The organism is Calothrix rhizosoleniae SC01 (assembly GCF_900185595.1).
GTDB lineage: Bacteria > Cyanobacteriota > Cyanobacteriia > Cyanobacteriales > Nostocaceae > Calothrix_A > Calothrix_A rhizosoleniae.
This window is the reverse complement of record NZ_FYBH01000294.1, coordinates 1-43373: the sequence shown is the minus strand read 5'-3', so window position 1 is coordinate 43373 and position 43373 is coordinate 1. Positions and strand designations below refer to the sequence as shown.

Below are 43373 nucleotides of genomic sequence, written 5' to 3'. Positions count from 1 at the left end.
TTCCCCAACACGACTTAAAACAGCCACAAAAACCTTTTGATATTTATATGCAAATCCAACCTGAAGGTAAGACATGGAGACTGATAATTCCGGATCGACAGAACCAAACATCCGAGCAGGTATGGCGTAGTTATTTAGTTTATCCTGGTAAAAATAACTAACGGCCAAGCAGTGAATTATACAAATCTGGGCGGCGATCGCGGAAAAAACCCATTTCAGCCTGAAATTGTCCTTGGGCGGTAAAATCCAACTCAGTTGCAATTAAAAAGTCATCATTCCCACCTGCATCAGCAATTATCTCTCCTGTGTAATCAGCAATAAACGAGGTACCGTAAAAGTCCATCTCCCCCTCTCTGCCAACTCGATTTGCAGCCGCTATATACACCGAATTACTTACCGCATGTCCCACCATCGCCCGCCGCCACATTGCACTGGTATCAAGGGAACCTGCCTGTTGAGGCTCGGAACCGATAGCCGAAGGATACAATAGCAAACCTGCTCCCAGCAGCGCCATAGCCCTTGCACATTCTGGGAACCATTGATCCCAACATATCCCTACCCCAATCTTCCCATAGATGGTGTCATAACAACGAAACCCCGTATCCCCTGGAGTAAAATAATACTTTTCCTCATACCAAGGGCCATCGGGAATATGGGCTTTACGGTAAATACCAAGATCCCTGCCATCTGCATCAAAGACCACAACACTATTAAAATAGGAGGTACGATCCCGTTCAAAAAAACTCACCGGCAATACAACATTCAGTTCACCAGCTAATTTCTGGAACACGTGTAGGAAGGGATGCTGCTCCCTAGATTGAGCCAGAGTAAAGCTTTCCCCTCGTTCAGCTTGGGGGAAATAATGGTGAGCAAAGAGTTCTGGCATCAAAATCACCTGCGCCCCTTCTTGGGCAGCTTTTTTAATCCCATCGGTCATTTTGGCAACATTAGCTTCAGCACTCTGGGAAAATGAGCTTTGCAATACCCCTAATTTCATAGACCAAATAACTCTCTTTAAAACAACAAGTTATTCCCCAACGAGCAATTTTGCCCAGAACCAAGGATGTATAGCCCTGTGGGCATTAAAGGAAAGCGCAGCTTGACGCAAAGCGTCATAAATACTTCCTTCACTCCTTCACTCCTTCACTCTCAATTTTCAAGTTAAAATGAACCTTTAGGTACCTGCTGGGCCAAACAGTTAAAAATACCTCCTCCATTCTGTAAAATAGCCCTAGCTGGCAAACTCACTACTTGATGGTAAGGGAAGCAACTGGCCACAATACTGCGCGCCACTTCGTCTACCTGGTCTGCAAAAGCAGGTACAATTACGGAGTGTGTTGTAACATAAAAGTTAGCATAATTTGCACAAACTAGGCCTTCTATTTTACTCAGATCCGCAAAGTTCTCAGTCACAGCCCTGTTGATAGTTTGCTGGGGCAACGGGAGACAGATGAGGCGACTTGCGCCAAACTCCTGACTGAGCCGCTCATAATTGTCTTGGAGCACATGAAAATGCGGGTTGTGCCGATCATCAGTGTGATTAATCAAGATGTTACCACTGGGGGTAAAACGGGCAACCATATCGATGTGTCCATCTGTATGATCTCCAACTAAACCATTATTCAACCAGACTAGTCTCTCCAGTCCAAAATAATCTTTGATGATTTGGCTTAATTGTTCTTCATCTAATGACCTGCGATTGGGATTTAACAAACAGGAACGAGTTGTTAGTCCAGTTCCTTCCCCATCCACCTCAACTGCTCCCCCCTCTAAAATAATAGGCACATCAAAAAAATCACCTACCCCCATCAGCTCCAAGAGTTTATAACCCACTGCACAATCTTGACTATGGGGAAACTTGCCACCCCAACCATTAAACTGCCACTTGACGGATGTTAGATGATCGGAACTCTTCTGCATCAATTGAATCGGAGCAATGTCACGCATCCAGATATCATCAAGGGCTACCGTCGCCAGACGAAGATTAGCCCCATTGGACAAGCTAAGATGTTCATTCTCTTGTGCCTCTGCAAAACTCTCCGCTTCTCCAGGAGCTAAAAGCAATAGCACTGGTTCATCTGCCAGAATTTGACAGAGAAAAGCCATGAACTCGCGCCGTACCTCAGCCAGTGCTCCCTGCCACTCACTCTCTCCGAACGGCCATGCTAAAATTGTCAATTTATGGGGCACCCACTGAGCTGGCATATAAAAGCCTTGCTCTTTAGGATTACAATTAAGCCTTTGCATCGACAAACCTCATTCCGGATTCAGAGACTTGTTTTGATTATATGTTTATGTTACTACTATTTACTCCGTTTACTCCGTAAATACATCAAGCACATACTCCCTCACCCCAGGATGGTTTAATTAAATTTCCTAGTAAGTAGTTCACAATAGTGATATGGTCACCCGTTCCACTGTGTATTCATAAAATCTGAGGGTTAAAATTATATGATTATGCAAGCTGAATCAAAAAAGATTTACACACCCGAAGAATACCTGGAGTATGAGGTTAATTCTCAAGAACGTCATGAATATATCAACGGTGAGATTGTTCCCATGACTGGTGGGACCCCAAATCATAATAAAATTGTGGGTAACTTTTATGCCGCACTCAACTTTGCACTTAAACGTCAACCCTATCAAGCCTTTGTCACAGATCAAAGGCTATGGATTCCCAACCAAGGCATTTATACTTATCCTGATGTAATGGTAGTTAAAGGAGAATTACAATTACAACAGGGAAGACGGGATACCATTACCAATCCATTAATGATTGCTGAGGTACTGTCTGCATCCACGAGAAGCTACGACAAAGATAAAAAGTTTGCAGCTTATCGAACTATCAATAGTTTTCAAGAATACCTTCTCATCGACCAATATACCATGAGCGTGGAGCAATATTTTAAGACTGGTAACAATAGCTGGACTTTTTCAGAATATAATGATTCAGATACAAAAATATCTTTAAACTCGTTTTCCTTTGATATTGATCTGGGAGACATTTACGATAAAGTTGAACTTGCAGAGATAGAAGCAGAAGATAGCCCACAAGATTAAGAGTAGATGAGCGATCGCGCCACAGTAAGTTAGAATAATTTGATTAATTAGTGCTTCAGGACTAAATGGAAAATCGGTAGATTCTCCCAGTGGATACTGTTAGAACCTGGAACAGAAGAAGATAGGCTAGCATTGGCAAATAAGCTTATAGCAAAGGTAAGTGCGATCGCTAATAATAGTTTTTCTCCCATAATCTATTTCTCCCACACCGTATACACACTATCCCTGTAACCATATATGGCTAATTTTTGTCTTAATCTCAGTGATAACAACAACTAACAAGAGTGATATTCAACAGATATGCCTGTGATTGGTGTCACAAAGAGGCAGGGGAGCAGGGAGCAGGGAGCAGGGAGCAGGGAGCAGGGAGCAGGGGAGAAACCTCATACATGAATGTAGGGACTTGAAATAAGGAATTATTACTTATTATTCGGATCATGGTGCAAACACCTTAAAACTCTTTCTCTCCCTGCCCTCTGCCCCCTTGCAGTCTTAATCATAAGTCTTTAACCGAACATAATATTAGGGCATGATTGCACTAGTGAAATTGGCACCATCTAAGAGTGCTTGATGTAAATTAGCACCTTTGAGTTGAGCATGGCTCAGATTTGCACCTCTCAAATCTGCTTGACTCAAATCCGCATTGCTCAGATTGGCATGATTCAGATTAGCTCCACTGAGATTAGCAGCACGCAAATTCACACCACTTAAATTCGCATTCGCTAAATTTGCTCCCCCTAAATTAGCGTTTTGTAAATTCATACTTCGTAAATCTTTACCTTCCCAGTTAACACCACCTAGATTTTTTGTTGATGGTTTTACCTGTATGGGAACTGTGGATGTATTTGGAGTTGTTAATGATGGCGCTAAAGTTTCCACAGGTGGAATGGAAGAATATTCAGTTGCTGTTGATGATGTGTCTAAATGTCTCAATGCCAAGTAAATTCCTACCCCCAGTAACATGGCTGTACCTGTAAGGACTGAGGCAAGGGAAAATAGTAATAATTGACGTTGATTCTGCTTTGGCATTGTTGAGGGAGAGTAAAGAAGGGAAGGAGTAGGGGTAAGCTTGTGGTTATCCAGAGGGAAAGAAATAACTGATAACTATTAACTAATGACCGAATCTGTCACCCACTGCGGTAGTCTAGATGAGAGTGAATTAATCTCCTGATTTAACATCTTAGTTTATGACATCTGTTGTTTCCGATTCTAAGCGCACTATTCGTATTGGTTCCCGTAAAAGCCAATTAGCTCTGGTTCAAACCCATTGGGTGAAAGAAGAACTCCAGAAATCTTTTCCTGATATCACTTTTGAAGTCCATACCATGTCTACTCAAGGTGACAAAATTTTGGATGTTGCCTTAGCTAAAATTGGTGATAAGGGACTGTTTACCAAAGAATTAGAATTGGGAATGATCAATCAGGAGATTGATTTTGCTGTTCATTCTCTCAAGGATCTGCCGACTAATTTGCCAGAAGGTTTGGCATTAGCCGCAATTACTGAACGAGAAAATCCAGCAGATGCTTTAGTTGTACACGAAAAATATCAAGATAAGCAAATTGATACTTTACCTGCTGGTGCTGTTATCGGTACATCTTCCTTAAGAAGGTTGGCACAACTACGTCATAATTATCCCCACTTTAATTTTAAAGATGTACGTGGTAACTTAAATACCCGTATGAAAAAGCTAGATGCTGGGGAATATGATGCCATAATTTTGGCGGTAGCTGGCTTAGAACGTTTGGGAATGAGCGATCGCATTCACCAAGTTATACCTAGCGAAATCTCTCTCCATGCCGTTGGACAAGGAGCTTTAGGTATAGAATGCCGCGCCGATGATACGGAATTAATATCCTTACTGAAGGAAGCTATTGAACACCCCCAAACTCGCGATCGCTGTCTGGCAGAACGTGCTTTTTTACGAGTTTTGGAAGGTGGTTGCCAAGTTCCTATAGGTGTAAATACTGAAATAGCTGGTGATACATTAACCTTAAAAGGTATAGTTGCTAGTGTGGATGGACAAAGGTTAGTTCAGGATACTATCAGCGGTGCAGCCAAGGATGCGGAACAGCTGGGTAGTCAACTAGCAGAGAGTTTACGTCAACAGGGAGCGCAGGAAATTTTGAACGAAATCTTAGCTGAGGTTCAGAGAGATTCCTAGGACAAATAGGCAGAATTAAGTAGTAGGAAAAGGCAGAAGATAGAAGGTTAATTCTTGATATTCCCTCACTTATTAACCTTCAAAATATCCTCACCTTTGTGGCTACTGCCATAGTAAAAACAAAAAATAGCTAATGGCTGGCAGCTTTTTGTTTTTCTAGTAATGGGTGCTTTATTTACCCCACTATGCACTAAGGGAACACCAAAAAATAAATTATCCCATTTTGGGGTAGGCATCCCTTGCCTGCTTGCTGATGGGAACGGGCTAGAAGCCCATCCCACAAGCAAAAATGGGATACTTTAAAAATTGGAAGTCCCTAACAGTCCCGTCTCCAGATTGAAAAAATTTCTGTTGATAGCATTTGCCAGCAACGAATTATACTTAGCACATCAAACATTGCGCTAAGTCAACTAAAATACACAGGCATAGTCAGGGAACACAGGTTATCATGCAGATTCTATTTGTGGCAGCAGAGGCTGCTCCCATTGCAAAAGTGGGTGGTATGGGTGATGTAGTGGGAGCACTACCTAAATTTCTCAAAAAAATGGGTCATGATGTGCGTATATTCATGCCTTACTATGGTTTTTTGGCAGACAAAATGGAAATTCCCCAAGAACCAATTTGGTGGGGATATGCCATGTTTCAGGACTTTGCTGTTTATGAAACGGTGTTGCCTGGTACAGATGTGCCTCTGTATTTATTTGGACATCCTGCCTTTAACCCCCGGCGGATTTATTCTGGAGAGGATGAGCCTTGGCGGTTCACTTTTTTTGCCAATGGAGCGGCTGAATTTTGCTGGAATTACTGGAAGCCAGAGATAATCCACTGTCACGATTGGCATACAGGTATGATTCCCGTATGGATGCATCAATCTCCAGATATTAGTACTGTATTTACCATTCACAATCTGGCCTACCAAGGACCTTGGCGTTGGTATTTAGATAAAATTACTTGGTGTCCTTGGTATATGCAAGGACACAATACTATGGCAGCAGCAGTACAGTATGCGAATAAGGTAAACACAGTTTCTCCTACTTACGCCGCCCAAATTCGCACAGCTACTTATGGGGAAAAATTAGAGGGTTTACTATCCTTTATCGGTGACAAAATGTCCGGGATACTCAACGGTATTGATACTGATGTTTATAACCCTGGGAATGATAAATATCTTACTCAAACCTTCACCGATGAAACCTTAGATCAACGCAAGACGAATAAAATCGCCTTACAGGAAGAAGTAGGGTTAGAAGTTAACTCTAATTCCTTCTTAATTGGCATGGTGACGCGGTTAGTAGAACAAAAAGGGATTGATTTAGCTTTGCAAATACTTGATCGCTTTTTGGCATATACAGACGCTCAGTTTATCATTTTAGGTACAGGCGATCGCTATTATGAAAGTCAGTTGTGGCAAATGGCATCCCGTTACCCCGGACGCATGGCTACTTACCTGCTTTACAATGATGCCCTATCCCGGCGTATTTATGCCGGCTCTGATGCTTTCCTCATGCCTAGCCGCTTTGAACCTTGTGGTATTAGTCAAATGATGGCAATGCGCTATGGTTGCGTACCTATTGTCCGACAAACTGGGGGATTGGTAGATACGGTATCCCATCATGACCCGATGGCAGAAGCAGGTACTGGTTATTGTTTTGACAGATATGAGCCTCTGGACTTATTTACTTGTATGATTAGGGCTTGGGAAGGCTTCCGATATAAAGATAGATGGCAAGCTTTACAGCAACGAGGGATGAAAGAGGACTTTAGTTGGTATAAATCTGCCAAAGAATATGTGAAAATGTACCGGTCTGTTTTAGGTTTACCAGAAGAAGAGGAAGAACAAAAGCCAGAAGTAGTAGATGTAGCTTGAGAGTTAAGGAGTGTAGACGCTCGGAGAGCGGTAAGCCACTGCGTTGGACGGGTTCCCCGGCTTAAAGCAAGTGGCGCAACCCGTAGGGCTTCCCGCAGGGTAGGAGTGGGGGAATGATGTGTTTTAGTTAATAGTCTCCATCCTCTCCATCCTCTCCATCCTCTCCTTCCCTTCCTTCCGTGTAATCCGCGTAATCCGTATAATCAGTGATCTTGGCTTGTGTTTAAATTTTTTGCTGACCGGGGTGGCACATTTACAGATATTATTGCCGTTACGAAAAATCAATTAATTGTCAACAAACTTTCTCAGCATAGAGAACGTTTTTTGATTGTTCCTCTGCCCAACCAAGAATGGATTATAGTTTATAAATTACTTTCAGAGAATCCTGAAAAATACCAAGACGCAGTAATTCAAGGTATTAGAGATATAATTGGTATTTCTAGCAATCAACCTATTGCCACTGACACCATAGAAGCAGTGAAAATGGGGACAACAGTTGCAACTAACGCATTACTAGAAAGACAAGGCGAACGGGTTGTCCTCCTAATTACTAAAGGCTTTAAAGATGCATTGCGAATAGGTTATCAAAATCGACCTGATATCTTTGCTCGGCAAATAGTTTTACCTACCATGCTTTACGAACAAGTAGTTGAGGTGGAAGAAAGATATGATGCCCAAGGGAATGAATTAATCCCTGTAAATATTGAGCAAGTTAAACAAGATTTATCCGCAATTTATCATACAGGAATTCGCAGTTGTGCTATTGTGTTAATGCATAGCGATCGCTATCATGATCACGAACAACAAGTTGCTGCAATTGCCCGAAAAATTGGATTTACCCAAATATCTGTATCCCATCAAGTTAGCCCTTTAATGAAGTTAGTTAGTAGGGGAGATACAACAGTTGTAGATGCCTATTTAACTCCCATTTTACGTCACTATGTTAACCAAGTAAGCAGTCACCTACCTAATGTCAGATTAATGTTTATGAAATCTGATGGTGGCTTAACTGATGCCGAACAATTTCAAGGTAAAGATAGCATTTTGAGTGGCCCAGCTGGTGGTATTGTTGGTGCAGTACAAACTAGTAAAAGAGCAGGTTTTGCCAAGATAATTACCTTTGATATGGGAGGAACAAGTACAGACGTTGCCCATTTTAAAGGTGAGTACGAACGCCAGCTAGATACGGAAATTGCTGGAGCGCGGATGCGAGTACCTGTATTAGCAATACATACCATTGCTGCGGGTGGCGGTTCTATCCTTTATTTTGATGGTTCTAGTTATCGTGTGGGACCAGCATCCGCCGGTGCAAATCCGGGGCCCGCTAGTTATCGACGGGGTGGTCCATTAACAGTTACAGATGCCAATATAATGTTAGGTAAAATTAACCCCCAATATTTCCCTGCCGTTTTCGGAGTTGATGGTAATTTACCCTTAGATAAAAATATTGTCACCGAAAAATTTATCCAACTAGCTGAAGAAATTGCAAATGTTACCGGAAATCATCGTCCACCGGAACAAGTAGCTGCTGGATTTATTGCTATTGCTGTTGAAAATATGGCAAATGCAATTAAAAAGATCAGTTTACAAAGGGGTTACAATGTTACCGAATATGTTCTTTGTTGCTTTGGCGGTGCAGGGGGACAAGTTGCTTGTTTAATTGCTGATACCTTAGGTATGAAGCAGATATTTCTTCATCCTTATGCTGGTGTTCTTTCTGCCTATGGTATGGGTTTAGCTGATGTGAGAGCCACAAAAGTGATCGGGGTAGAAAAAACTTTAAGTGCAACACTAATTCCTCAATTACAGCAGTTAATGGCATCCCTAGAAACTCAAGCCAAAAATGAATTAAATCATGATGAAGCAACCCTTGTAGAGGAAATTGTGCAAAAAGTGAATTTGAAATATCAAGGTACTAATTCTACTTTGAATATTGATTTTGCATTAGATATAACTAAAATGCAACAAGAATTTGCCACTGAACATCAATCTCGCTATGGTTTCATTCAATCAGAAAAAGCATTAATTGTAGATTCGGTATCGGTGGAAGTAATTCAAAAAATGCATACTCCCGAAGAGCCTTTAATTACTCGTACCAATCCTGAAGATATGGAACCTGAGGCTGTTGAAGTAGTAGAAATGTTTGCTGCTGAACAATGGAATCAGACTCCAGTGTATCGACGGGAAGATTTACAACCGGGAGATAGGATTAAAGGTTCTGCAATTATTGTGGAGCAAATTGGTACCATCATGGTTGAGCCAGGATGGGAAGCAAAATTGACTCAGCGCAATCATCTCATTTTAGAGCGGTGAATTTTTAGGGCATCAACTATGCTCATAGACGATTCAAGAATTTGGGAAGGTAACGGTTTTAACCCATGATCGCACTCTAGCATTTTGAATCAGCGATTGCTCACTCGCCTTTTGATAAGTCGCTCTAATTGATTGAAGTCGTCTTCACTCAAACCTCCTATATGTCGGTTTATGCCAGGTTCATTGTGCATCCGCTTCATAATATATCCTTAAAGCTTCATCATCCTCTCTGTGAGTAAGTACATAAGTTCTGAGTTCTTTTCGACTCATCTGTTGAAAGTCAAGCTTCCTTATCATCATCAAACTCCCAGCGTCCATCCATCAAAAGATATTGAAGGCTGCTAAGGACATAAAAGAGTACAGCCATATTGTAGGTAAAAATCCGGATATTCGTGTAGATAAAAAAGATGATGAAATTTTCCTTGTAGGTGCAAAGAGAGGAAGATATAAAGGAAAAGTATTTCTAACAAAACTGCACATAAAGAAGTTCGGATTTGTCCTGTGCTTCACTCAATTGGATTCCAGCTACACTGAAGTCTCTCTCTTTTTTATTCAAGCAATACAACAAGAGTTTACAATTGATGAGGAAGATTTAGAAACTAATTTTATCAGTTTTGATAGAGTTTATTGGATATCAGAGAATGAAGAGATTCTGGATAAACTCATAGAATACATTTTAATTACACATTCTGAGATGAACTTTAGAGTAATGATTGGTTTCATCCCTGACGGAGATTGATAGTGAGGAATTTTTGATATAGCCAACAAAGGTTAATGTGTTTAAAGACAACTATTGTTTTGGCGCATAAGAGACTATGAGCGCACAAAAGTGTAAAATCATCTTTGGTAACAAAGAACTTGCTAGATAAAGATGGGGAAGTTATTTAAGTTAGTATTATCGTTACGCGAAGCGTCAAGCCTTTTGCTTATCGCTTTTATCGCATTTATCATAATTTACGGATACCACAATACTAGCTTTGCTTCATCTGATGCTGGTTGGCAGGGAGAAATGTTTCCCGCTGTTAACTCTAGTAATATTACTACTGATATCAAATCATTTACTGTTGATGTTCAACTACAACCAGCAGGTGCTAGAAATACTCAACTGAACTGTAATTTATCTTGGAGCCAGGTAGATAGTTTTGGTGGTGAATGGAAACAGACTATTACCACTGGCATGAAATATCAAGGTAAAAATAATTACCAAAGTATAATCTCACCACCCATCGGCTTATATGAATTTACCAGTAAATGTACTCATCCCCGCACTAAAAAAACTATCTGGCAAAGCCCAGGAAACGGTAAACTCACAGTAAAACCCTTGTCTACAGAACTTAGCGATCGCCGCGCATTTTGGGTCAAAAAAGATATAATTGCTTGGAATAGTTTCGGCGCAACTACCTACGAACTACACCACAGCCCTAATGGTAATCTCTCCCTTCCCCTCAGTAGTGGTGCTGGTATTCCCCTCAAGTTGACTCAAACCCTCACCAACCAAAGTTATACCAAGTTCCCTCAACTCAACCGTTACGATGGATTGCAAATTCCCACCAACAGTCTGCCCCAAATACCAGAAATTCTTCGCGGTGAAATAGCGATCGCAGCCTATGATCAAAATGGCAAACTACTTGATGCTACAGGTATACAAATTCAAGGAGTTCTAGATGATTTATATACCTATTCTGGAGAACTAGGGGTAATTTATCGCCAAGGTATACCCACACTCAAATTATGGGCACCCACTGCTAAATCTGTGACTCTGCATCGATTTGCTGATACCCAAGCAAACACCACAGCCATAAAAACCCCCATGACTTTTGACTCCCAAACAGGGGTATGGAGTATTACCGGCGATACTAGTTGGAATCAGCAATATTACTTATATGAAGTCCAGGTATTTGCCCCCACCACTGGGAAAATCGCCACCAACCTGGTGACTGATCCCTATGCTGTGAGTCTCTCCCTCAACAGCGATCGCAGTCAAATTGTAGATATTAATAATGACAAAACTCTTCAACCCAATGGCTGGGATACATTAGTCAAACCAACCTTTACAGCACCGGTCGATATATCCATTTACGAAGTACATATCCGAGATTTTAGCCGGGATGACCAAACCGTAGCAGCATCTCACCGGGGTAAGTATAAAGCCTTTACCTATGATGGCAAAAAAGGCAGACCAGGGCCATCCGATGGTATGACCCATCTGCTGAATCTAGGTAATGCAGGATTAACCCACATTCACCTGATGCCAACTTTTGATCTCTCCACCATTAATGAAGACCCCAACCAGCAAAATGTTCCCGAGTATCAATATTTAAATAGTTTCCCCCCCAATTCTCCGAGACAACAGGCTGTAATTGCTGCTACCCGTGACCGAGATGCTTTTAACTGGGGTTATGACCCATTTCATTATGGTGTACCGGAAGGTAGTTATGGAACTATGCCAAATAATACCAGCCGCATCCGAGAGTTTCGGGAGATGGTGCAGACTTTGAATGAAAATGGTCTGCGGGTGGTAATGGATGTGGTTTACAACCATACTACTGTCAGTGGTCAAGATTCCCAATCTGTACTAGATAGGATTGTTCCGGGTTACTACTATCGCTACAACCAAAATGGGGAACTGCAAAATACTAGTTGCTGTCCCGATACAGCCTCGGAATTTGCCATGATGTCCAAGTTGATGATTGACACAGTTATGAGATGGGCAAAGGCTTACAAAATAGATGGTTTCCGCTTCGATTTAATGAATCTGCATACCGTAGATAATATGATTGCTTTGCGGGATGTAGTCCAAGGATTAACCGTTGCTAAAGATGGTGTAGATGGTAGCAAAATTTACCTCTATGGGGAAGGGTGGGATTTTGGTTCCCTCAAAGCTAATGGATTCAAGCATGGTGAACAATTCAATATGGCGGGTACGGGTATTGGTACCTTCAACGATAGAATTAGGAATGGAGCACATGGAGGGTATTCCAAAGACCCCCTAGGCATTCGTCGTCAAGGATTTATTAATGGTCAATTCTACGATTGGAATGGTTACTTTTATGACCAAAGGAATCGCCATGATTTACTTGATTCAACGGATAAAATTCGCTTGGGTTTAGCTGGAAATTTACAGGATTTTCAGTTTATCAGCCGTAATGACAAAGTAGTGAAGGGTAAGGATTTAAACGGTGCAGGGTATACCACAGATCCCCAGGAAGCAATTAATTATGTATCCAAACATGACAACGAAACCCTGTATGACTTGAATGTATTTAGAATGCCCTCGGCTACTATGGAAGAACGGGTGCAAGCACAAAACATGGGCATTAGTATTATTGGTTTGAGTCAGGGTATACCTTTTTTTCATATGGGTAGTGATATGCTGCGTTCTAAATCCCTCGATAGCAATAGCTACGATTCCGGAGATTGGTTTAATCGGATTGACTTTACCTACAATAGTAATAATTTTGGTGTGGGTTTGCCTCCAGCGTGGGACAATCAATCTAGGTGGCAGATTATGGAAGAGTTGCTGGCGAATAAGACTCTAATTCCCAGTAAAAGTGATATTCTCAAAAGTGTGAACCACCTACAAGAAATTCTGCAAATTCGTCAAAGCTCCAAACTATTTCGGTTAGAAACTAGCGCAGAGATCAAAAAGCGGCTCCAGTTTCATAATACAGGTTCCCAGCAAAAAGACGGATTAATCGTCATGTCTATTAGCGATCGATTCGAGCCAGATTTGGATCCCAATTATGAGTATATAGTGGTATTATTTAATGCCAATAAAATTGCTCAAACTTTCACCCTACCTGAATTAAAAGGTGTTCCTATGGAATTGCATCCCGTGCAGCAGAATAAAAGGGATACTGCAAAGCAGCCGTTGAAGCAGGTAAGTTTTAATAGAAATAAGGGGGAATTTAATATCCCTCCACGCACCACTGCTGTTTTTTGTCTGAAATAATCACAGTGATGTGTATCCCTAATCAAAGTCTTTCCATAGTGAGAGGCTTTTTTCGGCATTGCATAATTGCGGGATGATTTCCTCAGAAAAAATCAACCATAATCCCCGTATCTCCCTGTCTCCATGTCAGCCTCAATCATCCCAGTATTCAGCAACGCCCTTTTTTTTAGTGCCAGCTCAAATCACAATCTAGTCAATCTCAGTTATGGTTTCTACTGTACCCAACTCTTCGATTAATTTATCTTACGTCAGACATGATATCCGAGCATTACAACCCCACCTAGTAGAGTGGCGGCGACAATTTCACCAAAAGCCAGAATTAGGTTTCCAAGAAAAGTTAACGGCTGATTTTATTTCCCAGAAGTTGCAGGAATGGGGAATTGAACATCATACTGGAATTGCCGAAACCGGAATTGTTGCCATTATTAACGGGAAATCTGAAGCCAAAGTCTTGGCAATTCGGGCGGATATGGATGCATTACCCATTCAAGAATTGAATGAAGTCCCTTACCGTTCCCAGCATGATGGGGTAATGCACGCTTGCGGGCATGATGGACATACTGCGATCGCTTTAGGTACAGCTTACTATTTGCACCACCATCGAGAATCTTTCACTGGTACTGTGAAAATTATCTTTCAGCCTGCCGAAGAAGGACCAGGGGGTGCTAAACCCATGATTGAGGCAGGAGTACTCCAAACCCCCGATGTAGACGCAATTATTGGTTTACATCTGTGGAATAACATGCCCTTAGGAACTGTTGGTGTTCGTGCTGGAGCTTTAATGGCAGCTGTGGAATTATTTCGCTGTCAGATTTTTGGCAAAGGGGGACATGGTGCGATTCCTCACCAAACTATTGATTCTGTGGTAGTAGCAGCTCAAATTGTCAATGCTCTGCAAACCATTGTCGCTCGTAATGTTAATCCTATTGATTCAGCAGTAGTAACAGTGGGAGAACTCCATGCTGGTACAGCAAAGAATGTAATTGCAGATACAGCAAATATGAGTGGTACCGTCAGGTATTTTAATCCTGAATTTGCAGGCTTTTTCCACCAGCGCCTCGAACAAATTATTGCGGGAGTTTGCCAAAGTCATGGTGCTAATTATGACTTAGAATATTGGAGTTTATATCCCCCAGTCATTAATGATCCTGGGATGGCAGAATTGGTACATTCTGTAGCAGAAAAAGTAGTAGAAACTCCTATGGGTGTAGTACCAGAGTGTCAAACTATGGGTGGTGAGGATATGTCATTCTTTTTACAAGAAGTTCCTGGCTGCTATTTCTTTTTAGGTTCCGCCAACCCAGAGAAAAACCTCGCCTATCCCCACCATCACCCCCGATTTGATTTTGATGAGACAGTTTTACCAATGGGAGTAGAAATGTTTGTGCGTTGTGTGGAAAAGTTTTTTGAGTATTAGGGATAGGGAACTCCAAAAAATAAATTACCCAATTTTTGTCACCAAAATGACTTTCCCTGCTCCCCGCTCCCTACTCCCTACTCCCTACTCCCTACTCCCTACTCCCTACTCCCTGCTCCCTGCTCCCTACTCCCCTGCATTCCAAGTGATTGATTATTTTTTATTTGCAAGTCCCTGAGCCACAATCGCTTCCCTAATTTTGCCAATTAAATCCCCTAAATTATCCTTGTTTAAACGATAACTGAGGGGATGAGCAATTAAGTATGCCGTACTTTCGTATAAAGTCGCAATTTCTACCAGTCCATTTTCCTTTAAAGTCCGCCCAGTAGAAACTAAATCTACAATTGCTTCTGACATACCTGTAATTGGGCCTAATTCCACAGAACCATACAAGGGTACAATTTCTATAGGTAAATCTAAGTTGTGAAAGTATTCATGGGCACAATTCACGTATTTAGAAGCTACCCTACCGTGAGCTGGTAAATCCAAGGGTGATTTATAGGGACTCGATTGCTTAACTGCCACTGACATCCGACAATAACCAAAGCCTAAATCTACTAAGTGGGCAACTTGTGGCTTTTTCTCCTGCAAAACATCAAAACCCACAACTCCTAATTGTGCTTGACCATATTCTACATACACAGGTACATCTTGTGCCCTTACCAGTAAACCTTTAGCAGTTCCACTGGTATCGGTAATTTGCAATTGTCGGTTTCCCGAATCTAAAAAACCACTAAAATCCAAACCTATAGTTTTGAGGAGACGGATACTATGTTTGAGAAGTTCACCTTTGGGCAATGCAACAGTAAGCATAATTGGCAGTCAGGGCACAGTAAAATCATAATAGCTGAAAGCAGCCCCCTAAAGGGAAAGTAATAAGTAATAAAGTTAAATTCTTCCGCTTTCCATTCCAAAGTTACAAACGGCTAAGAAGCGTCTATGAAAATTTTAGTAGTTGATGATGAAGCTGAACTTGCAGATCCCTTAAGTAGAGTTCTCACTCGTGAGGGATATAGTGTTAATACTACCTACGATGGAACTAGTGGCAGCAAACTGGCAAAAACTGGCAATTACGATTTGCTAATCTTAGATTGGATGTTACCTGGCAAAACAGGATTAGATATTTGTCATGAGTTACGTTGTCAGGGAATTGCCACCCCTGTATTATTTCTTACTGCTAAAGATACCCTTGATGATCGTATCCAAGGATTAGATGCTGGTGCAGATGACTATCTAATCAAGCCTTTTGAATTACGAGAATTACTAGCGAGAGTGCGCGCTTTATTGCGTCGTTCCACTTTCCCATCACATCCCCCAAGTACTCGCCTAGTAGTGGGGGATTTGGAACTCGATAGGGAAAACCAAGTAGCTTACCGTCGAGATAGAATTATTGAATTATCAGACAAAGAAAGTCATCTACTGCAATACTTCATGGAAAATTCTGGGCAATTGCTGACTCATACCGAAATTATGCAGAATCTTTGGCAAAATGAGGAGCAACCCAGCAGTAATGTGATTGCAGCTTTAGTCCGTTTGCTACGACGGAAGATTGAGGTGGGTGGAGAAACGCAATTAATTCACAGTGTTTATGGTAAAGGTTATCGTTTTGGTACAGCCTAGGAAGGAGTGAACAAATTAAGTTTTATGGGTAATTGAGTAAAAAATTAAAAAAAACCTCCTAAATACCATTTTAGATTTTAGATTTTGAAAGATTATTGTTGTGAGTTAATCAATATCTACAACTTAGGAACTTGGAGTTATTAATTGACAATCAGATTTGTACTTTATGTTATCCACATTCCTTAGCTACTTTGATATTGAGGATATTCTTCCCAATTAAATATTTCATCATCAGAACGACCTCTTTTAGACCAAGTAACGTTACCTCTTAAAGTATCCAATAAAGTTTGCTCCATAATGTGAACTACATTATTCCATGAAATATCGTCCCTTTGGAGTAACGCTTTAATTTCCTTTAAAGCTTCAGTTTCTTGAGCAGTTTGTTCGTCGTCACTGTTAATAGGAATATCGCTACGTAGAGGATCTCTTTGTACAGCAATAATCCCTTGTCTGACAGCTGCGGTAATTTTTGGATGTAACTCTGTTTTGCCTCGATGCCATTGTTTTTGCCATCCCCGCTTACCAGTAGCATAAAGTCCTGGTAATCGATTTAATGCATAAGCAGTGACTTCAGAGGGTTTGATATGTCTAGCAGTTTTTTGAGGTAGGGACTGAATTTGTACTTCTACTTCTTCTAAAACCAGGGATTCCATAACATTTTTATACTTTTTTGTGAAAGTATTGTTGTTGGAACGCTGACTTGTAGAATTTACAGATGGATAGATGCGGGTATTACGTATCATTTGCAAATATTTGATTTTGATTTTTTCTTTATCGTTTTATGTTTCCCTGTATTACCTGTAAACAAACATCAGAGAAAATCAACTTCCATTTTTAGTAATTAATTTCATGAATATTGAATCAGTATAGATTCTACAGAGCAATAATATAAATGATAAAAATACAGTTTTATTCCCATCAATTATATGTATTTTTACGTATAAATGCTTATTTTTTTTCAAACTAAATTAACCCAATCATTATGTTTTAGATGATTGGGGTAATGAGGAAATATATTAAATTATTCAATAAATACACCCTATGATTCTCTATAGTAATTTTAAGTAAATTAAGATGTCTTTACATACTGCATTGATAAAATGCTATTTATCAACAGACTTTGTTAAAATTTGTATCCTGCAAAAATAGAACGAACTTCTCCATTGCGACGAATTACAGCTTTACCTTTTTCAACATCCACTAATGTCCAGCCACTAGAACCAATACTTTCACCTACTTCAATCTGGCGAGCTACTCCATTGATTTCAAACAATGCGGCTGATTTTTCCCCTAATTCTAGTAATCCTTTTAAAATATGGGCATGACTAGGAATTGGGTTTGATGCCAATTGCTTAATTGGTGGACTAGTTACTGGTGAAGGGACTGATTCTCTCTGGGGTACTACTGGAGATGGGAGTGGTTTCAATGCTGGTTGCTGAGATTGTTTAATCGTAATTGGTGAAGTTTGAACCTTCACAGGCTGGATTTTTTCGTTGCCGATGGGATGGCATTAGAAGTTTGATTTTGATCTTGCTTGGATGTAGGTACTTGAGCAATATTTGTTTGAGGCAATTTAGGCATAGCTGGCAGAGCATTCCCAGGATTAGCCACTGCTGGAGGTGCATAGCGCATAGGTAAAGGCGCTTGATACACGGGAATATAGATGCGTTCTATAACCTTGTTTGACTGGTTAGAAGCAGGATTTTTATTATCAGCAGTTCTAGGAAGTGGTAGATTGCCATTAGGTTGTTCGTTCAGATAAGCAAGAGCTGTCCGAGTATTATTTGACTTGGAAGCAAATGCAGATTGAGGGTTCCTCGCCTCTTGGCGTTTGATAACTGCTAGTGCTCCCAATATATAACTAGCTAGATCAGATTCAATCTCTTTCTTTGTCAGTACAACAGGTTTTGCTGAGGTCGGTGATTTTTGCAGTACTTGTTGAAAGGATTGAGTCTCCAAACGATTGAGCAGTCCAAAGTTAATCAGCCATGCAATGCCAGCAATTGCTAATCCAAAGGTTGTAACTACAAACAATAATCGACTAACAATACTTACTTGTTTCTTTAATGGACGTTGCTTTACCCTTTTTTTGAGGGTGGGAGTTACTACCTGGCTCAACTGGCTGTTACGAGAGTTAGGAATTCCCTGAACTTTTAGTACATCGGTATTTGGCAGGACAATTGGTGACACCTGGACTGTTTGCATCGGTATATACTTAGATGCAATAGTGTGGGAAGATAGGCTATCACTACCATCTAGAATATGGTCTATATCAGTGAACAGTTCGTCCATTAAGCCCTCAGCATAGGTCTCAATTGACCAAGGCTCACTGATAATTAGTTCTTCTGATGGTTCGGGAACAATAAGATGCGTGCTGGCTGTTTGTGACATAGCGGTTTTCTGATATTGGCTTGGGGGAAAATAAATAATTTAGCCCCTAGTGCCTGGGATTCCTTTCAGTTATCAGTTATCAGTTATCAGTTAATTTAGAGAAGTTGCCGTGGTAAAACACAGCAGTCCTGGGTAGCTACTCTCATTTAGAGGTTCCTAACCTTGAGAGAAGTAGCATGATTTAGGTTTACTCATGTAGCTTGCCTAAGTGCAGGAGTATAACTACTGAATTGGGAAAATAAGGTGATATATTTTGGATTTTTTCTCAATGAAGTAACTGCTAAAAGTTTCCTTTCTAACTAGACGAGTTGATGAATAAAAGTATTGAATTTGACCTGCATGGAGCAATTGTTGATGATGGTTATATTCTGTTTTGTGTTATCTATCATACTAATCTCCTTAAGTGTCTTTTTACTACTATACTCGCCCTTCATCAAATTATGGCTAACTAAATGCTGAAAACTCTTTCTGGTTAATGTTTTTACCCAATTCTAGAAATATTAATAAAGCATTAATATCAGCAGGATTTACTCCACCAATCCGGGCTGCTTGCCCAATGGTCAACGGTTTTACACGATTGAGTTTTTCCCTTGCTTCTTTGGATAGGGTTTCAATTTGAGCATAGTCCAAATCTGGGGATAGTTGACGCTTGGTTTGGCGGGCGATTTGGTCGATTTGATTTTTTTGTCTGGCAAGATAACCAGAATATTTGATCTCTATTTCCACCCCTTCCTTTTCTGCACGAGCAAGATGAGGTTTACCCAATGCATATTTTTCTAAATTAGTATAGTGAAATCCCGGACGACGTAATAAGTCAGCTAGGGTAATAGAACCTTTAATGGCTTGCTGAGTCGCTTGACTAATTGCTTTACCAGTGTCTTCATGCTCTTTTACCCGACTGCTATGCAATCGCTCTTTTTCTGCTGCAATATTTGCCTGTTTTTCGGTAAATAATTGCCATCGGCGATCGCTAATTAATCCAATTTCTCTGCCCAAGGGTGTCAAACGTTGATCGGCGTTATCAGAGCGCAGTAAGAGCCGATACTCAGAGCGACTGGTGAGCATCCGGTAAGGTTCCCGCAAGTCTTTGGTACATAGATCATCAATTAGGGTCCCAATGTAACTTTCTTCACGGGAGAAAACTATCATTTCTTCACCCCTAACTAGCCGCGCAGCATTTATCCCGGCGACAAGACCCTGAGCTGCGGCCTCTTCATAACCGGTGGTACCGTTTATCTGCCCCGCACAAAATAAACCAGAAATTTTCTTTGTCATTAATGTGGGATAGCACTGAGTGGCGGGTAAAAAATCATACTCAACAGCATAAGCCGGACGTAGCATTACGCAATTTTCCAGCCCTGGAAGAGTACGTAACATTTGCAGTTGCAAGTTTTCCGGTAGACCAGTGGAAAAGCCTTGGATATACAATTCGGGAATATCTCTTCCTTCTGGTTCAATAAAGATTTGATGGCTATCTTTATCAGCAAAGCGAACAATCTTATCTTCAATGCTGGGGCAATAACGGGGACCTTTTGCTTCTACCCAACCGCCATATATGGGGGAAAGGTGTAAATTTTCTCGAATTAGGCGATGGGTTTCTGGTGTTGTCCTAGTCATGTAACAAAGCATCTGTTCCCGTTCTACCCAAACCTCTGGGTCAAAACTAAACCAGCGTGTATCTTCATCCCCTGGTTGGGGTGTCATTTGGCTGTAATCCACAGACCTTTTATCTACCCGAGCTGGGGTTCCTGTCTTCAACCGCCCGGTTTCAAAACCTAAACGATTCAGGGTTTCCGTTAAGCCAATTGCCGCAAATTCCCCTGCTCGCCCAGCAACCATTGATTTATTGCCAACCCAAATTTTTCCTCCCAAAAATGTGCCTGTGGTGAGAATAACTGCTTGACATGAGAAAGATACGCCAAAGTAGGTTTGAACACCAACAACTTGATCATGATCCCCAAGAATCAAATCCGTCACCATGCCTTCACGGACACTGAGATTTTCTTGGTTTTCTACAATAGACTTCATTACCGCCGCATATTCCCGCTTATCAGTTTGGGCGCGTAATGCCCACACCGCAGGGCCTCGTGAAGAGTTGAGAATCCGTTTTTGCAGGTATGTGCGGTCTGCCATTTTGCCAATTTCCCCACCCAAGGCATCCACTTCATGGGTTAATTGGGATTTTGCTGGTCCTCCCACTGCGGGGTTACAAGGTTGCCAAGCAATTTTGTCTAAGTTAAGTGTTAATAGTAAAGTGCGGCAACCAAGGCGGGCAGTTGCTAAAGCTGCTTCGCAACCAGAGTGACCAGCGCCAACAACAATAACATCAAAACCGTCTTGACCGATAGATTTTTGGGCAGAGAAATTATGCATGATCTTATTATTGTAAGTACTTGCCAGCTGGGGAAATGTTAATAATTTTAACAGAGACAACAGAAGTCCCACATCTAACTATACAAGGCAGTCCAGATGAAACAATTTTTCACCACCAAGGATGAAAATACCTCTTCCCGACTCCCTATTTTGAAGGCAGTCCAAATGAAAAATAATTTGCACCGCTTATTAGCTAAGTAGAATCTTCTTTTCCCTCTGCTCTCTGCTTAGATGTCAGGGATTCTCATCCTCCTGTATTGTTTTGATAGAATAGGTTTAGAATTAACCAAAGGAATATGCCAGGAACTCAATTAAGGGATTAGGGACTAAAAATAAACTGCTGTTGGGAAAATTATTGCGACAGATGAGAATTTGCAGCTCTTCGACAATCTAAAATCCAAAATATTATTATCCTTGGAATTCCTGAATCATGCCCTTGGGTTCACAATAGCCTGATTGAGCAACAAAATTTCTTTATTTTTGCTTTCTACCTGACAATATCAAGGATGTATCTAAATCTAAATTTTCCCCTTCCTATAGGGGTTGAAAACCGTAATTATCCACACATACTACAAAATTAGTATATAAATGGGATGCTCCCCTAATTCCATTTTTTTAATTGGGCAAAAATCTTAAGTAGATCACAAATGGCAATTTTACACGGCAGTTGGTTAAGTAATGATCGGGGTGGCTGTTTATTTATTTGGGCAGAAACGTGGCGAACTCTGGAACCTGATACGATTAATTGTGAGTTGACAAATATCCCCCAATACCCATTAGTAATGACTCCAGAGTCATTAAAGGCATGGTTAGAATCACAGCATCCCATACTTGCCAACTGTATTTTTCCCCAGCAAAAAGTTGCCAAACCTCAGACTAAGAAAAGTAAAGATCGCCAGAATAATTCTACTCCTACCCATTTGCAAATCATTGCCCTGCCTACTTCTATAAATAAGCAAAAGCAGGGAGAAAATTTATCTATATTACCTCTATACTCTTCTGCCGTAAATGGGAATAAAGCCTCTCAGACATACTTACAACCCTGGCAAGTAGAGGGTTTTGTCCTGCAACCTTTATCCGCGTTCCGGTTTCTGAGTTCTTTACCATTGCATGTTGCTCATACCGAAAATAACTTTTTGGGTGGAGATTTACGCTTTTGGTCCCATATTGCCCGTTGGAGTTTGGATTTAATTGCTCGATCTAAATTTTTACCAACTATTGAAAGGCATTTAGATGGTTCTAATATTGCCAGATGGCAAGCACTGTTAGATAGTGCAGTGGATGGAACTCGCCTAGAAATGTTTGCTCAACAGATGCCCCTGGGATGCCGTACTTATGAAGCTGAAGTAGAGGCTATTGATAATTCATCTATGATTTCCTCTCCCTTTTCAGTAAATTTACTATGTGAGCCACAGGAATTAATCCTAGATTTTCTCCACCAAACAATTGACAGCCAAATTCGCTCAATGATGGGTTCACAAACGGTTTTGGAACCAAGGGTAATGTCAGCTTTACCATCGGCGATTCGGCAATGGTTACAGGGGTTAACCGCTACCAATCAGACATTGAAAGCAGAAACTGGGGGATTAGAAAGGCTGGAAACGGTATTAAAGTCTTGGACTATGCCTGTGCAATCCCAATTGACTGAGAAAAACCAGTTTCGCACCTGTTTTAAGTTAAATTCCCCAGATTCAGGGAAAAATGATTGGAACTTGGCATATTATTTGCAAGCAGTGGATGATTCTCAGTTTTTAATTGATGCTGCAACTATTTGGAGCCACCCGGTAGAGAACTTTTTATATCAAAATAGGACTATTAAACAGCCCCAAGAAATATTTTTACGGGGTTTGGGATTAGCTTCACGATTATATCCCGCGATCGCACCTAGTTTATCAGAGTCCCAACCCATATCTTTATCTCTCAATCCCATGGAAGCCTATGAGTTTATTAAGGCTGTAGCATGGCGGTTTGAAGACAGTGGTTTGGGAGTGGTATTACCTCCTAGTTTGGCAAATCGGGAAGGTTGGGCAAATCGCTTAGGTTTGAAGATTGCAGCCAAAACATCCCCGAAAAAATCGGCAAAATTGGGTTTGGAAAGTTTGCTGGCGTTTCAGTGGAAATTGGCAATTGGGGGGCAAACCCTTTCTAAGAGAGAGTTTGATAAGTTAGTGGCGTTGAATAGTCCCCTAGTGGAAATTAATGGGGAGTGGGTAGAATTACGACCCCAAGATATTAAAACAGCCCAGGGATTTTTTGCCTCCCGTAAAGAACAAATGTCCCTATCTTTAGAAGATGCTTTGCGTTTGGGTTCGGGGGATACCCAGACAATCGAAAAACTGCCGGTGGTGAGCTTTGAAGCTTCTGGGGCGTTACAGGAGTTACTATCTACTTTAACTAATAATGATGCCTTAGAAACTTTACCTAAGCCTGCTGATTTCCAAGGAGATTTACGTCCCTATCAACAACGGGGAATGGCTTGGCTAGCGTTTCTGGAACGTTGGGGTTTGGGCGCTTGTTTAGCAGATGATATGGGACTGGGAAAATGTGTAGCGAAAGACACTCAGATATATATAAATGGTGGGTTCACTACAGCAGCAGACATTTGGTATAACTATGCAGGAGAGGCAAAATTTGATGGTGAGGGTTTTTGGGCTGAACCTCAAGAATTATTAATGGTCAATTCTATTAATGAAACAACGGGGAAAATTGTCCAGGCTCCCATCAAACGATTGTATCGGCAAAAAGTTAAAGAGAAATTACGTAAAATTACATTACAAAATGGCAGCAATATTACTATTACCCAACGTCATAAATTACTGACAAATCGCGGTTGGACAAATGAATTACAACTTGGTGATTATGTTTGTGTTCCCAGTAAACTAGTTTGGCAAGGAAAGTCTGAAGATTTAGTTAGTATTAATCGTGTTGCAAGTGGAGAATCTTTACGGGAATATCAGCAACTAAAACCATCTAAATGGACAGTTTCCACCTTAGAAGCATATGCCAAATTAGACTTACAAGCATTGGATAATACTAAACAATCTTTACAGCGTCTCATCGACAGAGAAGTATTTTATTGTCAAATAGAAAGCATTGAAGATGTGGAGTATGAGGGATGGGTTTATGACTTTGAAGTTAGCAAACATCATAACTTTATTGCCAACAATATTATCTGTCATAACACTATCCAATTCATTGCCTTTCTTCTCCATCTCCAAGAAAAAAAATCCCTGGAAAAACCCACATTATTAGTCTGCCCGACTTCTGTTTTAGGTAACTGGGAACGGGAAGTAAAGAAATTTGCTCCCACTTTGAAAGCTTGGCAATATCATGGTGATAAGCGTCCTAAAGGGAAAAAGTTTGCCGCAACAGCTAATCAAAAGGATTTAGTCATTACCAGTTATTCTTTGGTACATCGTGATTTAAAATCATTACAGGGAGTTAACTGGCAAGTAATCGCCTTAGATGAAGCTCAAAATGTGAAAAATCCCGAAGCCAAGCAGTCGCAAGCAGTGAGAGAGCTAGAATCTACATTTAGAGTTGCCCTCACAGGTACTCCTGTAGAAAATAGACTGCAAGAACTTTGGTCAATTTTAGACTTCCTGAATCCCGGTTATTTAGGCAATCGGCAATTCTTCCAAAGACGATTTGCTATGCCCATTGAAAAGTATGGCGATACAGCTTCCTTAAATCAATTGCGTTCCTTAGTACAGCCATTCATTCTCCGTCGCCTGAAAACAGACCGCAAAATAATTCAAGATTTGCCAGAAAAGCAGGAAATGAATGTATTTTGTGGTTTGAGTCCAGAGCAAGCTCAACTATATCAAGAGGTAGTAGATGGCTCCTTGGCAGAAATTGATGAAGCAGAAGGATTGCAACGACGAGGGCTGATTTTAGGTTTACTGGTAAAACTCAAACAAATCTGCAATCACCCAGGGCAATATTTGAAACAAGCTAAACTCACAGAACCTCAGTTATCTGGAAAATTGCTCCGTTTACAAGAGATGCTAGAAGAGGTATTGTCAGAAGGCGATCGCGCTTTAATTTTCACACAATTTGCAGAATGGGGTAAGTTGCTCCAACCCTATCTAGAAAAGCTTTTGGGACGGGAAGTATTGTTTTTGTATGGTAGTACTAAGAAAAAACAACGAGAGGAAATGGTCGATCGCTTCCAACACGACCCCCAAGGCCCGCCGATTATGATATTATCTATTAAAGCCGGTGGTGTGGGACTCAACCTAACTAGGGCAAACCACGTATTCCATTTTGATCGATGGTGGAATCCAGCAGTAGAAAATCAAGCCACTGATAGGGTATTTCGGATCGGTCAAAAACGTAATGTGCAAGTCCATAAATTTGTCTGTACCGGCACTTTAGAAGAAAAGATTCATGACATTATCGAAAGCAAGAAGCAGCTAGCCGAACAAGTGGTAGGTACTGGGGAAAATTGGCTGACAGAATTAGATACAGATCAGTTGCGGAATTTACTGATACTTGATCGCAATACAATTATTGGCGAGGAGGATGAATAATGAGTAGTGAAACCCTACAAGCTAGTAGAGAATGGTGGTCCCAGCGTTGGCTAGATTTACTTGATTCCTATCGCTTCAAAAAACGCTTAGAACGGGGGCGTAATTACGCACGTCAGGGAAATATCCTCAGCATTAAATTTGAAGGAGCCAAGGTTTTAGCCAAGGTGCAAGGTAGCGAAAGTGAACCCTACAGTCTATCCCTGTCTTTGGATGCATTTACAGAAGAAGAATGGGGTTTTGTGGTAGAAAGTATGGCTAGTCAGGCAATATTTGCTGCCAAACTGTTAGCCGGAGAAATGCCACAAAATATTGAAGAAGTGTTTACAGCTAATGGTTTATCCTTATTCCCCTTTACCCTCTCCGATGTTCACAGTAAATGTTCTTGCCCAGACAAAGCCAATCCCTGCAAACATATAGCTGCGGTATACTATCAATTAGGCGATCGCTTTAGTGAAGATCCCTTTGTATTGTTCCAGTTAAGAGGTCGTAACAAAGAGCAAATTATCAACGATTTACGCCTATTTCGCAGTCGTGGGGTGGAAACTGGGGCAACTCCAACCCCTGAAGCACAAGAATCAACTACTCCAGCAATTAATGCAGTTAACCTTGATTCCTTCTGGGAATACAATCAGCCTTTAGAATCTTCTTTAGTAGTTATTGCTCCATCCAGTGGGGAAACCGTATTAGACGTATTGGGAGGGATTCCCTTAGCCAAGGAAGAAGAGAGTCTCAGTAATGTCACCTCTGCCGATGTAGTGATGAAATTTCTAGACACCCTGTATAAGGATGTTAGTCAAAAAGCAATGTTAGAAGCGATGAATTTGGGAAATTAAAGCTCACGAATGATAATTTGTCATGATTTTCTAACTTATAGCTATAGATATTACAATTAAGAACTAATGGCTCATAGCCCATTACTTATATTTGATGTATGTTGAGTAAAAGTAAAGCTAATCAGCTTGAATTGCTCCCCTTGACATCAAGTATTGTGAGTGCAAAAAGATTACCAGAAACTACTGCCCACGTCAGGATCCTTCGTCAATCTTGGCAATATGGTTTACTTGAAGGTGAAGTGAATGCAGGTGATTTCGCATGGCAATTTCAGTGGCATTTTCGCCGAGGAGAATTGTCTGTGAAACCTTCCCAAGGTCGTGCTTTAATCAAAGAACCACTCGGTCGTTTTTTAGAACAAAAGGATTACCAATTAGAACCGGGAGGGGATTATAATTTTACAATTAGGGCAGAGTTGTAGCAATTCCCAAGTCGCAATTATAATCAGTGAGAGTTTGCAACTTATACAAATAAGCTGTCATGCATCTAATTTACTAGTTTTGACTGACGCGGAGACACGGAGAGGACTTGAGCATTTTTATCTTGTTTTGAGAATATACAATTAAAATGCGCATCAGCTTACCAATTATTTGGTCGGAAGTGAAAAGTATTAATTACTGATATTTTCTTATTTCAGTGATTGAATTTGTTCTCATCTTTCTGCCTACTGAGAATATATAACAAGATTTTTTTATACCATTTTCCTAAATTCTGACTATAGATAATTCTCCCCTTGCTCCCTGCTCCCTGCTCCCTGCCCCCCTGCTGTCTATGTGTAGCTTTATTTTGGATAATTGATATTACTTGCCTACACTCTGAGGACAATGGCAAATTTTATCTTGTGCAAAAATTGGTTTATGGACAAATTATACCAGGGAAAAAGTGAAGCACATAAATTCTACGCGCCGACGAATCATCCAAATAACAGGCTTTATAGGAGGGGGTTTTCTTGCTGCTATTTTTGCTAGAGAAATATGGCAAACTTCTTCTTCTCGAAAGAAACCAGGTTTTTCCGATAAACCTAAGTTCTCTCCATTCTCAACACCAACACCAAGCCCAACCAAATTAATGCTAAAGTCATTTGCTTTTGAAACTGTCACTGTAGATGCAAGTGGAAGCATCACTAACCGTCGTAACCAGGAAGCACAATACTTCACACAAGACTTGGGGAATGATGTCACCCTAGACATGGTGCAGATACCAGAGGGAACCTTTACTATGGGTTCGCCAGCAGAGGAAGAAAAGGAAGAAGAGAGAAGAGATTATGAAAACGGACCACAGCATCAAGTTACGGTTCCTGGGTTCTTTATGGGGAAGTATGAAGTTACCCAAGCACAATATCAGGTAATTATGGGTAAAAATCCTTCCTACTTCCAAGATAAAAAGCGACCTGTGGATAATGTATCTTGGCATGATGCGACGGAATTTTGTAACCAGCTGAGTCAAAAGACAGGACGCACCTATCGTTTACCCAGTGAAGCAGAATGGGAATATGCTTGTCGTGCTGGAACTACTACACCATTCTACTTTGGGGAGACGATTACCACTGAGTTAGCTAATTATGATGGGAAATATCCATATGCTTCTGCTCCTGAAGGTAAAGATCGCAAAGAAACAACAGATGTAGGTATTTTTCCGCCTAATGCCTTTGGTTTATACGATATGCATGGGAATCTGTGGGAGTGGTGTCAAGACACTTCGCACAAAAATTATCAAGGCGCACCCATAGATGGAAGTGCGTGGATTAGTAATGATAATCGTAATCGTATAATGCGGGGTGGTTCCTGGAGCAGCCCTCCTGAGGTGTGTCGCTCGGCGATTCGCTCCCACGTCGGCTCTGGTACTGCCTTCGGTCATCTTGGGTTTCGGGTATGTATGGTATTGGGGTGAGTACTTTTTTATGAAACCCAGAATTATATATGTATAGGTTTTAATTTATTGGTAAGTCACGCAGAAAATAAAAGCGATCGCTATTCATATTATCCCCTTTATCTCTTCCCAAGTAGCCTGTTAAGGGAGAGGAAAGTTCAATTAACATTTCATACATTTCTTTCATTGTCAGGGGTTGTGGTGGTTGTGAAGTGACATATGCACCATGTAAGGCTTGTACTCCAGCAGACTTTTGATTGGCGTTTTGGATATAATTTTTGACAATGGTGATCAGGTGCGATCGCAATTTTATATGCTGATTGACTTTTTTTACATATTCATTAACTTTTTTATCAGCTAAACCAAAGGGTTCGTTTTGCAAACACTGCTTAAGTTCTAAAAGATTAATAGAACCCTTGTATTGTGCTTGTAGTTCTACAAGTTCTTGTAATGTTTCCGGACTAATGACATTCATATGATTTTCTGTAGCTGTTCTCAGAGCGAAACGATTTAGTTTTCCAGCAGCAACGATTAATTTAATAGACTTGTCATATTGGGATTTACCCAAATTGCTTATACCTATTCTCAAAAGTTGTGCTGGTGTACCATCAGATACTTTTTCTAATTTGCTGGCTTTACATTCACCTACTACTGGATATGGATGTTCACAATACAGATCCATTCCACCTGCACCCCCTGCTCCTTCTGGATTTATTCCAGAACCAGTAAATCCTAATTTCAGTAATGCTTTACGGACTAATTTTTCAAATTTATGTCCATCGCTGGAGTTACCGACTTTTGCGATTGTTTCAATCCAAGCAAAATCAGAGTCAATTAGTTGTCTAGTATTTTGACTACTCCAACCTAAGAAGACTTTGATATCATCATCTAACTGTTTTGCTCCTGGATGGGAATTGTTTGTTAATAAAACCTGCAATTCTTCCAGTTTGGGATGTACGGGTGATTCTAAATTTTGTAATTGTTGTTTGCGTTGTGCAAAAGTGCGATCGCTCAAAACTGGCGTAGAATTAGTAACAGTTAAAGGTAAACTCACAAATTTTCCGATTTTGTCGTTATTTTGAGGATTCGCTGCTACTTCATGAGGTTGAGCAAGTTTATGAACGCGCAAATAAGCTAAGAAGATATTTTGTTGCTGTTGTAATATTTTCTCTAAAACTGCTGGTGTCCATATTGTTAGTTTAGATAAAGCTTCTAAAGATATAGCATCATCAATAATTTGGCATTGTTCACATTTTGCCCAAGCTTGTATGGTAATTTTTTCTAAAGTACTTACATTTAGATTAGTTTGTGCAACTGTTAGAAAATTTGAGCGATAATACTGCTCAATTGAAAATGGAATATTCAGTATATTGCTAGGGTAAAGACTAAATTGCTGTCTAGGGCGAAGAAACATCCTGGATAAAGCAGCAATTGTTCGTCCTTGTATTAATGCTTCAATATCAGGGGCGGGTAGACACAATGCTGTAGAAATTGCAATCTGTGAGTTCATTATTATTTAGTGAAAGGTAAATTATCGATTTCTTCGGCAATCTCTTCAATGCTTTTATGAATATTTTTATTGATACTCTTGGTAATGTTTCCAAGACCTTTATTAATGTTTTGAGTAACATTTTCAACCTTTTTGGAGATTAATATTGGTGATTCATGATCAGTTAAGCTTTCAGACTCTTCTCCAGAATTATTGCTAGTTTTATTGATATACTCGGTAATATCTTTAGGAGTCGTCATTGGTAATTCATCATCAGTTAAATCGTCAGGTTCTTCTCCAGAAGGATCACTGAGAATTTCTCGAATGAGTGGATTATTAATTGCTAGTTTATTTTGCTTAATGAAATTAACAATTTGCTCATCATTTAGTTCATAATCTTGACATTTATAAACAAATAAAAGAGCTAAAAGAGGTTTAATATCTTCTTTTCTTAGTCCTACCCATTCTCCACCTAATTTATTTAATAGCTCATCTAAACATTTTCTTGCTTGTATAGCACCAACACCAATTTGTTTAGAACGCACCAAGCAACCTCGTGTTAATTTAAATTTCTTATAATCAATTAATCTTTTCAAAGATGCTAATACACCTACACCACCAGATTTTTGAAGAACATCGACTCCGATTTTTACTTTTCCTTTATTACCAACAATTTTAAAATCTATATGTGGATCATTTACTTCTTCAATTACTTGTATTGTGACTCCCTCTACTGTTTCTCCCTTCAAACTTTTAAATCCTAAGCGCAATGCATTAGCAATAGCAGCTTCATCCTCAAATAAATCCTTGATAGAAGCTTCAACATTTTCTAATTCTTGTTTAAAGTATGCCTCGACAGGATCTATAGGATATATGGGCGAATTTATATTCTCAGCACACCATTTTAAAACTGCTCTTATAGTCGGTTTACTTTTACCTAAACTTCTCAATTTATTTTCATCAAATGGATAAAGAGGATGGGGAGGAACTATTTGATGAGTATCATAAAAATCTTTTAACCACTGCCAAACAAGAGCAACAACATCATCCGAATTAAGATATTTTAAATTAATAGGTTGTCTCTCTACTTGTTCGCTAGTTAATCTATCCATCACAGCTTCTGCTTGCGGTAAAGCCCTGATTTGGTCATTCCAAGTTTCAGGATACATTACTAATAGTAGAACACCTTTTGTCAAATTGTTGTATAAATCTTTTATTAAACTTGCAATTACCTGTGCTGTTGTGAAAGCAGTATCAGCAACTTCAGTATTATCTAATTCATCAAAACAAATTACTGGAATCCTATAATTGCTGATAATATTTAAAATTTGCCGTACATGATTTAATGCGTCTGCGTCCTTATTTTCACTTTTGTGATTTGGTAATCCCATTGCATCAGCTTGCGCCTGGGTTAACTCTAAACCAGATAACCAAAAGTTTGCATAATTACTATGTGTAGATGATAAAGTCCACACAATTGCTTTTACCAGATAAGGATTAGTTATTTCTGGTTTAGCTTGTAAAATAATTTCTGTTAACCTATCAACTACTTTATTTGAATGTTTCTCAAGCCATTTAGGAAATTCATTAATATATTGTTGTGGTGTATATTTCCATTGTTTACTTTCATTGATTAATGCAGCTGCTATTTCTTGCCACTGCATAACATTTTGATTACCAAGAACTCTCAGACTAAAGGTAAGACTTTGCAAAAACTGATATTTAATTTGATTTAAATTATCATACCTATTCACATAAATGAATAAAGTTTGATTCTTTGCTTGTAACTTATGTCTGATTCGGCTGATAATATGACTTTTACCTAGCCCTTTTTCTGCAGTAATTGTAATACCTACAGTTTTTCTTTCTCCCTGATAAATCTTTTCTACAGCATCAAATACTGCATTGGAAGCATGAGCATTGATGGAAGGAACATCAGGAAAATTCTTACCCCAAATTTGAGCCGGTCTAACTACAGTATGACCTGCAAATGGATTATAATTTTGAATTAATTCATCAACTTGAGAAGTATGAGAAATAGTTACAGTCATGGTTTAATTCACCCAGTAAATAAATAGAAAAATGTTATTGATATCGCTACGCAATTAGGTTATATTAATTCTGTATAAAAATGTGCCAATATTACTTATTATTTATTACTTATTACTTATTACTTAGCAAAAGTCTGGCGTAACAACGCAATCCATCAAGTTCAGTGCTGATAGAATCTTCAATCTTGTCTGGTGCGCTGTCTTCGACAGTACCCCCTTGTAATTGGAAAATATCGTTAGCTTGCATTTCCAAAAGCCACTCATTAAAATCAGAACGACTGACTCTTTCGCCTATTTGCCGACGAATGCGATAAATTGGTACTAAATGGTTAAAGTTATATTCCTGGTTGAGTTTCTCGTAAACTTGAGTCGCTACTGATGCAAATTCTAAGTAAGATGGAATCACACTATTTGCATTACTCTCGTTTATTAATGCAGATGTACTAACTACCGCCCCATCCATCTGATTAATCCACCTTACTAAAGCATTCGCTACCCAAGTACCAATAATCGTCCCTGAGAACTGAAACCCAGCACTCCTGAATGTTTCACTCAATACCTCTAAACCAGTGGTAGAAACTAGGGTGTAACCTTGTTTAGAGATAGCGATCGCACCTTGCTTTTCTAATTTTTCTAATGTATTTTGATAGTCTGCAACCCTCTTGCCTTTACTAACAATTCGCTTACTTAATTGCCCTTTTTTTACTTCTACCTGCGTACCTCCCAAATCCCACAAAGCCAGCAGAATACGAGCTTTATCCTGATTCTCACTAATGTGTGAATCAGAAGTTTTAGTCTTATTTTGTACCATTTTTAATAAACTTATACTTAATACGCTAAGTATAGTTTTACTCCCAATTTATTAACTGGAGTAAAAATACTGAAATATTTTGCTGGAGTTCTATAGCACTACGCAACAATGTTAGCTCTGAGTGAAGTCAAAGGGCTAACATTGTTGAAAACTCAAACCGATGAGCAGTGAACTTATTACTTATTACTTGCATGTAGCGCTATAAATATAGATAACAAAGAACCCCGACTTTTTGGTAAAATCAGGGTTCTGATAAATTATAAATAAAAATCACCAATTCTCTTCTAGTAAAAATTCAAATTCATAGCGTAAAGATTGTATATCTGCCAATCTTGCTACTAGTAAATTATCCTTTCCTGCATCTTGTAAACGAGATTTCCAGTAAATAATACTATCTGAATTATTTAACCAAAATTGAATTACTGTATCAACTACTCGGTCTAAATTCCAATCTACTTTTGGTGGTACTGCTTCCACTGATGCAATTAAAGCATCTAAAGTACAAGTATGAGTGGCTATATATTCAATACCTTTATTTTCAGACGTTTGAGCAATTGTTTGTTGGCGATCAAAAAAATTTAAAACATGAGAGACTCCTACAATATTAAATGTATATTCCATCTTAATTGTCTCCAGGTAATTTAAACTATCAATCAGTAGTATGGTCTTGTATTTACCCTGCACTGGAAATGTACAGCTTCTTGCAGCAAGAGATTTTTAATAGTTATCATTTTCTCCATTGATAAATTCAGTAAAGCGCTTGAGTGTTTGACTCGAACACTAAACTATGATGAAAAAGATGGATAACTATTAATTGTGGTTAACAATACTTGTTCCTAAAATGAATGAGTAAATCGTTTTACGATTAATGATTTTATACAACTGAACTATTCTCGATTATAAATGTAGGCAATCTACATAGTTATTTAGCAGTCATAGAGCGAGAGTGCTAATATTCCAAAGAGTATTTAATTGTTTATTAATCATATTATAAACCAAAAATAATCAAATTTCAATTAGCACTTAAAGAGTCAGAGTGCTAATCATAAAAAACAGATAGAATAGGATATTGCGAAGTTTAATTTGTATGAGAAAGGGGGCAAATACTATTTTTTATATTCCCTTGAATTTAGTCTTAACAGACATCAAAGGAGAGATGGCAGCCTTGTGTGGTGCTGCTTTGTGGGCTGTGGCATCATTGGTATATGGTCGTTTGGGAAAGAATATTGCCCCACTACACTTAAATTTGTTGAAAGGGGCAATTGCGATCGCCCTACTTTTAATTACAATATATTTCAGTGGCGGATTAATTCCCGATATTGCCCCTATATCCATCTTTTTGCTGTTAGTTAGTGGGTTGATGGGTATTGCTTTAGGGGATACGGCTTTTTTTGTAGCAATTAATTCCTTGGGTGTACGGCGTGCTTTATTGATGGGTACTTTAGTCCCACCCATAACCGCGATCGCTGCTATGATATTTTTGCAAGAACGGCTAAATATGCTCGCTTGGTGGGGAATTTTCATCACTATTTTAGGTGTTGCCTGGGTAATTTCCGAGCGTGTAGCTGAAACGGAGAATAATTACGCACATCATTTGATTAAAGGGATTAGCTATGGTTTATTAGCTGCGATCGCGAATACAATCGGTGCTTTGCTTTCCCGCGTCGCCTTAGCAAATACAACTGTTACCCCCATTTGGGCTGCCTTATTACGATTAATTGGAGGGGAATTGGTGCTATTAGGGTGGTTGTATTTACCCCAGCAACCCAGTAATTTTCAGTGGCAAATTCTTTACTCACGGCGAGCGATCGCGGGAATTTTTTTCGCGGCTTTTATTGGTACATATCTAGGTATTTGGTTACAGGTAACAGCAATTAAATTTACACAAACCGGAATTGCTACCACCTTATTGCAAACTAGTCCCTTATTTGCAATTCCCTTAGCAATGTGGATGGGAGAGAAAGTCAGTTGGCGAGCGATCGCAGGGGTCTTGGTAAGTCTGGGAGGGGTTGCACTGTTCTTTTATAGCAAGTAATGCCGGATTTTCGATTTTCGATTGTGAAAGAGTTACGACATAAGCTTTTCTTTCTTTCCATCTATCGCAATCATTTTTCTCTCTTAGTATAAAACCATGTTTTGTTAATTGCTGAGGTTAATCAACAGCAACATACCCAGGATAACCAATACCTACAGTTAATTTTTGAGGAGATAGTTACCAAATATCACAACAGAGTTAGAATAAAGTAAGCGTCTCTACAGTCAAAATTATGCACATAGTATCTCAAGCTATTGATTGTTTTGAGATACCGAGGAGGAAGCTATGAAAGCTGAAAATAGTCCTAACTTAAATATTCCCCACTATGACCCCCATATCATTCCAGGGGAAACCGCAGCACGTGCAGCTAGAGAGGGTAAGCATTTTGGTCATGTTGACCATGATGACCCTGCAGATAAGGAAAATATACATACCCGAGATGGCTATACTATTGACCAAGAAGGACTGATTAATAACTATGCAGTTGAACCGGAGATGTATATCTCTGAGCCTGGAGACTCAAAACAACAGGAACAAGAACGTAAAGCTCAACGCCTTCATCAACTCGAAGAACTAAGGGAAGATGAGGAAGGTTTATTGACTATGGAACATGACTTGCGTCATAGAGGACCTGGAATAATCTAGTAACCCAAGGCGGAAATCATCATAATTTTGGATTTTGGATTGACTCCATATCTAAAATTAGGGGTTTGTATCCTTTTATTTTTTGGTCAAAATTCAAAATTCAAAAGTTTCCTGCTCATATGTTTTAGCAGTCAATAATGTCCTCAGCTAATTGCGTAGTGCTATACAAATATTTTATTTCCTGATAATTATTACCAGGGATTTTTTTATACATGAGTATTTTATAAAGTAAAAATCTGCTTATTTCTACTCTCCAAGAACTCACTCTCTAAAAGTCTAAACTCCTTATTCTTCAACTCGATATCCCAATTCTGCTAGGCGAATCCGAGACTGTCGCCATTTAGGTCTGACTTTAACGAAAAGTTCTAAGTATACTTTCCCTGCAATTAGCTTTTGGATTTGTTGTCTGGCTGCACTACCAATAGATTTGAGCATCGATCCACCCTTACCAATCACAATCCCTTTTTGGGAACTTCGCTCTACGTTAATAGTTGCAATCACACGGGTAATACTGGGTGTTTCTTCTACTTGATCGATGGCGATCGCAACTGAGTGGGGTATTTCTTCCTTGGTTAACAATAATATCTGCTCGCGGATCAATTCACCCATAATAAACCGTTCTGGCTGGTCGGTGACTAAATCCGGTGGGTAATAGTATGGTCCAGGTTCTAAATGTTGAATTAATAATTGTTGCAGTTCGGGTAAATTAGTCCCGGTTTTAGCGGAGAATTTTATTGTTTGCCATTGATGGGTTACTGCTAATTCAGCGTAACTGTCATCGATTGGCTGACTATCAATGGGTTGTTGGTCTACTTTATTTAAACCTAAAATTACTGGTGTAGGAGAGTTCTGTAACAACTCAGCAATGTAGCGATCACCTCCACCACACTGAGTAGTACTATCTACCACAAATAACAGTACATCCACTGATTCAATAGCTATTTTAGCATTTTGGACTATTACCTTACCTAATTGATGATGGGGTTTATGAATCCCTGGTGTATCGACAAAAATTAATTGTGCTGCTGGAGTGGTTAAAATTCCTCGCAGGCGATTGCGTGTAGTTTGGGCGACAGGGGAGGTAATGGCAATTTTTTGACCTACTAGGTGATTCATTAAAGTAGATTTACCGACATTTGGGCGACCAATAATACCGATAAAACCTGATTTAAAATTGGGAGGAGCCTGAGGAATTGTTACTTGCTCTGGAAGAGAGAAGATGTCATTTTCCGAACTATTCACTGGTTATTCCTCCGTTTTATTTTATGAAGATGATAAACAATAGTGTAGGTGATAGCTCTAAGATGTTCTTGCTTGTCAACTTTCATCTTTATAAACTTTGCTTCGATGACCTATTTCTACAACTATTATCAATAGAACATCGTCAAAAATATCATATAACACACGGTAATCGCCTACTCTAACACGATAAGCATTTTCTCTATTTTTTAGCTTTTTTACCCCATTAGGACGTGGCTCTATGGCTAATTCATCAATTTTTACTTGTATGCGTTTTTGAATTTCTGGTGGTAACTTATTGAGTTGCTTTACAGCTCGTGTAGAAATCTCAACTGTATAGCTCACGCAACGTCCTTTTTCATTTCTTTTTTAACTTTTTCCCAGGGAATAGTACCATTAATCTGTATATCTTCTTTAGCTTCATCATAGGCTTTTAAATCTTCTTCATCTTCTTCATCCTCAATTTTTTTCAATAAAGCATAAATTTCATCTAAGGTACTGTCGTAGGCTTGGTAAAGCATGACGAGGATACCTTGAATTAATTGTTCTCTTTCTGTGTCAGTTTTCATTTTTAGACCTCTTGGCTAACTCCTAGGTTTGAGTCTATTGGTAAATTACCCATTGATCGATTTTCCTATTTGCAAATTACTATGAAATTTAGACAACAATCACTCTGGTGAATTTACTACATTCATATAAATGCTCAAGTCTTCTCTTACGTCTTTATCAAATTTCAAGCCTACCTCTGTTTCATCAGTTATTAGTAAATTATCTTTTGGTATATCTTGACCGTTTTCAGTAATTTTAATACTTTCAATTTTGACTAACTTACAGTAACCTTTTGTCTCGCTCACTAAAAAAAGACTGTCTCCAACAGACAAATTCACATCTTGTATCTTAGCTCTAGCAGCTTGAGGTTCTGGGAACCATCTTGTAACTTTACCAATTTCCTTAACTTGTCCTATTGATTTTTTTTGTTCAATAACGCGGTAAGTTACTAACTCAGCTAACGCTTGACACAAAGTTTCGACAAAATCACATAATTCTAGTAATATATCGAATCCTAAAGGAGCATCTATAAAACCCTCGTGAGCTGCATCATTACGATAATCGATAAGTTCTTTTAGTTTTATTTCCGCAGAGTATTCATTTATATGTTTATTTACCCAATTCCAAGCATTCGGTATTCCTGCATTAGTAAACAATTGTTCTAAAGCTTCTTTGCGTAAGTTCTGCTCGTGTAGCAAAAATGCATCTGGGACTAACTTATATTTATTTTCACCCTCATATTGATTTTCACCAGTTATACAAATAAATAAACTGCTAATAATATCTTTATAAAACTGACTGTTAATATTCTTATTTTTAAGTTTCAGTAGTAAGTTAGCCACACCTCTCTGGTGTGTCCCTTGAATCTCTTCATTCAAATCAGAATAATTAGGAAAAATTCGAGGTAGGTATTCTATCCATTCTCTTACTAGATTTTCGACAAAGTTTTCATAAATAGCATAGAGTCGAGTTACTACTGCACAGTTTTCGTAAACTCGCCAATCATTTTTATTTGGAGCAATTTCTTTCAGTGATGTAATTTTTTGACAATCTTCACGTTCTTGTTCCGTAATAGAACCTTCTCCAAACAAAATGTCCCTGAGTCTAAAATATGTCTGAATTATAGAACGTGTAGTAGAAATATCACCCCTCGCTTTATCCAGAATTTCTTGAAACATGAATACTTAATCTTTGATTACTTGCAAAAGCATTTCGTCAAATATTTTGATACGCTTTTGCAAATCTGATTTGGTTTTTCCCTGACCAGTAAATAGCTTTGATTCGTCTTGTATAAATATTTTTTTTGTTTCTTCAATCACTTTTTCTTTTTTATTTATCAATATATTAGTACTAGATAAATGGTTACTAAAACCAACCATAACAGCGTCATAATAAGCTTTGTAGGCTTTAGATTTCCATGCTTTTGAGTTTGGATCGAATGGTTTAAATAAATTCTCTCCATAAATATTGTGAGTGATTTTAATTGTGTCTAGGAAAATTTTTTTTAATGTATTAATATCATTATTATATAAATTGATATTCTTTCTCATATATGAATTAAGAAAATGTTCTAGTTTACCACTAAATTGCTCTATATTACGCAGTGCGAAAAAACGCAGGACTAGCTCTGCATCTTCCATTTTCTTGTATAAATTATTTTGAGCAAGCTCATCATTATTTTCAATGGGAATACCCCAGGCATTTGCAAAGATATGATTACTTGCAAGTTCCAATAATAGTTCATTTAATTTGCCAGAATATAAACAATTGCGTACCTCCTGACGACTAAGAGCTACACCTCCAGTATTAAGACGCTCAAAAGCAATCTGTTTTAAAAAAAGTGCTTCTTCCGGATCTGATGTTGATTCTGTAATTAACACAATAGATGATATTGAGCGGCGGTCAATACCTGCTTTAATTTTTTTAGGTAGTTTCTCATAAGTTCGTCCTTCTAACTCTGGCCAAAGTTCAAGTCCAGTTAGCTCTAATTTATTATCATAAAAATCCTGAATGGTAGTAATTCTTTGTTGACCATCCATCACTTCATAGGAATTATAATCTCTTTCATAAAGGATGATTGGGGGGACAGGAATATTAATCAAAAATGATTCGATTAATCGTGATTGCATTTTTTTATCCCAGCGAGATCTCCTTTGATAGAATGGTCTAATTTCCATATAACCGCTTTTTTTCAAAGATTCAGCGAAGCTGGGAAGTTTTTCACGATTTATTTCCGTGAGTATTCTTCTCTCTCCCTTTTCATATTTCCTGTTAATATCATCTTCAGACATTTTTTTTGTACCTTGTGGAGTTGATTCCTCCCACATATTTTGTTCGCTTGGCGCAAGTGACATTCTTACCCTCAACAAGAATAAATTGACTGCTGCTAACTATTTACTATGATTTTATCAACGTTAAATAATATGGAACTTCTTGCTTTTTGTGTAATTACTAAAAGCAAGAAGTATTTTCACCGATTAACGAGAATCCTTAAACCATTTAACAACACCATCAGCCATCGCCTTAGCTAACTTCTTCTGTTCCTTCTCATCCATCACCCACTCAAACTCTTCTGGATTACTCATAAAGCCCAACTCCAATAATATACTTGGTGCTTCTGCGGGACGGGTGAGTGCTAAGTTATTCCAAAACACCCCATAGGTAGGACGTTTACGCTTTTTCACTAAATAATTATGCATAAACACAGCCAAACTATGGGCTTGGGGATGATACCAAAACATACCTATACCCTGAATATTTTCCGCATCCCCTGCATCAGGTAAAGAATTGTAATGAATCGAAAATGCGATCGCTGGTTCTTCTTTAGCAATCATTTGTTGGCGAGCAACCAAGGAAACATCCCTATCGTCTTCCCTTGTCATCACGACGGTAGCACCTCGTTTGATTAACTCTTGTCGCAGCAACAGAGAAATCACTAAATTTACATCCTTCTCTTTGTAACCACTGTGTCCTATGGCTCCCGATTCCTTACCCCCATGTCCAGGATCGAGGAGAATCTTAATCCCAGATAAAGGTTTACGTTGGCTGGATTTGAGTTTGGGCGGATGACGTAAGGTTAAAACTAGGCTAGTTCCTTGGTATTTCAGCTTATAACCCCACTGTTGGTCTGTTTTGAGGTTAAAGGTATATTGTAGCCGTCCTGGAGCCACCTCCTGCCAATCCAGACGAGAAATTAACGGATCATCATCAGTGCGAATTGTGTCGGTTTGGGCGGTAGTATTATAAAGAGTGAGGGTAAAAGTTTTGTTGCCTTGTTGGACGCTGACAGGTACAGGAACTTCCAGAGGGAAAGTCATCTCTGTTGCTTGGGGAAGTTGTTTGTAACCCACACTGCGAATAATGGAACGGGGTGGGATAATATTAGATATAATCTGGGTCTCTTTGCTTTTAATCCAGGCACCATAATCTAACCTTAGCCATTCCCCTTCTTTCCCAGTAATTGTTGCTTGGGTTCCCTGGGGTAGGGGTGTGAGTCTAGAATAGTTAGTACTAGGGCCAGTGCGTGCCACTCCAGCATCTACATTAACTTCAGCAACTGATAACTGTTGTGGGGAGAGAATTTGGATATTACCAGTGCCTTCTTGGGTAAAACTTTCCCCATCTAAGGTAAGTTGAAATTTGGGTTTACCCAAATTACCAGGACTATCTACCTTTGTACAACCCTGGTATTTACTAATGTTTTTCTGGACATTAGGCTGGTTTTGTCCGGTTAAGGCGGCAAAATTGCTTGGTAGTTGTACTTGTTGATTTTGAGGTAACAGAGATATATTACGTTCCCCTAATTGTACAGATACAGTCCCATTTGGTGCAGCAATCGCACTAAAACAAATTAATTCTCCCGGCATTCTGGCAATGTCAACCGCCGGTGTTAAGGAATCTTTGGCAAAAGCTAAACCTTGGGGAATTACGGCTTGGGTAGTATTCCTAATCACCTTTACCTGGACTGTTTGATTTTCATAGCTTACAGTAAACAGGTTCTCTCCCAATTGTAAGGGCAAACTAGGGGCAAAATGACCAGACTGACTACGGACAATCACTTTACCATTGATAGATACCTTTCCTTGGGGGGGAGCCGTACCCAGGAAGAATATTTTCTCTGCTGTAGTTTTGTGATTATTTCGGGGATAAACCACTACCAAAGATTTTTCGTTAGCCAAAGCTAGGGAGGGAATAACGATAGAACCTAATACTACTAATCCTAAAAGTTGTTTCACACAAAAATAGTTGCAGCTAATTTACAAAGATTGATCAGATAAATTACCAATTGGTAATTTTGTTCGGAAAACATCCTCATTAACTTGAAAACATGACTATGGCACAATTACGGGATGTATTTATTAGCAGGTGCTTGAAATCCAAAATATTATGACTAAGTTTGTCTTCGTCACAGGCGGTGTAGTTTCCAGTATTGGCAAAGGTATTGTAGCAGCTAGTCTGGGACGTTTACTCAAATCGCGGGGCTATTCGGTATCCATTCTCAAACTCGATCCTTATATTAATGTCGATCCAGGAACTATGAGTCCTTTCCAGCATGGAGAGGTATTTGTAACTAAGGATGGTGCAGAAACCGATTTAGATTTGGGACATTACGAACGCTTCACCGATACTTATATGTCACGGTTGAACAGCGTTACCACGGGTTCTATTTACCAAGCGGTAATTAATAAAGAACGGCGCGGCGAGTACAATGGCGGTACAGTTCAGGTAATCCCTCATATTACCAATGAAATTAAGGACAGAATTGTTCGAGTCGCCAACAATACTGACTCAGATGTAGTAATTACTGAAATTGGTGGTACCGTAGGAGATATTGAATCTCTGCCCTTTTTAGAGGCAATTCGCCAGTTCCGCAAGGATGTAGGTAGACAAAATGTGCTATATATGCATGTTACTTTGTTACCTTGGATCGCTTCGGCTGGGGAAATGAAAACTAAACCCACTCAGCATTCCGTCAAAGAACTACGTTCCATTGGCATTCAACCTGATATTATTGTTTGTCGGTGCGATCGACCATTAGCCGCAAATTTAAAACAAAAGTTATCGGAATTTTGTGATGTCTCTTCTGAATGCGTTATTACTTCTCCCGATGCCAAAAGCATTTATGAAGTGCCTCTAATTTTGGAACAGGAAGGATTAGCAGAGCAAACTTTAGCACTGTTACAAATGGAACAACGCCAACCCGATTTACAACAATGGCAAACCTTAGTAAATAGGTTGTATACACCCAAGCATCGGATTGAGATTGCCATTGTCGGTAAGTATGTGCGTTTAAATGATGCCTACCTTTCCGTAGTCGAAGCACTGCGTCATGGAGCCATCGCCACCCACGGAGATTTACATTTGCGCTGGGTAAACTCGGAAAAATTGGAAACAGAGTCAGCAGAGAAATACTTAGATGGAGTAGATGGTATAGTCGTCCCTGGAGGCTTTGGTGCTCGTGGAGTTGATGGGAAAATAGCCGCCATTAAATATGCCCGCGATCAAAAAATTCCTTTTCTCGGATTGTGCTTAGGGATGCAATGCTGTGTCATTGAATGGGCAAGAAATGTTGCCGGATTAGCCAATGCCCATAGTGCTGAATTTGAAACCTACGCAGACAATCCCGTCATTAACCTATTACCAGAACAACAAGATGTAGTCGATTTAGGCGGTACTATGCGTCTGGGTTTATATCCTTGTCGCATCGTCCCCAAAACCTTGGCACATCAACTCTACCAAAACGAAGTTGTTTACGAACGCCATCGCCATCGCTACGAATTTAACAATGCTTACCGTAACCTCTTGTTAGATTCTGGCTATGTTATTAGTGGCACATCTCCTGATGGGCGGTTAGTGGAAATAATTGAACTACCAGACCATCCCTTCTTCTTGGCTTGTCAATTCCATCCAGAATTTCAATCTCGTCCCAGTGCATCCCACCCCTTATTTACAGGATTTATCAGTGCTGCGATCGCCAGGGAGTATAGTCACCCTAACGTGCAAACCCCTGTAAAAGTATCTTAAATTCAGGCTAGAGTTCATAAATATACATATTTTCAACTACATTGAATTATGTAAATTGCATAACACCATTGTTATCTATTAATTTGAGGTTGTAGGATACAACATATTGTTTGTGGTGAATTATTTTTTCCCACAAGCATAAT

Annotated in this window: 35 protein-coding genes; 15 read left to right on the top strand and 20 right to left on the bottom strand. The window is 39.4% G+C overall.

Annotated features, from left to right (window positions below):
- Positions 1–157 precede the first annotated feature (157 nt).
- Both CALSC_RS17755 and CALSC_RS17750 read right to left on the bottom strand, forming a co-directional pair.
- The gene (locus CALSC_RS17755; protein ID WP_088242629.1) at positions 158–997 is read right to left on the bottom strand and encodes a nitrilase-related carbon-nitrogen hydrolase; all 840 of its coding nucleotides are present in this window, start codon (positions 995–997) and stop codon (positions 158–160) included.
- Positions 998–1161: 164 nt separating this feature from the next.
- Entirely contained in the window at positions 1162–2247 is a 1086-nt protein-coding gene (locus CALSC_RS17750; protein ID WP_088242628.1) for an agmatine deiminase family protein, read from the bottom strand.
- A 204-nt stretch (positions 2248–2451) separates the two neighbouring features.
- Between CALSC_RS17750 and CALSC_RS17745 the strand changes: the two genes are divergently transcribed.
- Entirely contained in the window at positions 2452–3060 is a 609-nt protein-coding gene (locus CALSC_RS17745; protein WP_200817673.1) for a Uma2 family endonuclease, read from the top strand.
- A gap of 47 nt (positions 3061–3107) precedes the next feature.
- Here the strand turns inward: CALSC_RS17745 and CALSC_RS26585 are convergent, their stop codons facing one another.
- Together CALSC_RS26585 and CALSC_RS17740 are read right to left on the bottom strand one after the other, a co-directional pair.
- On the bottom strand, positions 3108–3251 hold the full coding sequence (locus CALSC_RS26585) for a hypothetical protein (protein ID WP_159460643.1): 144 nt from the start codon (positions 3249–3251) through the stop codon (positions 3108–3110).
- Positions 3252–3582: 331 nt separating this feature from the next.
- Positions 3583–4089 carry a pentapeptide repeat-containing protein gene (locus CALSC_RS17740; protein WP_088242627.1) on the bottom strand — a complete coding sequence of 169 codons (507 nt, stop codon included), beginning with the start codon at positions 4087–4089 and terminating at the stop codon, positions 3583–3585.
- 158 nt (positions 4090–4247) lie between these two features.
- On the opposite strand from CALSC_RS17740, the gene hemC reads away from it, so the two are divergent.
- From hemC to CALSC_RS17725, 3 genes are all read left to right on the top strand, one after another.
- Positions 4248–5222 (top strand): hydroxymethylbilane synthase, encoded by a 975-nt coding sequence (hemC, locus tag CALSC_RS17735; protein WP_088242626.1) that lies wholly within the window; start codon positions 4248–4250, stop codon positions 5220–5222.
- A 448-nt stretch (positions 5223–5670) separates the two neighbouring features.
- Positions 5671–7089: a glycogen synthase GlgA gene (gene glgA, locus CALSC_RS17730; protein WP_088242625.1), complete on the top strand. Its 1419-nt coding sequence runs from the start codon at positions 5671–5673 to the stop codon at positions 7087–7089.
- Between the two features lie 219 nt (positions 7090–7308).
- Complete coding sequence (locus CALSC_RS17725; protein ID WP_088242624.1) at positions 7309–9402, top strand: hydantoinase/oxoprolinase family protein; 2094 nt, start codon at positions 7309–7311, stop codon at positions 9400–9402.
- Positions 9403–9582: 180 nt separating this feature from the next.
- Here CALSC_RS17725 and CALSC_RS28210 read toward each other — a convergent pair whose 3' ends face one another.
- On the bottom strand, positions 9583–9699 hold the full coding sequence (locus CALSC_RS28210) for a DUF6887 family protein (RefSeq protein WP_407641949.1): 117 nt from the start codon (positions 9697–9699) through the stop codon (positions 9583–9585).
- A gap of 34 nt (positions 9700–9733) precedes the next feature.
- Between CALSC_RS28210 and CALSC_RS17720 the strand changes: the two genes are divergently transcribed.
- From CALSC_RS17720 to CALSC_RS17710, 3 genes are all read left to right on the top strand, one after another.
- Positions 9734–10141, top strand: a complete 408-nt coding sequence (locus tag CALSC_RS17720; RefSeq protein ID WP_088242623.1) for a hypothetical protein — start codon at positions 9734–9736, stop codon at positions 10139–10141.
- A gap of 183 nt (positions 10142–10324) precedes the next feature.
- The gene (gene pulA / locus CALSC_RS17715) at positions 10325–13354 is read left to right on the top strand and encodes a pullulanase-type alpha-1,6-glucosidase (RefSeq protein ID WP_200817672.1); all 3030 of its coding nucleotides are present in this window, start codon (positions 10325–10327) and stop codon (positions 13352–13354) included.
- 205 nt (positions 13355–13559) lie between these two features.
- Entirely contained in the window at positions 13560–14771 is a 1212-nt protein-coding gene (locus CALSC_RS17710) for a M20 metallopeptidase family protein (RefSeq protein WP_088242621.1), read from the top strand.
- Between the two features lie 153 nt (positions 14772–14924).
- Here the strand turns inward: CALSC_RS17710 and hisG are convergent, their stop codons facing one another.
- Positions 14925–15584, bottom strand: coding sequence for an ATP phosphoribosyltransferase (hisG, locus tag CALSC_RS17700; protein WP_088242619.1), 660 nt, complete (start codon positions 15582–15584; stop codon positions 14925–14927).
- A gap of 126 nt (positions 15585–15710) precedes the next feature.
- Here hisG and CALSC_RS17695 point away from each other — a divergent pair, with 126 nt between their 5' ends.
- On the top strand, positions 15711–16391 hold the full coding sequence (locus tag CALSC_RS17695) for a response regulator transcription factor (RefSeq protein WP_088242618.1): 681 nt from the start codon (positions 15711–15713) through the stop codon (positions 16389–16391).
- 182 nt (positions 16392–16573) lie between these two features.
- Here CALSC_RS17695 and CALSC_RS17690 read toward each other — a convergent pair whose 3' ends face one another.
- The 4 genes from CALSC_RS17690 to mnmG all read right to left on the bottom strand — a co-directional run bounded on the left by CALSC_RS17690 (position 16574) and on the right by mnmG (position 21155).
- Positions 16574–17134, bottom strand: a complete 561-nt coding sequence (locus CALSC_RS17690) for a late competence development ComFB family protein (RefSeq protein WP_235006833.1) — start codon at positions 17132–17134, stop codon at positions 16574–16576.
- 380 nt (positions 17135–17514) lie between these two features.
- On the bottom strand, positions 17515–17868 hold the full coding sequence (locus CALSC_RS27550; protein ID WP_235006832.1) for a hypothetical protein: 354 nt from the start codon (positions 17866–17868) through the stop codon (positions 17515–17517).
- Positions 17865–18782: a hypothetical protein gene (locus CALSC_RS17685; protein WP_235006831.1), complete on the bottom strand. Its 918-nt coding sequence runs from the start codon at positions 18780–18782 to the stop codon at positions 17865–17867. The genes CALSC_RS27550 and CALSC_RS17685 overlap by 4 nt, the downstream gene beginning before the upstream one ends.
- A gap of 444 nt (positions 18783–19226) precedes the next feature.
- Positions 19227–21155 (bottom strand): tRNA uridine-5-carboxymethylaminomethyl(34) synthesis enzyme MnmG, encoded by a 1929-nt coding sequence (mnmG, locus tag CALSC_RS17680; protein WP_088242617.1) that lies wholly within the window; start codon positions 21153–21155, stop codon positions 19227–19229.
- 647 nt (positions 21156–21802) lie between these two features.
- Between mnmG and CALSC_RS17675 the strand changes: the two genes are divergently transcribed.
- The 4 genes from CALSC_RS17675 (at position 21803) to CALSC_RS17660 (ending at position 28408) form a co-directional block, all read left to right on the top strand.
- Positions 21803–25687 (top strand): SNF2-related protein, encoded by a 3885-nt coding sequence (locus CALSC_RS17675; protein ID WP_088242616.1) that lies wholly within the window; start codon positions 21803–21805, stop codon positions 25685–25687.
- Positions 25687–26520 carry an SWIM zinc finger family protein gene (locus CALSC_RS17670; RefSeq protein WP_088242615.1) on the top strand — a complete coding sequence of 278 codons (834 nt, stop codon included), beginning with the start codon at positions 25687–25689 and terminating at the stop codon, positions 26518–26520. Before CALSC_RS17675 ends, CALSC_RS17670 begins: the two co-directional genes overlap by 1 nt.
- 155 nt (positions 26521–26675) lie before the next feature.
- A complete protein-coding gene (locus tag CALSC_RS17665) occupies positions 26676–26939 on the top strand; it encodes a DUF3146 family protein (protein ID WP_088242630.1) in 264 nt (87 codons plus the stop codon).
- 461 nt (positions 26940–27400) lie between these two features.
- Positions 27401–28408 (top strand): formylglycine-generating enzyme family protein, encoded by a 1008-nt coding sequence (locus tag CALSC_RS17660; protein WP_407641948.1) that lies wholly within the window; start codon positions 27401–27403, stop codon positions 28406–28408.
- Positions 28409–28448: 40 nt separating this feature from the next.
- Here the strand turns inward: CALSC_RS17660 and CALSC_RS17655 are convergent, their stop codons facing one another.
- The 4 genes from CALSC_RS17655 to CALSC_RS17640 form a co-directional block, all read right to left on the bottom strand.
- Positions 28449–29897, bottom strand: coding sequence for a DUF1802 family protein (locus tag CALSC_RS17655; RefSeq protein WP_088242613.1), 1449 nt, complete (start codon positions 29895–29897; stop codon positions 28449–28451).
- 2 nt (positions 29898–29899) lie between these two features.
- Entirely contained in the window at positions 29900–31927 is a 2028-nt protein-coding gene (locus tag CALSC_RS17650) for a hypothetical protein (RefSeq protein WP_235006830.1), read from the bottom strand.
- A 112-nt stretch (positions 31928–32039) separates the two neighbouring features.
- Positions 32040–32738, bottom strand: a complete 699-nt coding sequence (locus CALSC_RS17645; protein WP_088242612.1) for a hypothetical protein — start codon at positions 32736–32738, stop codon at positions 32040–32042.
- Between the two features lie 270 nt (positions 32739–33008).
- A complete protein-coding gene (locus CALSC_RS17640; protein WP_088242611.1) occupies positions 33009–33359 on the bottom strand; it encodes a hypothetical protein in 351 nt (116 codons plus the stop codon).
- A 466-nt stretch (positions 33360–33825) separates the two neighbouring features.
- Between CALSC_RS17640 and CALSC_RS17635 the strand changes: the two genes are divergently transcribed.
- On the top strand, positions 33826–34773 hold the full coding sequence (locus CALSC_RS17635; protein ID WP_088242610.1) for a DMT family transporter: 948 nt from the start codon (positions 33826–33828) through the stop codon (positions 34771–34773).
- A gap of 285 nt (positions 34774–35058) precedes the next feature.
- On the top strand, positions 35059–35418 hold the full coding sequence (locus CALSC_RS17630) for a hypothetical protein (protein ID WP_088242609.1): 360 nt from the start codon (positions 35059–35061) through the stop codon (positions 35416–35418).
- A gap of 285 nt (positions 35419–35703) precedes the next feature.
- Here CALSC_RS17630 and era read toward each other — a convergent pair whose 3' ends face one another.
- From era to CALSC_RS17600, 6 genes are all read right to left on the bottom strand, one after another.
- The gene (era, locus tag CALSC_RS17625) at positions 35704–36660 is read right to left on the bottom strand and encodes a GTPase Era (protein WP_088242608.1); all 957 of its coding nucleotides are present in this window, start codon (positions 36658–36660) and stop codon (positions 35704–35706) included.
- 75 nt (positions 36661–36735) lie between these two features.
- On the bottom strand, positions 36736–37002 hold the full coding sequence (locus CALSC_RS17620) for a type II toxin-antitoxin system RelE family toxin (protein WP_088242607.1): 267 nt from the start codon (positions 37000–37002) through the stop codon (positions 36736–36738).
- Positions 36999–37226, bottom strand: a complete 228-nt coding sequence (locus CALSC_RS17615) for a hypothetical protein (protein WP_088242606.1) — start codon at positions 37224–37226, stop codon at positions 36999–37001. The genes CALSC_RS17620 and CALSC_RS17615 overlap by 4 nt, the downstream gene beginning before the upstream one ends.
- A gap of 99 nt (positions 37227–37325) precedes the next feature.
- Positions 37326–38384: an MAE_28990/MAE_18760 family HEPN-like nuclease gene (locus tag CALSC_RS17610; protein WP_088242605.1), complete on the bottom strand. Its 1059-nt coding sequence runs from the start codon at positions 38382–38384 to the stop codon at positions 37326–37328.
- Positions 38385–38390: 6 nt separating this feature from the next.
- Entirely contained in the window at positions 38391–39560 is a 1170-nt protein-coding gene (locus CALSC_RS17605) for a DUF262 domain-containing protein (protein WP_088242604.1), read from the bottom strand.
- Between the two features lie 123 nt (positions 39561–39683).
- Positions 39684–41441, bottom strand: a complete 1758-nt coding sequence (locus tag CALSC_RS17600) for an N-acetylmuramoyl-L-alanine amidase (RefSeq protein ID WP_088242603.1) — start codon at positions 41439–41441, stop codon at positions 39684–39686.
- A 151-nt stretch (positions 41442–41592) separates the two neighbouring features.
- Between CALSC_RS17600 and CALSC_RS17595 the strand changes: the two genes are divergently transcribed.
- Positions 41593–43230: a CTP synthase gene (locus CALSC_RS17595; RefSeq protein ID WP_088242602.1), complete on the top strand. Its 1638-nt coding sequence runs from the start codon at positions 41593–41595 to the stop codon at positions 43228–43230.
- The last annotated feature ends 143 nt before the right edge of the window (positions 43231–43373 follow it).

Coding starts and splice junctions, on each gene's coding strand:
- CALSC_RS26585 (WP_159460643.1), bottom strand. CDS start 3,251: ATGGGAGAAAAACTATTATTAGCGATCGCACTTACCTTTGCTATAAGC.
- CALSC_RS17645 (WP_088242612.1), bottom strand. CDS start 32,738: ATGGTACAAAATAAGACTAAAACTTCTGATTCACACATTAGTGAGAAT.
- CALSC_RS17650 (WP_235006830.1), bottom strand. CDS start 31,927: ATGACTGTAACTATTTCTCATACTTCTCAAGTTGATGAATTAATTCAA.
- CALSC_RS17670 (WP_088242615.1), top strand. CDS start 25,687: ATGAGTAGTGAAACCCTACAAGCTAGTAGAGAATGGTGGTCCCAGCGT.
- CALSC_RS17740 (WP_088242627.1), bottom strand. CDS start 4,089: ATGCCAAAGCAGAATCAACGTCAATTATTACTATTTTCCCTTGCCTCA.
- CALSC_RS17630 (WP_088242609.1), top strand. CDS start 35,059: ATGAAAGCTGAAAATAGTCCTAACTTAAATATTCCCCACTATGACCCC.
- CALSC_RS17685 (WP_235006831.1), bottom strand. CDS start 18,782: ATGTCACAAACAGCCAGCACGCATCTTATTGTTCCCGAACCATCAGAA.
- hemC (WP_088242626.1), top strand. CDS start 4,248: ATGACATCTGTTGTTTCCGATTCTAAGCGCACTATTCGTATTGGTTCC.
- CALSC_RS17605 (WP_088242604.1), bottom strand. CDS start 39,560: ATGTCACTTGCGCCAAGCGAACAAAATATGTGGGAGGAATCAACTCCA.
- CALSC_RS17595 (WP_088242602.1), top strand. CDS start 41,593: ATGACTAAGTTTGTCTTCGTCACAGGCGGTGTAGTTTCCAGTATTGGC.
- CALSC_RS17640 (WP_088242611.1), bottom strand. CDS start 33,359: ATGGAATATACATTTAATATTGTAGGAGTCTCTCATGTTTTAAATTTT.
- CALSC_RS17690 (WP_235006833.1), bottom strand. CDS start 17,134: ATGATACGTAATACCCGCATCTATCCATCTGTAAATTCTACAAGTCAG.
- CALSC_RS28210 (WP_407641949.1), bottom strand. CDS start 9,699: ATGATAAGGAAGCTTGACTTTCAACAGATGAGTCGAAAAGAACTCAGA.
- CALSC_RS17610 (WP_088242605.1), bottom strand. CDS start 38,384: ATGTTTCAAGAAATTCTGGATAAAGCGAGGGGTGATATTTCTACTACA.
- glgA (WP_088242625.1), top strand. CDS start 5,671: ATGCAGATTCTATTTGTGGCAGCAGAGGCTGCTCCCATTGCAAAAGTG.
- CALSC_RS17675 (WP_088242616.1), top strand. CDS start 21,803: ATGGCAATTTTACACGGCAGTTGGTTAAGTAATGATCGGGGTGGCTGT.
- CALSC_RS17615 (WP_088242606.1), bottom strand. CDS start 37,226: ATGAAAACTGACACAGAAAGAGAACAATTAATTCAAGGTATCCTCGTC.
- hisG (WP_088242619.1), bottom strand. CDS start 15,584: ATGCTTACTGTTGCATTGCCCAAAGGTGAACTTCTCAAACATAGTATC.
- CALSC_RS17750 (WP_088242628.1), bottom strand. CDS start 2,247: ATGCAAAGGCTTAATTGTAATCCTAAAGAGCAAGGCTTTTATATGCCA.
- CALSC_RS17695 (WP_088242618.1), top strand. CDS start 15,711: ATGAAAATTTTAGTAGTTGATGATGAAGCTGAACTTGCAGATCCCTTA.
- mnmG (WP_088242617.1), bottom strand. CDS start 21,155: ATGCATAATTTCTCTGCCCAAAAATCTATCGGTCAAGACGGTTTTGAT.
- CALSC_RS17710 (WP_088242621.1), top strand. CDS start 13,560: ATGGTTTCTACTGTACCCAACTCTTCGATTAATTTATCTTACGTCAGA.
- CALSC_RS17755 (WP_088242629.1), bottom strand. CDS start 997: ATGAAATTAGGGGTATTGCAAAGCTCATTTTCCCAGAGTGCTGAAGCT.
- CALSC_RS17745 (WP_200817673.1), top strand. CDS start 2,452: ATGATTATGCAAGCTGAATCAAAAAAGATTTACACACCCGAAGAATAC.
- CALSC_RS17655 (WP_088242613.1), bottom strand. CDS start 29,897: ATGAACTCACAGATTGCAATTTCTACAGCATTGTGTCTACCCGCCCCT.
- CALSC_RS17635 (WP_088242610.1), top strand. CDS start 33,826: ATGAGAAAGGGGGCAAATACTATTTTTTATATTCCCTTGAATTTAGTC.